Below are 56,096 nucleotides of genomic sequence, written 5' to 3'. Positions count from 1 at the left end.
GAGTACCAGCCACAACACAATGGCATAGCGCAGGCCCTTGCCGATGCCAACCAGAATCACAAAGTTCAGCCAAGGCACGCGCATAATACCGCCTACCAGGGTAAGCGCGTCGCCGCCAATCGGTAACCAGCCCAGCAGTAACGACCATTGGCCAAAGCGGTTAAAGCGGTTGCGGGCATTGTGCAGCTGCACTTCGGTCATCGGAAACCAGCGTTTGTGCTTGAATCGATCTACCTGGCGTCCGATAATTCCGTTCACCACAGACCCCAGCGTATTGCCGGTTGTGGCCGCAAACCACAACCAGAATGGCCCATAGCCCTTGGCCAGCAGGGTGCCCAGCAGGATTTCCGAATACGCCGGTAGCAGCGTAGCAGCGGCAAAAGCGGTGGCGAACAGGGTCAGGTATACCACGGGTTCTCCGTTTGAGGATTTATTGGATCAGCTTTGGCTTTCAGCATAGTTGGCCAATCGGAATACTAGACTATCGCGGCTATTCAAACAGTCAATTTTCATTCCCCGGCAGCCATGCCATCATGTCTACGCCAATGGGAAAAACATCGATCAAGCCAATAGCCATCAAGCTAACAGGCAAGCATTAATAACGGGAGCAAGTTATGGGAAAAGTCACAATTTTTGGTCGTACCAGTTGCGGTTTCTGCGTAGGGGCCATTCGTCTGTGCGAAGCTCGTGATTTCGAGTTTAAATGGGTAGACATGATTGAGGAAGACATTACTAAAGCGGATATTGCACAGAAAATCGGCAAGCCTGTATATACCGTGCCGCAGATCTTCGTGGGTGAGCAGCACATTGGCGGCTATGACGAATTTTCCACTTTTGTACGCCAGCAAGAAACAGCCGAGCATTAAGTACGTCTAACTGTTCATTCCACTCACGATCTGGTTGGCTCAGTTGCCGCTCAACCACAGAGTCGTTTATTTGGCGGCGAAGCGGGCAGTGCGGCAGGGTTGTCTCAGAGCTCGAATGCGGTTTTAAGGCGCTTTTCTACCAGCTGGTTTTTCAGTTTGGCTACTTTTGGTAAGCCGTTTTCAAAAGGTGGAAAACTCTCGCCCTGAATCAGCGGGCTCAGGTAGTCGCGGCAGTCTTGGGTAATGCCGAAGCCATCATCGGTGATGTAGTGAATCGGCATTTTCTTTTCCTGGTTAGCCACGTCGCTCAGCGGTGCCTCGCCCACTCTCCAGCGATAAGGTTTGGCCTGCTCGCGAACGATGATGGGCATCAGCGCCTGCTTGCCGGCAATCGCCATTTCTACCGCTGCCTTGCCGACGGTGTAGGCCTGTTCTACGTCGGTGGCCGAGGCGATATGGCGCGCGCTGCGCTGCAGGTAATCGGCTACGGCCCAGTGGTACTTGTAGCCCAGAGCCTGCTTCATCAGATTTGCCAGCGCGGGTGCAACGCCGCCTAGTTGGGTGTGGCCAAAGGCGTCTCTGGCCCCGGCTTCAGCCAGAAAGCGGCCGTCTTCATATTGGGCGCCTTCAGACGCAACAATCACGCAATAACCGTATTCCTTCACGCAAAAGTCCACCCGGGCCAGGAAGGCCTCGCGATCAAACGGAATTTCCGGGAACAGAATAATGTGTGGCGGCTCACCTTCGCTCTGACCGGCAAGCCCGCCTGATGCAGCAATCCAGCCGGCGTGACGGCCCATCACCTCCAGAATGAACACCTTGGTGGAGGTCTCGCACATGGATTTGATGTCCAGGCTGGCTTCCATTGTGGAGATGGCAATGTACTTGGCAACCGAGCCAAAGCCCGGGCAGCAATCGGTGAAGGGCAGATCGTTATCAACGGTTTTGGGTATACCGATGCAGGTAATAGGATAGCCCATTTTTTCGCTGATCTGCGATACCTTGTAAGCGGTGTCCTGAGAATCGCCGCCGCCGTTATAGAAGAAATACCCGATGTCGTGGGCGCGGAACACTTCAATTAAACGCTCGTATTCGCGGCGGTTTTCGGAAATATTTTTAAGCTTGTGGCGACACGATCCAAAAGCACCGCCAGGGGTATGCATCAGCGCGGCAATGGCGCCATCGGACTCCAGACTGGTATCGATCAGTTCTTCTTTCAACGCACCGAGAATACCGTTGCGCCCGGCATACACCTTGCCGATTTTATCCGGGTGCCGGCGGGTGGTCTGAATAACGCCACAGGCGCTGGCGTTTATAACGGCGGTAACACCACCGGATTGTGCATAGAATGCGTTTTTAATGGCCATCTGGCAGGTAAGCCTCTCACTGATTTGACGATGGCGCGCATGATACGCCAATTACCGGCAATTTTCATGACCGGTAAAACCGAAACGGTCAGCAGCGCATGCTTGACGGACCGCAGCGTATGGGGGACGCTTGGCAGTGTTTTTATCAGGAGGCGGTCGGTTTCATGCACATTCATATATTGGGTATTTGCGGCACCTTTATGGGTAGCCTGGCTGTATTGGCCCGTGAACTGGGGCACAAGGTGACTGGCTCTGATCAAGGCGTTTACCCGCCCATGAGTACCCAGCTGCAAGCTCAGGGCATCGAGCTGATTGAAGGCTACCACCCTGACAACCTCAAACCGCGGCCCGATCTGGTGCTGATCGGCAACGCCATGTCCCGTGGCAACGCCGAAGTGGAACAGGTGCTTAACCGCAATATTCCTTATATGTCCGGCCCCGAATGGCTGGCGCGGGAAGTGTTACACCAGCGTTGGGTGCTGGCGGTAGCCGGCACCCACGGCAAAACCACCACCACCGCCATGCTGCTGTGGATACTGGAGCAGGCCGGGTTTGACGCCGGTTATCTGGTGGGCGGCGTACCCAAAGATTTGCCGGTGTCTGCGCGCCTGGGCAGCAGTGACTTTTTTGTGATTGAGGCCGATGAATACGACAGCGCGTTTTTTGACAAGCGTTCGAAGTTTGTTCACTACCGCCCGCGCACGCTGATTTTGAACAATCTGGAATTCGACCATGCCGATATTTTTGACAACGTGGAAGCCATCGAGCGCCAGTTTCATCACCTGATTCGCACCGTGCCGTCCCAGGGCTTGATTCTGCGCCCGACGCTGGATAGCCACCTGGACAACGCCATTGCCCTGGGCTGCTGGACCCCGCAGCAAACGCTGTCTATTGGTGGCGAAGCCGACAGTCCAAGCCACTGGCGAGCCGAGCTGTTGAGCGACGACGGCAGCCATTTCATGGTGTTGCGCCACGAGCAGCCGGTGGCCGCAGTAAAGTGGTCCCACAGCGGCCTACACAACGTGCGTAACGCCCTGTCGGCCATTGCCGCAGCGCGCCATATGGGTGTTACTCCAGACTACGCCATTAGTGCGTTGTGCCATTTTTCCGGAGTAAAAAGGCGTATGGAGTTGCTGGCGGACATTAATGGCGTAAAGGTGTATGACGACTTCGCCCATCACCCCACAGCCATCGCCACGACCCTGGACGGCTTGCGTAAGCAGGTGGGCGACGAGCCGGTGCTGGCGTTGATCGAGCCCCGTTCCAATACCATGAAACAGGGCGTACACAGCGACACCCTGTTGCCCAGCGCGGCAGCCGCCGATCGCGTGCTCTGGGCCAACCTGAACGATTCGAGCTGGTTGCCGGAATTGGTTGAACGCTGGCAACAGGCCAACGCCGACAGTAGCTTGCACCGGGTAGAAGCATCAGTAGACGATTTGATTTCGCGGGTAATGGCAGACTTGCCCAGCCCCTGCCACATTGTAATTATGAGCAACGGCGGTTTTGGCGGCATTCATCAACGACTGATGGCTGAAATCGAGCGTATCAACGGGTAATCCAAATTACGCCGCCTTAGAATTGGAGCAAGCCGTGCATGAATGAGGTGCCCGCAGTGAGTGATACAGCAGCAACAGACGATGCCCCGCGAGTCATCAACCTGGCGTTTACCGGTGCTTCTGGCGCGCCTTACGGCCTGCGCCTGCTGCAGTGCCTGGTAGCTGCCGGCTGTCGGGTTCAGGTGATGATCAGCAAAGCCGCGCAGATTGTGATTGCCACCGAAACCGACCTGAAATTGCCCGGTACACCGCCGGCCATGCAACAGTGCCTGAGCGAATACAGCCAGGCAGCCCCCGGCCAGGTATTGGTATTTGGCCGCGAAGATTGGTTTTCACCGCCGGCCTCCGGTTCCGGCGAAAAAGCCCCGCTGGTGATTTGCCCCTGCAGCACCGGCACCCTGTCGGCCCTGGCCACGGGCGCCAGCAACAACCTGATAGAAAGAGCAGGGGACGTAGCCCTGAAAGAACGCCGCCAGCTGATACTGGTGCCGCGCGAGGCGCCCTATTCAGAAGTTCACCTGGAGAACATGCTGAAACTGACCCGCATGGGCGCTGTCATCATGCCAGCCAGCCCGGGGTTTTATCACAATCCGGAAACCATCAACGACTTGGTGGACTTTGTGGTGGCACGTTTGCTGGATCACTTAGGTGTTAATCAGAAACTGATGCCGCGCTGGGGGGAAGAGAGGCTAGCGCGAAAGCTTAAAGGGGGTTAGGCGCGCGGTTTTCTGCGGGCGTGCGAGTCTCTGCGTCAGTAGATGTTTTTATGAGGTTTATAGGCAAAATTTGAACGCAAAAAACGTCTCGTACCCATTGTGTGTAAAAGGAACGGCGTTTTGATCAGAATTGCTTCAGTCCGGTTGAGCTTTACGATAAGACCATATCTTGGGGAAAGAAATGGTGCCGAGGAGAGGACTTGAACCTCCACGCCCTTGCGAGCACTAGCACCTGAAGCTAGCGTGTCTACCAATTTCACCACCTCGGCAGGTGATTCGCAGGATGTCTGGTGTTCGGAAGTCAGAGTGTTCTGCCGCCAGTTAAAGTTGCCCTCAACCGATGGCGCGTACTTTAATGATTCGCCGAAAAGCTGTCAAACACTTTTTTTAAAAGGCTGAGATGTTTATTTGCCTTCTCTGGCGCTATAAAGAAAAGGGTTACGAACGTGTCCAAGTGTAAATACTGATGCGCTTTCTACCTGCTTTATAAAGCCTGTGTATCAGGCAGTTTCGGCGAACCGGCGTTATACTGTTATGCTAACGCCCATTGACTCAATACAGTTGTGCCGCTGAGGCGCAGATAGCAAACAAGGATCCGAATGGTTTCCAGTAAGAAGACATCCAACGACCCCCACGCCAAACGTGAGGCCCAGAATTACGACAACCCGATTCAGAGCCGCGAGTTCATTCTTGCGCATCTGAAAGACCGGGGTGCGCCGGCCACACACGAAACCCTGTGCGAAGAACTGGGGCAGTCGTCCGAAGAGAGCATTGAAGCCCTGCGCCGCCGCCTGATTGCGATGTGCCGCGACGGTCAGCTTATTTGCAACCGCCGCAACGCTTTTTTGCCCATCGAAGAAGCCGACCTGGTGAGCGGCCGGGTGATTGGCCATAAAGATGGCTTCGGTTTTTTAACACCCGATGGTGATGGCACCGACCTGTTTTTGACCGCGCGCCAGATGCGTCAGGTGTTTCACGGCGACCGTGTGGTTGCCCGCGTTGACAAAGTAGACGATCGTGGCCGCCGTGAGGGCGCGATTGTTGAGGTGCTGGAGCACCGCACCACGCAAACCGTCGGCCGTTTCTTTAAAGAAAGCGGTATTACGTTTGTGGTGCCTGAAAACGCCCGCATCAACCACGAAGTATTGATACCGGATGAGATGGCTGGCGCGGCACGTCATGGGCAGTACGTGGTGGTCGACATCATTCGTCAGCCCACCCTGCGCAGTCAGCCCACCGGGCGCGTCACCGAAGTGCTGGGTGAGCATATGGCTCCGGGCATGGAAATTGACGTGGCGATTCGTGCCTACGACATTCCCCATTCCTGGCCGGATGCGGTCGGTGAGCAAACTGCGGCCATTTCCGAGCAGGTCACCGATGCTGACAAGCGCAACCGCGTGTGCATTCGTGAACTGGCGCTGGTGACCATTGACGGTGCAGACGCGCGGGATTTCGACGATGCCATTTATTGCGAGCCGCGCCCGCGCGGTGGCTACCGGTTGCTGGTAGCCATTGCCGATGTGTCGCACTATGTGCGCCCGGGCTCATCGCTGGATGACGAAGCGCTGAATCGCGGCACCTCAGTGTATTTTCCAGACCACGTAGTGCCCATGCTGCCGGAAAAGTTGTCCAACGGCTTGTGCTCGCTGAACCCGGAAGTGGATCGCCTGTGCATGGTGGCGGATATGACCATTAGCGCCGCGGGCAACATCAGTAGCTACACCTTCTACCAGGCGGTAATGAACAGCCACGCGCGGCTGACTTATAACAAGGTCAGCGACATTCTGGAGCACCCCGAGTCCCCCCGTGGTATCGAGCTGAGCAACCAGTATTCCGCCGTATTGCCCGAGCTGCACAATTTGTACGGCCTGTATAAGCTGCTGCGCAAGGCGCGCACTGAGCGTGGTGCCATTGATTTTGAAACCACCGAAACCCGTATAGTATTTGATGCCGCACGCAAGATTGAAGAAATCGTGCCGGTGCAGCGCAACGACGCCCACAAGATTGTAGAAGAATGCATGCTGGCGACCAACGTGGCTACCGCGCGCTTCCTGAAAAAGCACAAAATGCCGGCGCTGTATCGAGTGCATGATGGCCCATCGGAACAACGCCTTGGATCCCTGCGGCTGTTTTTGGGCGAGTTAGGGTTGCAGCTTGGCGGTGGCGACAAGCCTACGTCGGCTGATTACCAGCAACTGCTGGGCTCTATCGGTGAGCGGCCTGATGCTCAAGTGATTCAGACTGTCATGCTGCGCTCCCTGAGCCAAGCAGTTTACAGCCCTGAAGAAGCCGGCCACTTTGGCCTGGGGTATTCGAGCTACGCACACTTTACCTCGCCGATTCGGCGATATCCGGATCTGATCGTGCATCGGGCAATCAAAGCCTGCATTCACGCAGATCAGCCAACGAAAGACGTGATTGCGCCAGATCAGACAGACGCGGAACTGGCGAAATATCCGTACGATTACGCCCGTATGGAGAAGTTCGGTGAACATGCGTCGATGGCCGAGCGCCGCGCTGACGATGCCACTCGCGACGTAATGGCTTGGTTGAAGTGCGAGTTCCTGAGTGACCATGTAGGTGAGGAATACGACGGCGTCATTGCGGCTGTTGTCGGTTTTGGCTTCTTTGTAGAGCTTGCCGACATCTATATCGAAGGCCTGGTGCACGTGTCAACGCTGAATGGCGACTACTTCCAGCACGATCACGCCAAGCACCGGTTGATTGGCGAACGCACGGCCATCAGTTTCCGCCTGGGCGATGAAGTGCGTGTGAAAGTGATGCGCGTGGGTATGGAAGATCGCAAGATTGACCTGGAGCTGGTAAGCACGCCAAAACGTCGCCAGGCCGACCGCGATGCGCTTGAAGTGAACGGCCGCGCCGGTCGAGATCCCGGTAAAAGTGGCAAAGGTGGCAAGAAAGACGGTAAAGCCAAAGGCGAGCGCAGTAAGCGCGGTGGTAAGTCGGACAAGCCAGCTGCGGGCCGCGGCTCCAGATCCGCAGGCCCGAAATCGGATCGGGCCAAGCCGGCCGCCGGCTCCGCCCGTGATCAACTGGCTGCCGATGCGGCTCGCGCTGCTGGTGGTAAAGCCTCGGCAAGCGACGGCGATGCCAGTGGCGGCGAATTGCGCAAGCCGCGCAAGCGCAGACCCAAGAGCTAGCGCACCCAGCTGACTTCTTGTAGTCTTTCGCTGACCACCACCTTGCCGACTTTAATGTGCGCGCAAGGCGGTGGTAGATTTACCAAAATTTTTTAGCAGGAAATACCGTCAGTGGCAGAGCAATTTGTATTTGGCTGGCATGCCGTTGAAGCCGTCTTAAAGCGTGAACCCGAGCGGCTGCTGCAAGTGTGGATTCAAACCGGCCGCCAGGATAAGCGGGTAAAAAGCACCACCGAACTGCTGGATACCCTGGGTGTGTCTTGGGAGATTGTGCATCGAAAACTGCTGGATAGCCGCGTTGCCGGTGTCCATCAAGGCATTGTTGCGTCGGTGAGCGAAAGTCGGGAATGGAGTGAAGACGACTTGCTGGCGCTGCTGGCAAACTCTGAAAAGCCGCCGTTTCTGTTGATTCTGGACGGTGTTACCGACCCCCATAACCTGGGCGCGTGTATGCGCACCGCCGATGCAGTCGGCGTGCAGGCGGTGATTGTGCCAAAAGATAAATCCGCCACCTTAACGCCGGTTGCCCGCAAGGTTGCCTGCGGTGCAGCAGAAACCGTACCTTTTGTCCGTGTGACCAATCTGGCACGCCTGCTGCGCACCTTGCAAGAGCAGGGCGTTTGGCTGGTCGGCACCGCGGGTGAAGCCAGCATTACCTTGCACCAGGCTGACCTGACCGGCCCGCTGGCGTTGGTGATGGGAGCCGAAGGCAAGGGTATGCGGCGGTTGACCCGTGAGCATTGTGACCAATTGATCAACATTCCGATGGTGGGCGACGTTGAAAGTCTGAACGTGTCTGTTGCCAGTGGTGTGTGTCTTTATGAGGCCTTGCGCCAGCGTTCTGCTAAGGGCTAGCTGCAGTAGCTTATCAATCCTTGCATACCTGGCGGCACCCGCCTAGTATACCTCACCCCTTTTCCGGGGTGGTTTTTTATTGTCTCAACAAAGGCAATGCATTACCTCGCCAGCGCCGGCAAACGTCTTTCCGATAAAGAGTTTCGGGCCTGGCAAAAAAACGGCAGTTCTGCTGTCACCTCCTTGCTTTTATGTTATGCGACATTGATGGCGTTTACGCCCGCCGCAAATCTAGAGGCTGTTCAATCCGTAGGGAGAATTCATGCGTCACTACGAAGTTGTATTTATGGTACACCCGGATCAAAGCGAGCAAGTGCCCGCTATGATCGAGCGTTATACCAGCCTCATCACTGAAGATGGTGGCCAGGTAGATCGCTTGGAAGATTGGGGCCGTCGTCACCTGGCATACCCGATCAACAAGATTCACAAAGCTCATTACGTGCTGATGAACATTCAATGTTCACAGACCGCGATGGACGAGCTGACCCATAACTTCCGCTTCAACGATGCCATCATCCGTGAGCTGATCCTGCGTCGTGATGAAGCTGTTACCGATATGTCTCCGATGAAAACTGCCGAGTCTCGCGAAGACCGCCGCCCAAGTGGAGATGATCGTCCGCGCCGCTCAGCCGAATCTGACGAAAGCCAGAAAAAAGCTGACGACACAGACGAAGAAGAGTAATTAACCGGAGTTAAGGAGTTACGTTATGGCTCGTTTTTTCAGACGTCGCAAGTTCTGCCGGTTCACGGCAGAAGGTGTTAAAGAGATCGATTACAAGGATCTGGACACCCTGAAAGGTTATGTCACTGAAACAGGCAAAATCGTGCCTAGCCGCATTACCGGCACCAAAGCACGTTATCAGCGTCAGCTGGCCACCGCTATCAAGCGCGCCCGCTTCCTGGCACTGCTGCCGTATTCGGACAGCCACGATAACTAAGAACAGATAAACAGGACTTGGGACCATGCGTGCACTGGCACAATTTGTAATGCGCGGTCCCCTGCAGGCTAGCGTGGTAGCGGCTTTAACTACGGCTATACCTCTGCTTTTCTGGGTTGGCACAGCGGTTGTCGGGCTGGTTATATTACGGCTTGGCATTCGCCAGGGGCTGAACGTTGGCCTTTGGGCATTGCTGCCGGCACTGGGCTGGAGTTGGTTTGGGCAAGACCCTACCGCTCTGGCCGTGTTGCTGGAAGTGATGCTGATGACAGCTCTGTTGCGGGTGACTTCGTCGTGGGACAAAGCTCTGTGTGGCGGTACTTTTCTGGCGATTGTGACAGGATTGGTTCTGCCGCAGCTGTACCCCGGCCTGATGGACATTCTGGTGCAAGCCGGAGTTCAGTTTTACCAGCAATACAACGCCGACGTAGCACAGTCGCTGGGTAACAACCTGGAATCTGTGATTCGGCAAACCATGAGCGCCAGTATGGCGGGTACCTATCTGGCTTTGGCCATAGGTATGACCCTGCTAGCTCGTGGTTGGCAGGCAGCACTGTACAACCCTGGCGGTTTGCGCACAGAGTTTCACGGGTTGCGCCTGTCGCCGGTATTTGCGGTTGTGTTTGCCGTCACCATGGTGATTGGCCCCGTGCTGGGGTTGAACACCGTGCTGCTGGCCTGGGCTGCGGGAACCCCGCTGTTTCTGGCCGGGCTGGCGCTGGTTCATGGTGTTGTAGCGCGTAAAAAGCTGAGCCGCCAATGGTTGGTGATGTTTTACGTTGCGCTGGTATTGCTGGGTCCAAGCCTGATGATTCTGTTAGTAGTTCTGGCTTTTGTGGATAGTTGGCTGAATATTCGGGGGCGAATCAATCCTCCCGGACCGGTCGAATAAAGCACGAAGAGGTTAACGAGATGGAAGTTATTCTGCTCGAAAAAGTTGCAAACCTGGGTGCCCTGGGTGACAAGGTTAATGTGAAATCCGGTTACGGCCGTAATTTCCTGCTGCCTTATGGCAAAGCGGTTCCGGCCACTGAAGCCAATCTGAACGCGTTTGAAGAGCGTCGTGCCGAGCTTGAAAAAGCCGCAACCGAAAAACTGGCTGTTGCGCAAGCCCGCGCCGAAAAGCTCGAAGGCGCATCTTTCACCATCAGCTCTAAAGCGGGTAATGAAGGTAAGCTGTTCGGTTCTATTGGTGCGCGCGATGTGGCTGATGCCATCACCGCTTCCGGCACCGATGTAGAAAAGAGCGAAGTTCTGCTGCCAGAAGGCCCGCTGCGGGCTGTTGGCGAGTACGAAGTTGAGCTCAAGCTGCACAGCGATGTGTACATAACCGTTAAGCTGGCGGTTGTTGCCGAGTAATCGGCAGCAGTTCAGCATCAGGCAATAGTGGTCAGTTCTGATCTTTATTGCCGCACAGCAGGCCCGGAACGGTAGCAATACGGTTTCGGGCCTGCTGCTTTCTGGTATGCTTCAAAGTCCTGTTTCCTCTCCCATTGCCACTGAGCCTTCGTAAGCCGTACGCCAGAGCAGTGGTCAACTGAAGACGTGTTCATGGCAAAGCCGAATCTAAAGCCCGCAAACAGCGATCCAGAAACCAGCCGAATTAAAGTGCCGCCGCATTCCTTGGAAGCGGAGCAGGCCGTGCTGGGTGGGCTGATGCTGGACAACCGCCGCTTTGATGAAATCTCCGAGATGATTTCGGCGGTGGATTTTTATCGCCAGGACCATCGGCTGATTTTTGGCGCGGTGGAACGCCTGGCCAGTGAAAACGAGCCGCTAGACGTTGTTACTCTGGCCGAATTTCTGGAGCGGGCAGGGGATATCGAACACGCCGGTGGCCTGTCGTATCTGGCTGAGCTGGCCGAAAAAACCCCCGGCGCAGCGAACATCCGCGCCTACGCCGATATTGTTCGCGAACGTTCTATTTTGCGCCAGTTGGTGGAGGCATCGGGTAAAATTTCCGATTCGGCGTTCAACCCATTGGGTCGCAACAGCAGTGAAATTCTGGACGAAGCCGAGCGCACGGTGTTCCAGATTGCCGAGTCGCGGGTTAAAGAAGGTTCTGGCCCTAAGGGCATTAATCCGATTCTTACGCAAACCCTAAGCCGCATTGAAGAGCTGTTCGAATCTGGCGAACAGACCACCGGCTTGACCACGGGTTTTCGTGATTTGGATGAGCGTACCTCGGGTATGCAGCCCTCAGACCTGATCATTGTTGCCGGGCGGCCGTCTATGGGTAAAACCACGCTCGCCATGAACATCGTTGAAAACGCCTTGATTTCAAGTGGCCTGCCCGTGTTGGTGTTCAGCATGGAAATGCCAGCAGACGCCTTGGCCATGCGTATGTTGTCTTCGCTTGGGCGCATAGACCAAACCAAAGTACGCAATGGCAAGCTCGAAGAAGACGACTGGCCCCGGTTAACCTCGGCGGTGAGCCTGCTGAAAGACAAACCGCTCTATATTGACGACACCCCCGGCCTTAGCCCGACCGAGCTGCGCTCGCGGGCCCGGCGCATTGCGCGGGAGAATGGCGGCAAAATCGGGCTGATCATGGTGGATTACCTGCAGCTGATGCGGGTGCCTGGTAACACCGAAGGCCGCACCGCGGAAATCTCCGAAATTTCGCGCTCACTCAAAGGTATCGCCAAAGAGCTGAGCTGCCCGGTGGTTGCGCTGTCGCAGCTCAACCGAAGCCTGGAGCAGCGCCCCAACAAGCGGCCCATCAACTCGGATCTGCGTGAATCCGGGGCTATCGAGCAAGATGCAGACGTTATTATGTTTGTCTATCGTGATGAGGTTTATAACGAAGATACTCCAGATAAAGGTGTGGCCGAAATTATCATCGGCAAGCAGCGTAATGGCCCTATTGGTACGATACGCTTGGCGTTTATTGGCAAATACACCAAGTTTGAAGATCTTGCCCACGGTAATTATGGCGAGTATGGAGACGACTACTGATGCCAAGGGGTTCCTTTGCGCTGATAGACTCAAAAGCGCTGCAGCATAACTACCAGGTGGCCTGCCAGCGTTCTGGGCAATCCAGTGCCATGGCGGTAATTAAAGCCGATGGCTACGGCCACGGCATTGCGGGAGTTGCGGGTGCCCTGGCTGCGGTGGCGCCCAAATTTGCGGTGGCGTGTATTGAAGAGGCCATCGCCATTCGTAATGCTGGCGTAGGTCAACAGCCTGTGGCGTTGCTGCAGGGGGTTCACAGTGAGCAGGATCTGGCGACTTGCATAGAGCACAACTTCGAACCGGTGCTGCACTGCGACGACCAGTTGCAGTGGGTTGTGCGAGCGCCAGCTGCGCCGAGTATCTGGCTGAAAATAAATACCGGGATGAACCGCCTGGGTTTTCACGCCGAGGAGCTGGCCCGGGTGATGGCCACGCTTGCGCATCACCAGCTGACGCCAAAGGTGATAGGTTTTGTGAACCATTTTTCCTGTGCCGATGACGAACGCAGCACCATGACGCAGCAGCAGACCGAGCGTTTCGAGAAGGCGACCGCGCCTTGGCCCGGGTTGCAGCGCAGCGTTGCCAACTCGGCGGCGTTGTTCAGGCCGGGCCAAAAGCTGTTTGGCTGGAGCCGCCCCGGCATCATGCTGTATGGCGCGTCGCCCATTGTTGGCACGTCGGCTGCGGAGCTGGGGTTAAAGCCGGTAATGACGTTACAGGCGCCGCTGATCAGTACCCGTCTGTTGCAGCCTGGCGACAGCGTGGGTTACGGCGCAGACTGGGTTGCGAACAAGCCTACGCGCATGGGCATTGTCGCCTTGGGCTACGGCGACGGTTACCCTCGCCATGCGGGCACGGGTACCCCTGCTGCTGTCCATGGCCAGCGCATACAGCTTATCGGCCGGGTGTCGATGGACATGCTGGCGGTCGATCTGAGCGCTGCCCCCGCGGCGCGCAATGGCGACCCGGTAGAACTGTGGGGCACCACGGTGCCGGTGGATGACGTGGCCGGCCACGCCGGTACGATTGGTTACGAGTTGCTGACCGGCGTTACAGCCCGGGTACCTCGGCGCTGGTGCTAGTCTTACTTAACAGGAATGGAGGTAAAGAAGACCCGTGCATGTTCTGGTAGTTCACGATTACGGCCCCTTGGGCAGAGTATTGCTGGAGCAGCTGCGCGCCACTTCTTTGCAGGTCAGCCCTTTGCTGGTGAGTAACACCGCCAGCGTGGATCTGGCGGCCCTGGAAAGCTGGATTCCGGCGGATACGGACTTGATTGTCAATGCGCTTTGGCTGGCCGATCCGGAATCCGCCCAGGAACGCCCTGATGACGTCAAGCGCGCGGCTTTGTCATTGCCTCTGGCGCTGGGCGAGTTTGCCCGCGATCGCAATATCGCGATGCTGCAATTGTCCACCTGCTATATTTTTGATGGCCGCAAACAGACGGCTTATATTGCCTCTAACCCCGGGCAGCCGGTGAACCAGCTGGGTGTCTGGCAGTGGGAGTGCGAGCAGGGCCTGCGCGGTTTATTAACCCGCCACATTATTTTGCGAACAGGATGGAGCTTGGGGCGCTTTATACGGAAGGTTCAGGCCAGCACAGCTGCTGGCACCCGCTTGTCGTTGCCCGGCCGCTGCGTTGGTCAGCCCTTGGCAGTCACCGATTTGGCGCGGGTCATGCGCGCGATTATCCAGCAGCTTGATTGCGGGGCTGAAGTGTGGGGCACCTATCAGTACGCCGGTTCTGAGGGCATCAGCCTGTATGAGCTGGGCTTGGCCATCGCCGGCTTGCCGGGTATTCCCGAGGATTTGCATCTGGTGGATGAAGTGAGTGGGTGGGGTCAGCTGGAACCGGTGAACACACGCTTGGTGTGTACAAAAATTCGTAACACCTTTGGTATCAAACAAGTCCCGTGGCGTGTGGGGCTGACAGATGAGCTGACTCTGCTAAAAGGGCCAGATCCGGTCAAGTCAGCCAGCCCATAGAAGCGCTTTTTAGCGACAACCCTGGCGGGCAAAATCGCGGGTGACCCGTTGCAGGGCTTCTACGTCCAGCAGTTCGACTTCACGGCCGCGCGCTTTGATGATGCCCTGATTCTGGAAGCGGGTGAATACGCGGCTAACCGTTTCTACCGCAAGGCCCAAAAAGTTCGCGATATCATTGCGCGCCATCGGCAGGCTGAAATTAGTGGGCGACATGCGCCTGCGCTGAAAGCGGCTGGACAGCGACAACAACAGAGCTGCAATACGCTCCTCCGCGGTATTCTTGCTCAGCAGCATGGCTAGCTGGTGACTGTTTTGTATCTCCTGGCTCATCAGGTGATACATGTGGTGCTGAAGCTCAGGCAACTTACGCGTAAGTTGCTCCAGTTTGGCTACTGGAAATTCGCATACGCTGGTGCGCTCAAGTACCTTGGCGGTGCAGGCGTAGTTGTCGGTTGCCATGCTGTCGAGCCCAATCAGCTCGCCAGGCATGAAAAAACCGGTAACCTGTTCATCTCCGCCTTCGGTAATAATCGAGGTTTTTACCGACCCGCTACGCACCGCAAAGCACGACTTAGAAGACGTGCTTTGGTCAAAAATATGTTCGCCCCGATTGAAGATTTTGCCCTGCAGAACAATGTCTTCAAGGCGCTCCAAATCATTCTCTTCCACTGCAAGGGGCAGGCAAAGATTGCTCAGACTACACTTGTTACATGTAGCCTTGAGCGGTGACGCAACCTGATGGAGTCGAATTGCTTGGTTCATAGCAGATGGCCCGTCAAATTTGATCCATATCAAACTTCAGTTTAGTACGGATCAACCCATTTGCCAATGGCGTTTCTGGCCGGCCTTCCCTACAGACGCTCAAATATCAGCGATGCATTGGTGCCGCCGAAGCCAAAGCTGTTGGACATCACCGCGTTAAGGGTGGCTTCCTGGCCCGCCGGCCCCACAATGGGCAGATCAGCAATGGCCGCATCCGGCTCGTTCAGATTTGCGGTTCCGGCAATAAAGCCGTTTTGCATCATCAGCAACGAGTAAATGGCTTCCTGTACACCGGCAGCGCCCAGCGAATGCCCAGACAGTGACTTGGTAGAGGAAATCGGCGGTACTTTGTCAACGAAGATGTTGCGAACAGCACCTATCTCCGCAGCGTCGCCAACCGGGGTGCTGGTGCCGTGGGCGTTGATGTAGTCAACTTTGCCATGCATGGTCGCCATGGCCTGCTCCATGCAGCGCTGGGCGCCTTCACCGGATGGCGCAACCATGTCATAGCCGTCTGAAGTGGCACCGTAGCCGGTCAGCTCGGCAATAATGTTGGCGCCGCGCTTGCGGGCGTGCTCCAGTTCTTCCAGTACCAGCATACCGCCGCCACCGGCAATCACAAAACCGTCACGCTTGCTATCAAACGGCCGCGACGCGGTTTCCGGTGCATCGTTGTATTTGGTAGACAGGGCACCCATGGCATCAAACATCATGGTCAGGCTCCAGTCTTCTTCTTCACCGCCGCCGGCAAACACAATGTCTTGCTTGCCCATCTGGATTTGCTCCATAGCCTGGCCAATACAGTGTGCGCTAGTGGCGCAGGCCGACGATATGGAATAGTTCACGCCGCGAATCTTGAAGGCGGTCGCCAGGCACGCAGAGACAGTGCTGGCCATAATGCGCGGTACCATATAAGGCCCAATGCGCTTCACGCCTTTGGCACGCAGAATATCAACGGCTTCCGCCTGGCTTGAGCAAGACGCGCCGCCAGAGCCGGCAATCAGCCCGGTGCGGTTGTTTGACACCATGTCGTCGGTCAAGCCGGCTTGGGCAATGGCCTGCTGCATAGACAAGTAGCTGTACATGGCCGAGTCAGCCATAAAACGACGTACTTTTCGGTCAATGACCGAGGTGTCGACATCCGGTGCGCCGCAAATCTGGCTGCGGAACCCCAGTTCTTTGTAGGTTTCACTGAAGCGGATGCCGGATTTTCCCGTTTTCAGGCTGTTGGTAACTTCGTCCAGGCTATTGCCCAGGCAGGAAATAATTCCCATTCCGGTGACCACGACTCGTCTCATAAAGCTCTCCTTACCGGCGCCAGGAACAGGCGCTTGTGTTGCGTTATATAGGTGTGATGGTAAAGCTTTTCATCAGTATACGGTATATGACCTTGGTTCAGGCGTAGATGCAAATGCGACACTAACGTTTGCGGTTGCGTCGGGTTTTCGCTTTCTTTTTGCCGTCTGCGATCGCCTTTTCTGCATCCAGTACAGCTTGAACTTCGGCTTCAGCCAGAGCGATTTCGGTTTCGTGCTGGATCAGACGCGGTGTTTCCAGAGAAATGCGCCCCAGCGTGCCGGCGCGGAATTCGTTCAGTAACACCTCCGACACTTTGTGTAAATCCGGTATGCCGCCGCGCCCAAAAAACCGGCGCCTGGCCGCAATGGCGTCCATTGCGGCCAGGCCGTCAACCGGCAGCGGGTCCAGTCCGTAACGGCTGGTCAGGAATTTCGGGTAATGAGCCAGCAAATACTCGGTGGCAAACAGCGCAACGTCTGCAAAATCCAGCACAGCGCTGCGAATAGCGCCGGTGACCGCCAGGCGATAACCACAGGCCGCCGGTGAAAGCTTGGGCCACAAGAAACCGGGGGTATCGTACAGCAAAATGTTATTTGGCAATTTGATCGCTTGCTGAGCTCGGGTGACGGCCGGCTCGTTACCGGTTTGTGCGGCTGGTCGTCCGGCCAGGGTATTGATCAGGGTAGATTTGCCGACGTTAGGAATGCCCAGAATCATCACCCGTAGCGCGCTTTTCTGGCGATCGTGATTCGGCGTCAGCTGTTCGGCCAGGGTAAGAATGTCTAGGGCTTCGCTGCGCTGGTTGTGGGTCAGAGTGATGGTTTTTACACCGCGCTCCCGTTCCAGCCAGCTTTGCCACTGCCCCGTCACATCGGGGTCGGCCAGGTCGCGCTTGTTAAGCACTTTGATCAACGGCGTATCACCGCGCAGGGCAGGCACCAGTGGGTTTTCGCTGCTGAAAGGAATGCGGGCGTCCACCACCTCGATAATCAGGTCCATCTGCGGCATGACTTCTTTGATCTCCTTGCGGGCTTTGTGCATGTGCCCGGGAAACCAGTTAATCGCCATTGTGCTACTCCCGCTGCCCGTAAGAGCGCTGAATTCTAAAACGCTGAATTCAAAACGCGCTGGCCAGTGTGTGTGAATAAAAAGAGCCGCCAGTATGCAGCAATTTCAGCACAATACCGAAAGTCGATGACCAAACTTTTATATTTGCCTGAAAATCGCCGTAATGGTGGGCTGGCAGCCGCTTTGGCGGCTATTATTCGAAATAAACAGCCATTATGGGGTGCGATTTACCCGCATGATGCTTTAGGGTGTGTGAAATTATTCAAAACGGAGAGCAGTATGAAATTAGTAAAAGCACTGGGGACAGCACTGATTGCGGTAAGTCTGTCGGCGCCGGCATTGGCGCAACAGGCGAATGGCCAGCCCGACCGTATAGATCAGCTGGCGCAAATGGTTGGCTTGAACGACGAGCAACAAGAACAGATCCGCGGCGTGTTTGACGAGTTGCAGGGTCAGATTGTTGATCTGCGCCAGCAGGCACAAACGCTGCAGCAGCAGTTGCAAGCCGAGGTAAAAGCAGATTTCAGCGAAGATGCTATTCGCGAACACGCGGAAGAGCTGGGTGATGTAACCGGTGAGATGGCAGCACTGTCTACCCTGATGCAGGCGAAGGTAGAAAGTATTTTTACAGATGAGCAGCGTAATGAGCTAAAGATGCAAATGCAAAAAATGCAGCAGATGCAACAACAGCGTCAGCAGGGCGGCCAGTAAATGCAGCCCCGCCAACAGTGGTAAGATGCCAATGCAGGTGCTCGGTCAGCCTACGGATTTGACCGGTATCTGCAGGGCGTTGACTGGCTCGGATTCTGCCGACATCGTTTCTATTGAGGCAGGAACTGCTGGCACCGCCAATCCCAAGTTGTTCTTGTCAAACACGCGGTCTGCACGGTAGCTCGACCGCACCAAGGGGCCTGATGGCACTTCCATAAAGCCCTTGGCCAAGCCAATTTCCCGGTAACGGTTGAATTCTTCCGGGGTGACGTAGCGCATCACCGGCAAATGGTTCGGAGTAGGGCGCAGGTACTGGCCCAGCGTCAGAATATCCACGCCCACCGCCAGCAAGTCGTCCATGGTTTGCTGAATTTCTTCGTCGGTTTCGCCCAGGCCCAGCATTAAACTGGTTTTTGTCAGTACGTCCGGGCGGTATTGCTTGGCATGCTTTAGTACGCTTATAGTCTTCTCATAGCCGGCTCGCGGGTCACGTACCGGGTGAGTCAGGCGGCGAACGGTTTCGACGTTCTGGGCGAATACATCCAGCCCGGAGTCTACAACCTGCTCTACGTGCTGCATTACCGCATCAAAGTCCGGCGTGAGTGCTTCCACTCTGACTTCCGGCGTGCGGTGCTTGATGGCCAACACACAGGCCGCATAATGGCCGGCACCGCCGTCGGGCAGGTCGTCGCGGTCAACCGATGTCAGCACAATGTAGCGCAAGCCCATCAGTTCTACCGATTTTGCCGTATTCTCGGGTTCTTCTTTATCTAGCCAGCCGTTGGGGTTGCCGGTGTCTACCGCGCAGAATTTGCAGGCACGTGTACACACCGAACCCATCACCATGATCGTTGCAGTGCCGTTGGTCCAGCACTCACCAATATTGGGACAGTGGGATTCCTGGCACACGGTGGCAACCTTGTGGCTTTTCACATTCTGTTTGACAGCCTCGTAGCGCTCACCACCGGGCATACGTGCACGCAACCACTTGGGTTTTGGATCGTTGCTGACGCCTTCGTTGGAAACATTGCGGCTTTGCTTAACGCCGTCCTTAATAGCAGAAAAGCCATGTTCACTGCGGAACTTGGCGCCACTGGCCACACGGGGCTTGGTGTTTGCAGTCATGGATGCGGAGCTCTCGTTCTGTACAAAAGACTTTGGTTAGGCGTAAAGGGTAAAGCCGGCGCGCGCCAGATACAAGGACAGTAAGGATAAACACGGGGGGTGGTGTCTGGAAGAGTGCTGGCTGGCGTTCTCAGCGAACGGCGGCGTCCAGAGCCTGGGCGACATCAGCAATTATGTCGTCAATGTGCTCAATACCAATCGACAGGCGCACCAGATCTTCGCTCACACCTGCAGATTTGAGCTCGTCCGGGTTTAGCTGGCGGTGAGTGGTGGTTGCCGGATGGCAGGCCAGGGATTTGGCGTCGCCAATGTTGACCAGGCGCAGCACCATGTCCAGCGCGTCGATGAAACGCGCGCCGGCGTCTCGGCCGCCTTTAATGCCGAAGCTGAGAATACCGGAGGCTTTGCCGCCGCAGATTTTTTCGCAGGTGGCGCGGAACGGACTGTTGGCCAGGCCGGCGTAGTTAACCCATTCTACAGACGGGTGATCCTGCACGAACTGAGCGACTTTCTGGGCGTTCTCGCAGTGGCGTTCCATCCGCAGAGCGGCGGTTTCAATGCCCTGCATGATCAGGAACGCGTTAAACGGCGACAGTGCGGCGCCCGTGTTGCGCAGTGGAATTACGCGGCAGCGGCCAATAAACGCTGCCGCCCCCAAGGCCTCGGTGTATATCACGCCGTGATACGACGGATCTGGCTCGTTCAGCATCGGGAACTTGTCGGCGTTGGCTTTCCAGTCGAATTTGCCAGAATCCACCACAACGCCGGCAACGGTGGTGCCATGGCCGCCCAGGTATTTGGTCAGCGAGTGAACCACGATGTCTGCACCGTGTTCGATAGGGCGGCATAGAAAAGGTGTGCCAACGGTATTATCCACGATCAGTGGCAGGCCGTGTTTGTGCGCTATTTCAGCCCAGCGCTGAATGTCCACAACGTTGCCGGCCGGGTTGCCTATGGATTCACAAAACAGGGCACGAGTGTTTTCATCAATGGCGTTTTCTACGCCGTCAAAGTCATCGTGGGTGAGCATTTTGCAGGTAATGCCCTGGTTCGGCAGGCTGTGGGCAAACAAATTGTAGGTGCCGCCGTAAAGCTGGCTGGTGCTAACAATGTTATTGCCCACGGTACAGATGGTTTGCAGGGCATAGGTGATGGCAGACATACCCGAAGCAACGGCCAGCGCGCCAATGCCGCCTTCCAGCTGCGCCATGCGCTCTTCCAGCACAGCGTTGGTGGGGTTCATAATGCGGGTATAAATATTGCCCTGCACTTTCAGATCAAACAGGTCAGCACCGTGCTGGGTGTCATCAAAGGTATAAGAGGTGGTTTGATAAATTGGCGTGGTTGCCGCTCTGGTGGTGGGGTCGCTTTTGAACCCGGCGTGCAACGCTATGGTTTCCCGCTTCATAACGGCTCATTCCTTTTGGTTACAGAAAGTGGACATGTGCAATCTTGCAGTATGCCACAGTCACAACCGGTTAAAAGAGCCGCCTTTCGAATTAGAAATTCTAAGCTAATGCGCGATCAGTCGTTCCAGCGCGCGGGGTCGTAAGAGAACACCGGCAGTGACCACCGCCAGCGAATAGCTGACATACTCGGCCCTCAGTTTGCGGGGACAGATTTCAAATCTGTCCCCTACTTGAACTCGGTCTCCGATTTGTGAAAAGGCTGGCCGATGGGGAAGAGGGTGTCGTAGGCCCAGGTAAAGGCAAAGGCGTACACCAGATAAAACGCCATAAAGCCCAAGTCTATGACCAGAGCTTCCATCAGGTTTATATTCAATATGCGAGACACAATCGGCAGGAAGACGATCAGCAGGCCCAACTCAAAACCAAAGGCATCAACAAAACTCCGTTGCAGCGGGCTAAAAAAAAGACCTACAGCGTTAACTGTAAGTCTTTGATATCTGGTAGCAAGGGGCGGAGTCGAACCGCCGACCCCAGCATTATGAGTGCTGTGCTCTAACCAACTGAGCTACCTTGCCAGCGCGCCATCAACGATGGAAGCGGCGCGTATAGTAAGTTTCGCTGCCGAATGTGTCAAGGGGGTTGGGCGTTAGATATTTCGAGAAAACTCGAGGGTATGGCCTTTAAACGGCTTCTCAAGGTAGTCGGTGTGAACGGGTTTTGTATGGCTGTTGCCGAAACCGTGTGCGGCCAGTTTCACGCTGACTTTGGTTTTTCGACCACGGCCCAGTCTGCCCGCTCAAACGCAATGCTTTTGCCCTGATTCAGCAGAGTGTTGCGAGCCAGGAAGTGTTCAACTTCGGGGTGATAGTCGGTCGCCGTGATGTCGGCTTGGCGCGCGTTCAGCAACAGGCTTGATAGCGCCATGCCGCAGAGGAAATACCAAGGGCATCGACCGCGCCCTCGGGGTCGTTAAACTGTTGATTGTCGCGCAGGGTACACAGATGGATATCAGTATTACCAACATCGATGGTTTGGTAACGCAGGCGCAAAGGAAGGCTGTTCATGATTTCTGCTCAGGTAAAGCAGCGAAGCCAGGCAGAAAATAACTGGCAAGAAGGGTTATAAATGGAGAATAAAGCAATCCGTTGATCGTGCAAAGTTAATCTCGGCCTTCAAACACTGCCATGTGTGCTCATACACGGGAGGCGGCATGTCAGGGTGCCGGACAATGTTATGCCGGCTGCCAACCAGCTCTTCCCCGGTGAAAGCGCTGACGGCCTCGAACTCATTGTTGCAGTAAAGTATTTATTCTGTATTGTGCGTTCAAACATCCTGATCATTTTTTCCTGAAGATACGGATATGAAAAATACTGTCGTACTTATTTCACTGGGCGGCACCATCGCCAGTCTTCCGGGCAGTTCGGGGCGGGCGATTGCGGGTGCTCTTTCAGGCAAAGAACTGATGGACAGTTTGCAGATCAAAAGCGACGGTCCGGTTGACGTGATCACCCTTTGCCAGAAGCCCAGCAATGCCATTACCACTGACGACCTGCTGCAGCTCAGAGTGTTGTGTCTTGAGTTGTCCCAGCGTAAAGATGTGGCCGGGTTGGTGGTGTCCCAGGGTACGGACACCCTCGAAGATACTGCCTATTTCCTCGACACGAGCCTGGCGCTTGAAGACACGGCGCTTGTGGTCACCGGCGCTCAACGCGTTCCCTATGCTCCCGGCTCGGATGCCGGCCCCAATCTTCGCGATGCGTTGAAGGTAGCGAATGCACCGCAGGCACGGGGCGCCGGCGCATTGGTGGTGTTCAATGAGGAAATTCACGGGGCAAGCTCTGTGCGTAAACTCAGCAGCTATCAGCTTAATGGCTTTGGTTCACCGGGCATCGGGCCCGTGGGGTTTGTCGATGGCGATGAGGTCAGGCTCACCAAGCGGGTGCAGCGCTTGAGCGCCATTGCGCCGGGCGAGCAGCTGCCGCGCGTGGATATTCTTCCGGTGGCGATTGGCGCATCGCCCGCCCTGCTTGAAGCGGCAGTGGCCAGCGGTGCCCAAGGGCTGGTGATAGACGCTGTCGGCCGTGGACACGTTCCGCCGAGCTGGATGGAACCGCTTGGCGTCCTGAGAGCCGCAGGCGTCCCTGTGGTGGTCGTGTCGTCTACCCAATGGGGCAGGCTCGCAGAGGCCTATGAGTACCGTGGGTCACTGGCTGAACAGGTCGCGATAGGCGTGCTCAAGGCCAGCCACCTTAATGCCAGAAAGGCCCGGCTGCGGCTTATGTGCGCCTTGTCGTGCAATATGCCAATCGATCAGTCGCTATTTTCCTGACAGCCTGGCAGCCCATTATAATAGCGACCGTTTCAGACTCTTCGAAAAGTGTTGAGTGTTCTCGTTATTCTAATCAGACATTAAAGCGGAAGTGCACCACGTCGCCGTTTTTCACGATGTATTCTTTGCCTTCAAGGCGCCACTTCCCGGCGTCTTTAGCGCCCGCTTCACCTTTGAACTGAATGAAGTCTTCGTAGCCAATCACCTCGGCACGAATGAAGCCACGCTCGAAGTCGGTGTGAATCACGGCGGCGGCCTGGGGCGCAGTGGCGCCAATTTTTACGGTCCAGGCGCGCACTTCTTTCACCCCGGCAGTGAAGTAGGTCTGCAGGCCAAGCAAGCCGTAGCCGGCGCGAATCACACGGTCCAGGCCGGGTTCTTCCATGCCCATTTCGTCCAGGAACATGCTTTTTTCGTCGTCTTCCAGTTCGGAGATTTCTGCTTCAATTTTGTTACAGATGGGCACCACCACGGCGTTTTCGGCAGCGGCGATTTCGCGCACGGTATCCAGGTATGGGTTGTTCTCGAAGCCGTCTTCGGCCACGTTGGCGATGTACATGGTGGGCTTGATGGTCAGCAGGCACAATTCGCGAATCAACAGCAACTCGTCTTTATTCAGGCCCATACCGCGCACAGGTTGGCCTTCGTTCAGAACCGGCAGCAAGCGTTCAAAAATTTCCAGCTGGGCCTTGGCTTCTTTGTCACCGCCTTTGGCGATTCGTTGTACCCGCCTGATGGCTTTTTCCACGGTGTCCATGTCGGCCAGCGCCAGTTCGGTGTTGATCACCTCTATGTCGTCTGCAGGGTCTACCTTGTTCGACACGTGAATCACGTTGCTGTCGTCAAAACAACGCACTACGTGGGCAATGGCTTCGGTCTGGCGGATGTTGGCCAGAAACTGGTTGCCCAGGCCTTCGCCTTTGGAGGCACCGGCTACCAGCCCGGCAATGTCTACAAACTCCATGGTGGTTGGCACTACACGCTGGGGCTTAACAATGTCAGCCAGCTTTGTCAGGCGCGGGTCGGGCATGGCCACTACGCCGGCGTTGGGCTCGATGGTGCAGAACGGAAAGTTTTCTGCGCCAATGCCTGCTTTGGTCAGTGCGTTGAACAAGGTAGATTTGCCGACGTTGGGAAGGCCGACGATGCCGCAGTTAAATCCCATGGAGTGCCTCTGATGCTGCTGAAAAATGTGCCTAGGGGACAGATTTAAAATCTGTCCCCGCTGTGTGCTGCTTGCTTGGGGACAGATTTGAAATCTGTCCCCGGTTTCCCGGTTTGTGCTGAGGGACAGGTTTCAAATCTGTCCCTGGTTTGAGCGTGTGTCAGGCGTTGGCGTCAAAGCCGTGCAGTCGGTTCATGGCCGCAGCCATGTTGCCGTTGGCGGCGTCTGGCAATACGCGCATGATTTCGTCAAATACCGCGCTCAGCGCTTCAGTTTCCTGTTTGCCCAGGCGACCCAGTACATAACCGGTTACCTGACGGGCTTCGCCAGGGTGGCCAATGCCAAGTCGCAAGCGCTGGAAATTGTTGGTGCCAAGGTGTGCAATGCTGTCGCGCAAACCATTATGACCGCCGTGGCCGCCGCCTTTTTTCAGTTTCGCGGTGCCCGGGGGTAAATCAAGTTCGTCGTGGGCGATCAGAATCTGTTCGGGGGAAATCTTGAAAAAATCTGCCAGCGCTTTTACCGACAAACCGCTGCGATTCATGAACGTTAAGGGGTTCAGTAAATGCAGTTCCAGGCCTTGCCATTGAATACGGGCATACCGGCTGTGGTATTTCTTTTCAAGGCGAAGCGCCTGACCCGCATCGCGGGCCAGTGCCTCAACGAAGAGGGCGCCGGCATTATGGCGGGTATTCTCGTAATCGGCACCAGGGTTACCCAGTCCAACTACCATGACAATATCCTGTGCCATCTGCCGTCGCCCCGCAGTGATTACTGCTTGTCTTCGCCTTCTTCTTCATCTTCATCTTCAGCGGCGTCAGTCTTAACACCTTTAGGCTTATTGATGGTAACAACAGCCTGGTCGTGCTCAGCGCCGTGCTGCAGTGCAGGAATACGAACACCTTCTGGAAGCTTCAGGTCGCTCATGTGCACAATGCCATCCATCTCGACGTCAAACAGGTCGATTTCGATGAACTCTGGCAGGTTCTCCGGCAAACAAGCGACTTCTACCTGGGTCATCAGACGGAAAGCAACGCCGCCAAAGGTCTTGATGGCCGGAGCAGTTTCTTCGTTTACCAGGTGCAGCGGTACGTGAACGAAGATTTCTTCGTCTTTGTTAATGCGCTGGAAATCAGCGTGGCTCAGCAGCGGCTTGTACGGGTGACGCTGCAGATCCTTCAGGATAACGCTTTCTTTTTCGCCATTCAGTTCAATGGTCAGAACGCGGGAGTAAAAAGCTTCGTTTTCCAACGCTTTTTTCAGCTCGTTGTGCCAGATGGAGATGGGCGTAGCATCTTTATGACCACCGTAGATGATGGCCGGGATTTTACGCTCTTCGCGACGCAGGCGGCGGCTCGCACCTCTCCCCTGGTCGTCACGAGGAAATGCTTCAATTACAAAGTCCTGAGACATGGTAGGTATCCTTATCGTCATCTGCACGGCCCGCGACCAGGCTCTTTACAGATGAGGTTTTAAAAAGCCGGCGGTGCCAGCTATGAAAAGGTACGGGAGCCGTTGTGGCTCCCGTACCGATATTTGCTTTTGCGGTCTATTTGGAACTGTTCCGATTATTCAGAACGGTTCCAAATCAGATCGGCTTAGACATTCTCGAACATGGCGCTGATAGATTCTTCGTTGCTAACGCGGCGAATAGATTCCGCAAGCAAACCGGCCATACTGAGGGGGCGGATTCTATCACACTGCCGGGCCTTGTCACCCAGGGGAATGGTGTCGCACACCACCAGTTCGTCCAGTTCGGAGTTGTTAATGTTGTCGATGGCTTTGCCCGACAGAACCGGGTGGGTAATGTAGGCCACAACCCGCGATGCTCCGTGCTTTTTCAAGGCTTCGGCGGCTTTGCACAGCGTGCCGGCAGTATCAACAATGTCGTCAACCAGAATGCAAACTTTGCCACGCACATCACCAATAATGTGCATAACCTGGGACACATTGGCCTTGGGGCGGCGCTTGTCGATGATCGCAAGGTCTGCGTCATCCAGGCGCTTGGCCACGGCGCGGGCCCGCACAACACCGCCAACGTCGGGCGATACCACTACAAAGTTTTCAAAACGCTGCTTTTCAATATCTTCAATCAGTACCGGTGTAGCGTAAATATTGTCCACCGGAATATCAAAGAAGCCTTGAATCTGATCGGCGTGTAAGTCTACGGTCAGTACCCGGTCTACACCAATGCTGGAAATCATGTCAGCAACCACTTTGGCGCTGATGGCAACTCGGCTGGAACGAACCCGACGATCCTGACGGGCGTAGCCGTAATAGGGGATAACGGCGGTGATACGTGATGCAGAAGCCCGGCGCAGGGCGTCGGCCATCACAATCAGTTCCATTAGATTATCGTTGGTGGGGTGGCACGTAGGCTGAAGGATAAAGACATCGTGGCCGCGCACATTTTCGTTAATTTCAACGGTGGTTTCACCATCGCTAAAACACCCGACTGTCGCGTTGCCAACTGGAATATGGAGTTGCTTGGAAATTGCGTGGGCAAGGTCAGGATTGGCGTTGCCGGCAAAAATCATTAACTTGGACACGATAGCATCCTTCTCGGTATCGGCGTGTGATTCAGAAGAAGCAGGAGAAAGATGGTTGGGGTGGCAGGATTCGAACCTGCGCATGACGGGATCAAAACCCGTTGCCTTACCACTTGGCGACACCCCAGTGTCGTGCTTATTTGGCATCATTTTAGCTCTGCTAGTTTCTGGTGTAGAGATGAATGATTCACCCCTCTAGCTACGAACCCCTTGATGCCAGAGGGTCTGCTTTCCCAGATGATCCGGGCTGCGGATTCTGTCGGGAAACGTCCGAAAATGCAAGCCCCTGTTCCAGTTAATCTTGCGGGTCCGAATTGTGAAAGCCAATCCAGGCTTTTAGCGATATCAGGATACAGTTTCCGAACCGTTGCTTCACAGTCGTTTTTGTACCTCGAGGCGTCTCCCTCAAAAGCGGGCGGTATTGTCATTTTTGGGGTGTTTCTTGTCAACCCTTTTGCCGAAAAAATCTTGGTGGTTTGAATGTTACATTCGGGTTTTAGCACCACAAACCAGTCTTGTGGCGGGTTTGCGGGTGTGAGCTGTTCACCGACGCCTTCGCCGATGGCTGCGTGGCCGCGCACAAAAACCGGTACATCGGCGCCCAATCTCAGGCCCAGTTCTGCCAGAGCGTCTTCGTCATGGCCAAGCTGCCACAGGTGATTCAACGCCAGCAGGGTGGTTGCGGCGTTAGAACTACCGCCGCCCAAGCCACCGCCCATGGGCAGTTTTTTGCAGATACTGATGGTAACACCGGGCAACTGCGCCAGGGCGTCCCCGGCCAATGCGTGAGCAGCCTTAATGATCAGGTTGTCGGCATCGGCTACCCCGGGCATCGATTGCGCCAGGCGTACGCCGGGCTTATCGGGAGCCAGCTCAAAGGTCAGTTCATCGCCGTAGTCCAGAAACTGGAATAGGGTTTGAAGCAGGTGGTAACCGTCAGCGCGGCGGCCATTGATGTGCAAGAACAGGTTGATCTTTGCCGGCGCCGGCAGGGTGATTGTCGTCATAGTGATGGCCGCTATTGTTGCCGTCATAGTTTCTGTCAGAGTTGCTTTGAGAGTTGCCTTGAAACTTGCATCGAGAGCTGCCGTCAGCGCTAGAGAGGCTGCCAGTCAGTGATGGCCATGCGCACGCGCTTCTCGCCCTTGGTAGCAGTAATACGGGCAGGCAGTGCCGGCAGTTCGGCGCTGGCGCTGTACCAGCGGTCGTATTGGATATGCCAGCCGCTCTGGCGAATAGCCACCAGTTCCCCGGTGCTGTCGAACAGCAGGCGGAAGTCGCCATCGGGCGCGGTTAAACCCCGTACCCACCAGGTCAGCTGGTTCAATGGCAAGCGCCAGCCCGTTGCCGCCAGTACCAGTTCGTCTGGATCAGAGGATTGGTAACGCTCGCCGTCGGCCAGTGTCAGTTCAATAAAGTCGGGTGAACCTTTAAGCCGGGTGCGGCCCATGCCCAGAAAGGCCGAAGACAGGGTCAGATCATAGTCTTCGTTGTGCTGTACCCATTGGTTAATCAGCGCGCTGCCGCTGTCAGACGGCTGCTTAACGGCGAGCTTGCCGGTCAGTTGCCAGTGCTCAAGATTCTGCCGTTGGCGCACGGTGTCTGCCCAGGAGGCGGGCGGCTGGTCGGTCAGACCTTCCGGTAAGGGCTCCAGAGTAATCGTGCTACAGGCGCTCAGCGTAGCCAGTACAAGCATCAAAAGAGCGTGGCGCAGCCACGCTTTGGTCAAGGTTAAAAAAAACACGGTTATTCGTCAGCCGTAGCATCAACAGTGTCGGTATTGGGTACCGGCTGCGAGCCTAACCGCTCAATGGTTTCCAGCAACACGTCGTGCTGGGGGTCCTGTTTTAGTCCCTGTTCCCAGATAATACGTGCCTGCTCGTCGGCGCCGGTCATCCACAAGACTTCGCCGTAATGGGCGGCTACTTCGGGGTCCGGGAAGGCGGCCCAGGCGCGGGACAGGTAATCCAGAGCCTGTTGCAATTTGCCTTCGCGGTACAGTAGCCAGCCCATGCTGTCGAGAATGGCCGGGTTTTCGGGCGCCAGCTCCAGCGCTCGCCCAATCAACTGTCGGGCCTCAAAAAGGCGCTTGGTGCGAATGGTCAGAATGTACCCGAGTGCATTCAAAGCCACCGCGTTGTCGACGTCGTCGCGCACAATCTGCTCTAGGTCTTGCACCGCTTCTGCGGTATTGCCCTGGCTGTCCATCAGCATGGCGCGAGCGTAACGAATCTGGATATTGTCCGGATGTTGCAGCAGCGCCTGGTCAATGGCGGCGGCGGCCTGCTGCTGTTGGCCCTGCTCCAACAGCAGGTTGATTTCAATCATCCACAGCGCTTCGGAGCGGCCGGGATTGGTTTCGCGTAGTCGCTGAATGGCATCAACCGCTTGCGCCAGCTCGCCGGTTTCAGCCAACAAAGTGCTGGCTCTGGCTTGGGCGGGTAGGTAATAGACGCCATCGCCAACGGCCTGATAGAAGTTAATCGCCTGTGCAAAGCGGTTTTCATTGTCTGCCAGTCGGCCTAAATGATAGTTGGCTTCAGGGGCTTGCTGGCCACGGTTCAGCAAAAACGTCAGTTCTTTGCGGGCGATGCCTCCCTGCTGGTTTTTAATCGCCACCAGCGCGTGGGACAGGCGCAGCTCAGACATATCCGGGTAGCGGTTAACCAGTCGCTCGAATTCGTCTTGCGCGGCTTGCAGCTCGCCCTCGTTAACCAGCATGCGGCCATACAGAGCGCCCATTTGTCGGTTGCCAGGAAAGCGCCGGGTGTTGGTCATCAGGTGGTCAAGCGCAGCGCGTTTTTGGTCGCTGCCGTACAGTAGGTCGCCTTTCAAAATGATGGCCGGTTGGAAAGTCGGGTGTTTTTCCAGCAGCGTTTGCAGTCGCGCCAGTGCCGGCTGCGGCATGTCGCGTATTTTCATCAATAGGGCAATGCTGTATTCCAGCTCTGGGTTGTCGCTGTGGCGCTCAGCCAAATCCAGGTACAGCGACAACAACTGCTGCTGGCGCTCAGCCGAAAGGCTGGCTGTCATGGCTGCCAGGCTGTCAAAGTCGGCGTCGCCGCCGAGTTCCATAATGCGCTCCATGTGCACCAGTGCCAGTGCCAGGTCATTACTTTTTACCGCCTGAATGGCGGCAGAGCGGTGGGCTTCGATGCTGTCGGGTTCCACTTCCAGCCACAATTTCACCAGCTCCTGCTGGGTATTGTCGCTGTTGAGGGATTGGGCGATGCGGGTTGCCCGCTCAATAACGCCGACATCACGGGACATCTGGGCGGCCCGCACGTAGTGGCCCAAAGTGATATCATAGTGACCGCGCTGAGCGGCAATTTCCGCAGAGGTCAGCAGGTACAGGACTTCAGGCTCGAAATTCCCGTACACCGGCGTAGAGTCGGGTGCCACAGAGGCAGGCATAGAGTTGGGTGCAGAGGCATTCGATTCGGCGCCATCCACGTCTGGATTGACGTTATCAAAGCCCGAAAGGCTGCTGCAGCCCGAAATCGCCAGGCCCAGCAGGCCGGTGGCCAGAACGCGATGAAGGTTGTGATGGCGGGTGGAATGGCGAGTGGAATGACGATTGCCATCAACTGCGCGGTAAAAGAGCCCGAAAAAGAATGTTTGCATGCAAAATTCCGTATGTTGAGCAGGCGTAAAACCCGATGTGGAGCGCCAAAACCGTATAATGGCATAACCGCCAGATGTTGCCTAACGTGTCCGCACTTGCCGCAGCGCAAGGCTTATGGGTGGCAGCGCGGCCTTCAGACCGTTAAAATGCTGGTAATATTAAAATTTCATTAATCGCAAAGCGCGCAGGGTTGTTGAATCACAAAATGGCACTGGTAACGCTTGGTATTAATCATCGCACGGCGCCTGTGGCAATCCGCGAGCGGGTGGCGTTCACTCCTGAGCGCATGGCCGAGGCATTTGCAGAGCTGCGCGCAGCTGCCGGAGCAACCGAGGCGGCCATACTTTCGACCTGTAACCGCACCGAAATTTATCTCGCAGCTGACGAAAATTGTGCCCCGCTGATATTGCGCTGGTTGGCCGGTTTTCACAACGTTGATGCCGGCGATCTGGAAGACGTGATTTACGTGCATCACGATAGCGAGGCGGTACGCCACCTGATGCGGGTAGCGGCCGGGCTGGATTCCATGGTTTTGGGGGAGCCGCAGATACTGGGGCAGCTTAAAGACGCCTATGCCCTGGCGCGGGAGCACAAGGCCTGCGGCTCGTTTCTGGCACGCCTGTTCGAACACACTTTCTCGGTAGCCAAACGGGTTCGCACCCAAACCGCTATTGGCGAAAACCCGGTTTCTGTCGCCTACGCGGCGGTCAGCATGGCTAACCGCATTTTTGCCGATATGTCGCGCAACAAAGCGCTGCTGATCGGCGCCGGCAAAACCATCGAACTGGTTGCCCGCCACCTGGCAGACGCCGGCGTGAAAGATTTCCTGGTAGCCAACCGTACCCTGGAGCGGGCGCAAACCTTGGCCCAGGTCCACGGCGGTAAAGGCATATTGTTGTCTGACATCGCCGAACATCTGCACGAAGTGGACATTATCATTTCGTCCACCGCCAGTCCGCTGCCCGTTCTGGGCAAAGGCACCGTGGAGCGGGCCCTGAAAAAGCGCAAGCACCAGCCCTTTTTCATGGTGGATATTGCCGTTCCGCGGGACATAGAACCGGAAGTGGCCGAGCTCGACGACGTGTATCTTTACACCGTTGACGACCTGCGCCAGGTGATTGAAGAGAACATTCGCTCCCGCGAGGGCGCCGCCCGGGAAGCCGAAAACCTGATTGACCTGGGTGTGCAGGAATTTCTGAACCAGCTGCGCGCACTGGACGCCGTATTCACCCTGAAGCAGTTCCGCCAGCGAGCCGAAGACCTGCGCGATGCCGAAACTGAAAAAGCGCTGCGCTCCTTACGCAACGGCGCCGATCCAGAAACCGTGATGCGCAGCCTGGCTCGTGGTATTACCAACAAGTTGCTACACCAACCGTCAATTCAGGTACGCAAGGCCACCACGGCCGGGCGCACCGAGGTCACCGAATGGTTGCGTGAGTTGCACCAGCTTGATGCAGAAGAAACCGACCATAAGACCCCCGTTGGAAAAATATGAAGCCGTCTATTCAGTCTCGCCTTGAACAGCTTGTTGAACGTTTTGAAGAAGTCAGTGCCTTGCTCAGCGATGCCGGCGTGATTGCCAACCAGAACAAATTTCGCGAGCTGTCCCGTGAATACGCCGAAATAGAGCCGGTGGTGCAGTGCTTTCAGGCCTGGCAGCACTCCCTTGTGGACATAAACGAAGCCCGAGAACTGTGCAAAGACGGCGACGCCGACATGCGTGAAATGGCGGAAGACGAACTGCACACCGCCCAGCAAACCAGCGAAGGGCTGGACGCAGAACTGCAGGGCCTGATGCTGCCGAAAGACCCGAACGACGGCAAAAACGTGTTTCTGGAAGTGCGCGCCGGCACCGGCGGCGATGAAGCGGCCATATTTGCCGGCGACCTGTTCCGCATGTACAGCCGTTTTGCTGAACGCCGGCGTTGGCAGGTGGAAATTCTCAGCGCCAGCGACGGTGAACACGGCGGTTACAAAGAAGTGATTGCCCGGGTGGCCGGCAGCGGCGTATACGGCACGCTGAAATTTGAATCCGGTGTGCATCGTGTGCAAAGGGTACCGGAAACCGAATCCCAGGGCCGCATTCACACCTCGGCTTGCACGGTGGCTGTTATGCCGGAAGCCGACGAAACTGAAGCCGTAGAAATCAACAAAGGCGACTTGCGGGTAGACACCTTTCGCGCCTCTGGTGCCGGCGGCCAGCACGTTAACAAAACCGACTCTGCCATCCGCATTACCCACCTGCCAAGTGGCATGGTGGTGGAATGCCAGGAAGAGCGCTCTCAGCATAAAAACCGTGCCAAGGCCATGAGCCTGCTGGCTTCGCGCTTACAGAACATTGAAACCGAACGTGCCCATCAGAGCATGGCTGAAACCCGCAAGAGCCTGGTGGGCAGCGGCGACCGTTCCGAGCGCATTCGCACCTACAACTTTCCCCAAAGCCGGGTGACTGATCACCGCATTAATTTGACCCTGTACAAGCTGGATGAAGTGATTGCGGGCGATCTGGATTCGGTGGTCAAGCCATTGCTGCAAGAACACCAAGCCGAGCTGCTGGCTGCATTGGCCGATGACCGCTGACTCTGCTGACGACCCGGGCACTTTCGGCCCAGCCACTTTACGCTGTGACGATTTGCTACGGGCCGCTGCAAGCCGCATCGGCAGTGACTCGCCCCAGCTAGACGCCGAGCTGCTTCTGGCCCAGGTAACCGGGTGGTCCCGAACCCGCTTCCGTGCCTTTCCCGAACAACAGGTCAGTCTTGTGCAGGCGGCCGCTTTTGAGCAGCTTGTAGACAAGCGCGCGGCTGGCGAACCCGTTGCTTATGTGCTGGGACAGCAGGCGTTCTGGTCACTGCCGTTGCAGGTGAGCGCCGCCACGTTGATTCCACGGCCCGATACCGAATGTGTGGTCGAGCAGGCGCTGACCCTGGATCTTCCAGCCCAGGCGCGGATTCTGGATTTGGGTACAGGCACCGGCGCCATTGCCCTGGCGCTGGCCAGCGAGCGGCCTGATTGGGACATAACCGCCAGTGACTTTGTAGATGCCGCCGTAGCCTTGGCCCAGAGCAACGCCGCGGCGCTGAACCTGTCAATTCAGGTGGTGAAAAGCCATTGGTTCGACCAGCTCGCGGCTGTCTGCTTTGATTTAATCGTATCTAACCCGCCGTATATTGCCAGCACTGACCATCACCTGAGTGAAGGCGACGTTCGTTTCGAACCGGCTTCTGCGCTGGTATCGGGTGCCGATGGCCTGGATGATATCCGTCATATCGTGGCCGCCGCGCCTAGCTGGCTGAACGCTGGCGGTTGGCTGCTGCTAGAGCACGGTTATGATCAGGCGCAGGCGGTGCAGGCATTGCTACAGCAACAGGGCTTTGATCAGGTGCACAGCCGCCAGGATTACGGCCGCAACGACCGAATGACTCTTGGCCAGGCAAGGTAGGGGACGGATTTCAAATCCGTCCCCGCTTTCTGTCCTCGGTCTGCCTGGAAATCCCACTCAAGGGGACAGATTTCAAATCTGTCCCCGATCTGTCCCCGATCTGCCAACGGAGCCCACCATGCTAAGTGACGACGAGCTGTTACGTTACAGTCGCCAGATTTTAATGCCGAATTTCGATATTGCCGGCCAGCAGGCGCTGAAATCCGCGCGCGTATTCATAGTGGGCTCCGGCGGCCTGGGTTGCCCCGTAGCGCTTTACCTAGGCGCAGCCGGGGTAGGGCACCTGACCCTGGTAGACGACGACCATATCGAAGTAGCCAACTTGCAACGCCAAATCGCCTTTGAAACTGCCCAGATGGGTGAATCCAAAGCCGAGCGGCTGGCCGATCGCATTCGCGGTATAAACCCGTTAATAACGGTAGACGTGATTCGCCAGCGGCTGGCGGATGAAGATTTTGACGCGCCTGTGGCACAAGCAAGCCTGGTGCTGGATTGCTGTGACAACTTCAACACCCGCTTTGCCCTGAACCGAGCCTGCGTGAAAGCCGGCGTACCGCTGGTGTCTGGTGCGGCCATTCGTGGCGAAGGTCAGATTAGCGTGTACGACAGCCGCCAGCCGCAATCGCCGTGCTACCACTGCCTGTATCCTGAACAAGGAAATGAAGACCTGACCTGCTCCGAAGCCGGCGTAATCGCCCCGCTGGTAGGTATGATTGGCGCTGCCCAGGCGATGGAAGCGATAAAAGTCATCAGCGGCGTGGGCAAAACCTTGGTCGGCCGCCTGCTGATTGTCGACGCCTGGCGCATGGAATGGCGCGAAATAAAGCTGGCCAAAGATCCCGCTTGCCCGGTGTGCAGCAACAGATAGGGGACAGACTTCAAGTCTGTCCCCGGTTGGCGGTGAAGATAGGGGACGGATTTCAAATCCGTCCCCGCTCTCGTCCCCGCTTTCTCTCCGTCCCCGCTTTCTCTCAAATCCGTCCCCGCTTTCTCCCGGCCATTCAGTCCCGCAACGCCTGAAACCGCGCTATCGCCTCTTTCCGACTCTCCTTCAAATCCACAATCGGCCTGGGATACCCCCCAGGTATCACCCCGCCTTTACCCGGATTATGAACCCGCTTGCTGTCCAGCTTCGCCAGTTCCGGCACCCAGTGGCGAATAAACTCGCCGTCTGCATCAAAGCGTTCGCCCTGGGTCATGGGGTTAAAAACTCGGAAGTAGGGCGACGCATCGGTGCCGGTAGACGCACTCCACTGCCAGCCGCCGTTGTTGGATGGCAGGTAGCCGTCCGCCAGTTTTGACATGAAATAGGCCTCGCCCCGGCGCCAGTCAATAAACAGATTTTTGGTCAGAAACATCGCCGCCACCATCCGCAGACGGTTGTGCATCCAGCCGGTGGCGTTGAGTTGGCGCATGGCGGCGTCTATCATCGGTATGCCTGTTCGACCATTTTTCCAGGCTTCGAAATGCTCGTCGGCCGTGTTCCAGTGTAGGGCTTCGGTTTCGGGCTTGAACGCCCGGTGCATGCTCACTCGCGGGCAGTGGTAAAGAATGTGAATATAAAAATCACGCCAGGCCAACTCGGTCACCCAGGTAAAAAACCCTTCCTCGGCGTCGGCTTTGCTGGCAATTGACTGTTTCAGTTGCCACGCCGCCTGCACACACTGGCGCCCAGAAAGCGCACCTATGGCCAGGTAGGGCGACAATTTGCTGGTGCCATCAATTGCAGGAAAGTCGCGGTCTTTCTTGTAATCACCCGCCCGCTCCTGCAAAAAATCCTGTAGGGCATCGTGGGCGGCGTTCTCCCCTGTGGTCACTAACGCCGGCGGTGCCTCGCCAAACAGCGCATCCACCTCTTTCTTCAGAATCACGCTGCTGCTGTTTTTAACGTCGGTGCCTGTTATCGCTTCGCCCACTTTCTTCGGCACCGCTAACAAAGCCGGTTGCTGTTCTTCCTGCCAGCTGCGCCAGCGCCGGGAAAACGGCGTGAACACCGAATAAGGCTCACTTTGTTGGGTCAACACTTCGCCTACCGGCACGGCAGCCTGGTCACGGTACTTGCTGACTTTAATGCCAAGCGTGTCCAGCCGTGGCTTCAGCGCTTTATCGCGGCGGCGCTCGTTCACGCCGTATTCTTCGTTAAAATGAACCTGGCTAATCTTGTGCTTGCGGCAAAACGCTTCCAGCGTACCCAGCGACTGCTCAAAGTCTGCGGCGCGCAAAAAACTCAGGGCAATGCCCAGTTTGGCCAGTTCCTGTGCCAGCGCATCGGCGTGGTCTAGCATCAGGCGCACCTTGGCCGCCGACCAGTCGTGGCTGAGCCACTGCCCCGTTGTGACTATAAAGCAGGCTTCAACCGGCTCGCCGGATGATTGCGCAGCGCTCTGGCAGGCGGCGGCCAGGGCCGGATTGTCGGCGGCTCTGAGGTCGTTACGGAACCAGACCAGCTGAGTCATGGTGTCTCCTGAGTGTTGGCTAAAGGGGTTGTGCAGAGCTAACCATACGGGTAATTACACTGCGCACAGCCAATAAAATCACGCGCTTATCTATTCGCTGCTATTGTGGTATTGGATTATAGTGAGCGCAACATGGCGACTGACAAAACAGGAAGATAACCTGCGTATGAAACAGCCCGCAGAGTGCTCTTTACAGCATTCTCCACAGCATTCTCTAGCCGCTGACCAGCGCTGGAAATCCAGCAGCGATGACGGCCTGTGGGCCAGCCCGTACACCCTGAAATCTGGCGAAACCCAACACCATAGCCTGGGCCACTCGCAAATCTGGGTGACCTTGCTGGACATGGAATGGCAAATTCGCTCCCAGCAGGCAGAACAGCAGCAGGTGCCTAAAGACTGGAAGCTGGTCACCGGCCACTCACTGCCATCGTCAGACATCCCGGTGCAGCGTTTCATCCGTAACAGCGATGCCGAAATGGTGACCTACGTTCCCGCCATGGCGGACCGCCCAACGGTTATTCGGCCTTACCAGCCGCTGTGCCGTTACCCCGGTTAATATCCTCAATTCGCCCCTGCGAACCCCTGGGCCCGGCCCGGGAACACGTCAGCCGCGGGCGCTTTGTGCGCACTCTGGACCGGATTTTCGGTTGACCTTTTATGTGGCTGACCTTCCATTTAATTGACCTTTTATTTGATCGGCCTTCTATTTGAGTGGTACAGGCCAGGAGAAAACGTACCGTGTTAGAACAATTAAAACACATGGCTGCCAGCGTGATTGATGGCATTGCCTGGGGCCAATGGTTCAGTTCGCTGTTTCTGTTTGGCCAGTCGCCGGTAGCCATCCAGTTTGCCGCAGGGTACCCACTCCGAGCTAGGTGTGGGGTGAATGCGGCGCCGTGTTTGTATTAATTTTGCCAACAACGCTGTATGGATGTACAGTCCGTGGTAATCTGTGATTATGATTGTTCGCCAAGGCTTTAAATATCGACTCGACACCAATGACGCTCAGAGCGCCCGCTTGCGGGTTCTTTGTGGTCATGCGCGGTTCGTGTGGAATCAGGCACTGGCGTTGTGCAATGAAGCGGCTCAAACGGAAGGCCAGTACGTGCCTCGCTACGAGTCGATGGCGAAATGGGTGACGGACTGGAAAAAAGACTCGGAAACTGAGTGGTTGAAAGAAGCGTACACCGACAACCTGCAACAGAAACTCAAAGACCTGGATACCGCTTGGCAACGGTATTTCAAGAAAATCGGTAACGCACGGCGCCCGCGATTTAAGAAGAAGGGCCGCTCTCGCGACAGCATCCGATTCGTGAATTTTCACAAATACTGCAAGCTGGAAGGTCGGCGGGTAAAGCTACCGTCCGGGCTAGGTTGGATCACATTCTGCAAGTCTCGTGACATCCTTGGCACCGTTAAAAACTGCACAATCGGGTTTGACGGCGGTCACTGGTTTATCAGCTTCCAGACCGAACGCCAGATCGATCAGCCCAAGCACTCATCTCGCTCGATGGTGGGTTTAGATCTGGGCGTTACTCGGTTCTTTACCCTGTCCGATGGAACGGTGAAGGAGCCGGCTAGTTCGTTCAAAGCACATCAGCACCGGCTGACCAGAGCGCAACGCGCCTTGGCTAAAAAGGTGAAATTCTCGGCCAACTGGCAAAAACAGAAGGCCCGCATAAACCGGATTCACACCCGCATCGCCAGCGTCCGGAGAGACTATCTTCACAAAACCTCGACCACGATCAGCAAAAACCACGCAATGATCGTGATTGAGGATTTGAAGGTCAGCAATATGTCTCGTTCGGCCAAAGGCACCACGGAAAATCCGGGCACCAATGTTGCCGCAAAATCCGGCCTAAACCGGTCGATACTGGATCAGGGCTGGCACGAATTCCGGCGACAACTGACCTACAAGCAGGCGTTCCGGGGCGGTGAAGTGCTGGCCGTGCCAGCGCATTACACCAGTCAAACGTGCCCAGTCTGTCAGCATATAAGCGCCGACAACCGGAAGACGCAAGCTCGGTTTGAGTGCGTCGAATGCGGGTTTTCGGAGAACGCCGATCTGGTAGGTGCAATAAATATCAAAGCGCGAGGACATCGCGTTCTAGCCTGTGGAGAGTCGGCGTTAGCCGCTCGATGAAGCAGGAACCGACTATCCGAGTGATCAGGTAGCACCCTCTTTTGGGAATCCTCTTCCTGAGTAATCAGCGAAGGGAGGGGAGGATGTCAAACATCGGTTTAACCTGCCGCTGGTGAACGAAGGCGAGGCGATTTATCGGAATGCGCGGTTCGACGAGCTCGGCGAAGCAGAAAAAGCCATGGACTATTTCCGCGACAGCATGGAATCGGAAGTCAGCGAAGCGGTATTGCCGGTTCACCCCTGGGATGAACTGCAAAAATAATAATGTCGCCCATTGCGGGCGGGTTGACTATAGTCAGATTAAGCAAGCCCACGCCTAAGCAGTGGGGATGAACGTGAAAATCATACTTTTGACTGATAAGAACAGGAGAGGGCGTTGGTATAGTGTGATCCTGATAGTTCTATCACAGCAAGAACACAATAATAAACGGAGTAGTCTCCCAATGATAAAAAACCAACACGCGCCGCGTATCTGGAAGCGACTGCCGCTGGCGATTGCCATCGCGGCCGGCTTTTCCGGTTATGCCTCAGCTTATTCCTTCGATTCCGAGAAATTGGGCGGCGTAGAAGCCCAGCTCAATACCACATTGTCTGCAGGTGCTACCTGGCGTACCGAGAACCGTGACAAAGGCCTGGTGGGCCTTGGTAACGGAGGTACAGCCTCTTCGACCAACTACGACGACGGCAACCTGAACTTCGACAAGGGCGATACGGTTTCCAAACTTGTCAAAGGCAACAGCGAGCTCTTCCTCAGTTACGATGTCGACAGCAGTGTGCTCACCCGAGTGGGTGCGCTGGTTCGTGGCCGCTATTGGTATGACTTCGAACTGAAGGATGAAAATCGTCAGTTCGCGCCACTAAGCTCGGATGGAAGAGACAACGCCTCCGGCGGTGAAATTCTGGATGCCTTTATTTTTACCGACTGGTACTTTGGTAATGTTCCAGTAAGTGCACGCTACGGCAACCAGGTGGTCAGCTGGGGTGAAAGCACCTTCATTCAGGGTGGCATTAACACCATTAACCCTATCGACGTAAACGCTTTTCGCGCCCCAGGCGCCGAACTGAAAGACGCTCTGCTACCGGTAGAGATGTTTTATCTCTCTGCGGGTATTACCGAAAACGTGACCATAGAAGGCTTTGTTCAGACTGACTGGGAAAAAGTGCGCACCGATGATTGCGGCACATTCTTCTCCACAGTGGATTTCGTGGCTGATGGTTGTGGGCCTGTTTATCTTGCCGGCCAACTCCCTCAAGAAACCAACGCAACTTTTCCACAGTTCGTTTCACAAAGGGTTGGGGATCGCGAAGCCGACAGCAAAGACCAGTTCGGTGTGGCCTTGCGTTGGTATGTGCCTGCTTTAAACGATTCTGAAATTGGTCTCTATTACATCAAGTACAACAGTCGTTTGCCCTACGTTAGCGGTATCGTGAGAACTGGGGGGGTAGGAACTACGCCAACCGTTTTTATTGAATATCCTGAAAATATTGACCTTTACGGCATCAGTATCAACACTACAATACCGGGCGGTTGGTCACTTGGTGCCGAGTACAGCTTCCGCAAAGACTTGCCGTTACAGTGGAACGCGTTTGAGCTGCTCCTTGCAGGAAACGAGTCTGGAGTCAGCCTGCTGGAACAGAGAACCCGCGAAAGATTGGGTTTGTCCAGCACCGATTCTATTGCGGGTTTGACTGCTCCAGGCTTCGATCGTTATGACGTGTCCCAGGCTCAGTTCACTCTGATTAAATTCTTTGACCAGGTCATGGGCGCCAATCGCCTTTCGCTGATTAACGAAGTGGGTGCAACATACGTTCATGGACTGCCGGGTTACGATGAGGCGCGTTATGGCCGATCGGGCGCTTTTGGTATTGGACCAACGGAGGTTGCGGCTCTGGGCGGACAGGATATTTGCGGCACATCATTTAATGTAGGTGCAGGCTCGCAGCCGCCGGCAAACCTCAACACCGCCTACTGCGAAAACGAAGGCTTCACCACCGACTTCTCCTGGGGCTATCGCACCCGCTTGGTATGGGATTACCTGAACGCATTCTCTGGCGTGAACCTGTTCCCGCGTTTGGCCTGGAGTCACGATGTCAAAGGCTACGCCCCGCAGCCCGGTGGCGCGTTTAACGAAGGCAACAAATCGATTGGCTTGGGCTTAGAGGCGGTGTATCAGAACAAGGTCAGTGCTGATATCAGCTATACCAACTACTTCGGTGGCAAACCCTATAACGACTCCAGAGACCGCGATTTCATCAGCGCGAGCGTTTCCTACTCGTTCTAATCCGTCTCTCATTCGTTTAGCGAGGTGATAACTATGAAATTGAACAAAAAATTACTGACCACCGGAATTCTTGCGGCATCGCTGTTCAGCATGAACGCCTTTGCCGCGGTGTCAGGCAGCGAGGCCGCCAAGCTGGGCGATACGCTGACCCTGATGGGCGCAGAGCAAGCTGGCAATGGCGGCGCTATTCCGGCCTTTGAGGGTGGCTTGACCACCCCGCCGGCCGGCTACAAGAACGATGGCATTTATGTCAATCCGTTCCCGTCAGATACGCCAGAATTCACCATCGATCGCAGCAACGTGGATCAGTACCGCGATAATTTGTCACCGGGCCAGGTGGCGATGATCGAAAAGTACGACAACTTTGTGATTCCGGTGTATCAAACCCGCCGTACCATGGCGTACCCGCAAGCCGTGCAGGAGCAAACCCGCGCCAATGCCACCACGGTGAAATTGAAAGAAGGCGGTTCCGGGCTGGAAAATTACCAGGCCGGCACGCCTTTCCCGATGCCACAAAGTGGCCTGGAAGTTTACTGGAACCACATCACCCGTTACCGCGGCGGCTCGGTGCTGCGTAACATTGGCCAGGTAACACCCACAGAAAGCGGCGATTTCAGCGTAGTGCGGTTTCAGGAAGAGTTGACCTACCGCACCTTCCTGGAAGACGCCAATCAGAACCCCGATCCCAACGTGCTGTTTTACTTTAAGCAGGCCATCGTAGGGCCGGCTCGGCTGGCAGGTAACGTGCTGCTGGTGCACGAAACCATCGACCAGATCGCCGAACCCCGCCGTGCGTGGATTTACAACGCCGGCCAGCGTCGTGTTCGCCGTGCGCCTCAGGTAGCGTATGACGGCCCGGGCACGGCGTCCGACGGCATGCGTACCTCTGATAACCTGGACATGATGAACGGCGCCCCAGACCGCTACAACTGGGAGCTGGTGGGCAAGAAAGAAATGTACATTCCGTACAATTCCTACAAGCTGCTCGATCGTGATATCAAGTACACCGATATCGTGCGGCCTGGCCACATCAACCAGGAACTGGCCCGTTATGAACTGCACCGGGTATGGCATGTGCGCGCTACTTTGAAGGAAGGCGAGCGCCACATCTATGCCAGGCGTGACATCTACTTTGACGAAGATTCCTGGCAGGCAGCGGTGATTGACCAGTATGACGGCCGCGGCGAGCTGTGGAGGGTGTCAGAAGCCCACGCCGTTCAGTTCTACGATCGCGATGTGCCCTGGTACGCCGTTGAAACCATCTACGATCTGCTTTCTGGCCGCTATCTGGTGTTGGGCCTGACGAACGAAGAAGCCAACCCGTACGAGTTCGGTATTCAACGGCAGTCCCGTGACTACACTCCGGCCGCGCTGCGCAGGTCTGGTGTGCGCTAGTTCTTAAAAAAGTCGATTGTAGGAAGCATCTTGTAGAAAGTACTTTTTAAATAGAAAGTACCTGAAATAAAAAGGCGGGCCTTGGTGCCCGCCTTTTTTATGCTAATCTGCGCTGTACCTTAATCGCGGCCGCTAAGCCGTCGATTATAATGCCACTATTGGAATTTGCCGGTCAGCGCAGGGCTTTTGTTCGCCACGCGCCGGTATCGACGGGGCAGTGCGTGAAACAAGTTGAACAGGGTAAAGCAGCAAACGACGAATTCCAGACCGCTAACAGCGCGCTTCAGCGTGGCGAGCGGGTACGTGAGCTCCTGCAGCAGCGGGTAAAACGGCCATTTGATGAAAAACATCTGCAAGGTTTGCTGGTTCGGCCAGAGTTAAATCAGGCGCTGATGGCCAACGTGGTGCCCGCCGGATTGCTGAACATTCACGGCCCTTGCGGCTATGGCAAATCGGCCGCCGCTACGCAGGCGTTGTTGGCGTCTGATTTCTGCCCCGCTCATATTCGCTGGTTAACCCTGAACGCTCAAGATAACGCCCCCGAGCGTTTTTTAATGCTTCTAGCGGTAGCGCTGAATCAGCCTGAACCTGCACACAGCGGAGCATTTGCCGACGGTTTGCAGTGGTTGCTGGCGGCCACAGAACGGCCCGACTCGGCCAGCCTTCTGCCTCGAGTGCTGGTGCTAGACAATCTGGATGCAATCAACAATCCGGCGGCCTTGGCCTTGTTGCAACAACTGGTGGATAACCTGCCAGCGCAACTGCGCTTGCTGGGCATATCCCGCGGCCCGCTGGCTATCAGTACCCATTCTCTGGAACTCCAAAACCGTTTCACCAGCCTTGGCCCGGATAAACTTGAATTCAGCCGCAGCGAAGTGTTTGAGTTTTTTGCCGGTGAACTTCAGCAACAGCAGTTGACCACCGTTGCGGTAGACCATCTTTACAGCCTCACCGAAGGCTGGCCAACGCCCCTGGGGCTTTACCGCGGTGAGTTGCGCAGTGATCGCGAGCGCAAAGCCCTGCAAGACACCGCAAGCGTTCAGCGTTTTCTGGCAGACGCCGTATTGGGCCGTTACACAAAGGCGCAGCTGTTGGCGCTGCGCGCGCTGGCCGAGCTTGACGTGTTTTCTGACGATTTATTCGCTGCGCTGGCGGATACCACGACTGAATTAGCCTTAGCACCTCCACAAACAGTGCTCTCGCAGATAACGCCTACACCGACAACACTCTCACAAATAGTACCTTCAGAGGCGGTCGAGCGCGGTTTGCCGGCAAAGCTTATGGCCGGCCGTGGCCGCTGGTATCGGCTGAATCCACTGTTGCTGGACTGGTTGCAAACGCTGGCGTTGAACGGCAGTGCTCAGCGCATGTTGCGGGTGAGTGAGTGGTTCGCCCAGCGCCGGCAGTACTCCGAAGGCTTGAAATACGCTCTGTTGTCCGCAGACGTGGCGCAGATTCGGCGCATGGCAGCGGAAGGCTCTGAAGCTCTGCTGCTGGGGCAAGACACCGCATCGCTGTTACGCCTGCGGCGTAGCTTGCCGGCAACGGTGCTGGCCGCCAATCCGCGGCTGCGGTTGGTTTTTGGCTGGGTACACGCCATTGGCGGGCAATGTCGCCAGGCAACCGAGCTGGTTGAACATCTGGGCGAGGTGGAAACACACGATATTCCACTTGGGCGAATTCAGGCCTTACAGGCGTTTATTGCTCGCGGCCAGGGCCAGGTAGAGCCGGCCCTTGTGCTGGCCGAAGCTGCCCTCGAAGATCCGGAGTTATCCGTTCAGGGCCAGCTGGTTACCCAACTGGTGCGATCCAGCGCCTTGTGTGCCCTCGGCCGTTTCGCCGATGCCCGGCAGGCCAGCCGCGAAGCCGCACGCCTGGCGCGACAGGCTGGCGATACTGGCTCCGAAGCCCTGGCGGTTTACGCCCATGCCCGCATCGAACTGAGCAAAGGCGAACTTCGCCATACCGAACACCTGCTGCGCAGCAGTCTGGATACGGCCATGCAAGAACTGGCGCGGCCGGCGCGGGTAGGGGAAATCCGGCTACAGCTGAATCTCGCGCTGGTGTTATGGCACCAGGGTAGATATCAGGATGTAGACCGGGTTTTGGCCGTGTGCACCCGGCAAGCCGAACAAACCCGGGATCTGGGCTTGTTAATGGCCATGTGTTTGCGGGTATTTATCTGCCGCAGCCAGGGCCATTTTGACGAAGCCTTTGCCTGGATTGCCCGCGCCGAACGCACCATGCAGTCGTGGCAGGTCGACGGCGACCTTTACGTGCCGGTACTGGAAGCATTGAAAGCATCGTGCTGGCTGGCACAGCGCCAGCCAGACAGAGCGGCCCAGGCGCTGGCCAAAATATTGCCTTATCGCCAGGCTGGCTATTCACCGGAACTCTTCCCCACCATGCCGGGGCTGATGGATTGCCTGCAAGTGCGCATTGCCATGGCCCGCGGGGAATATGGCGCGGCCAGAACCCGGCTGAATGGCCTGCGTGCTGGCTATCGCGATGCTATTCCCATGGGCGTAGACATGCACATGAGCCTGTTAGACGCCGCGCTGCTTGCCCGGGAAAAAAGTCCTGCCCAAGCCGTCAAACGCCTGGTCAGTATTGTTGAGTTGGCGGCCAAAGAGCATTTCATCAGCCCGTTTAACGAGCTAAAACAAGAACTTGAGCCGCTGCTACGGCAAACGTTTGACCAGCTCCCAGCCGATGTTTTCACCGACGCCCTGGCAAAACTGTTCGGCATCAAGGCCGCGACAAGCACGGTTGCGCCCCTGGCCGAGCCAATCAGCGAACGGGAAAAAGGCGTATTGGAGTGTATTGCCCGCGGCCTGTCGAATCAGGAAGTCGCAGACAAACTGCACATTTCACTGCACACCGTCAAAACTCACGCCCGCCGCATAAACGCCAAACTGGGTGTAAAATCCCGTACCCAGGCCATTGTTCGAGCCCGCGAACTGGGCGTGCTCTAACTCGCTATGCTTCGAGATAATAGACGCTTCTAGCGCGGCAGCAGCTCGTCTATATCGCGCGCGCTGGCCAGTTGTTGCAGATGAGCCGGGTTTTGATCTTGCAAGATCTCGGCAAACGCCTGATCGTAAACGGTCAGGTTGTTATGGCGAATCATTGCCGTTATCTCGCCTATGTATTCTTCCCCGCGCTCGGAGTAAAGCTCCAACCCCGCGGCCAGCCCCTTGCCAGACAGCGGTTCCTGTTGTTTGCGATCAGTCAGGCGAATATCCCGTAATGTTTGATAAGCAGGGTGGCGGTTCAGGTTCTGGATATAGGCCAGTACCGAACGATAGGGAGAAGAGAACGTCGCTACCTCGTGGCTGGCGCCCGATACCCGGCTAAGCGGAACCAGGCCGCAGCCAGCCGAGAAGCACCATTGGCCGAAAAGATTGTTCCCTTCCACCGCAAAACGCGACGTGCCCCAAGCGGACTCGTTAGCCGCCTGGGCCATAATCAGCGACGGCGGTATTACGTCCAGGCGCCTTTTCAGCTTGGCAATCTGGGCCTTGCCCGCCAGCGCGAGATCTACCCGCAGGCGCTTGGCTTCGTCTTTCAGCCATTGTTTTTCTTTGCCGGTAAGCTCGGATTTTGCAGCTAAAGCGTCCAGGTACTTGCGTTCCAATAAAATGCGGCTGTTGGCCAGCACAATGCGCGGGAACAGAAATTCAAAAAAAGCCGCTTTTTTTTCGTCAGTATCTGCGTAGCCAGAAAAATCTGGCAAGGGCGCATTGGCCCAGCTGGGTAGCGCCGGTAGCGTGGCAAACTGAAACTCTTCGCCGGCATCGTCACGGCTGCTGAACGCACCAGGTGACGGTTTATAAAATGCGCCAAATAAAGCACCGGCAAGGAGTAATAGAGCGAACGCCAGAGCATGACGCTTCTTGGCAGCGGAGGAAGGTGCGCCTGTGTTAACTGACATATCACCTCTGGGCTCGGTAATAACCTGATTGGTTATTGTGGTTAGGTGATTAAAATACCAGCAGCGCGGCCAATACACAAAAATCCCCGGGCCGCAGTGCGCGGGCCGGGGATTTTTTCAGGTTCGGCAGCAAATTGATCAGAAGTACAATTTCATACCGGCCATAAGGCCTTCGTCCAGGTTCAGATCTTTGCTGCCATCCAAATCTGTGTTCAGGTAGCGGTAACCGGCAAACAACTCTGCGTTACGAATCACACGGTAACTAACGCGGGCTTCAAGGCTGGTCATGTCATCGGAATCGCCAAACGCCAGAATGCTGGGTGCGTAGTGCAGGCCGCCAGTGACTGACAGGCCCGGTACATCGGGAATGTTCACAGTTGCATAGCCGCCCAGCGCCAAAGCGCCGCCGTCAACCCGGTCATCATCCCAGCCGATCAAGCGCATACCAAGGCCTGCTGTGGTCGGCAGATTACCAAGGGCCGTGCGGCCTTGGGCGTGAAAGTCCACGTTACCGATATGGCGGCTGCCTTCGTGGTAGGTATAACCGGCGCCCAACTGCATGTCGTCGCGGCTGTCAAAGAAGTTCATCTGTGCCTTTGCGGAATCTGTGGTCAAGCTCAGGTCAACGTCGCTGGCCAGCGCAGGTGCTGCGCCCATAGCAAGTGACAGGGCCATCAGTGAAATTTGTGAGGCTTTCATAATGCTACCTTATTGGTAATGAACGGTTCATGAACGAGCGTGGAAGCTGCCGGCAATGGCGGAAGGCTCCGTGTACAACGGTAATGCATATGATGGTAAAGCGCGCGCCGGTAACCCACAACTTAAAAGTCCGTAACAGCTGGGTATGAACGGTCAGCACAATCCACACTGTTTTTTTCAGATGGTTTGAAAACGGCTACAAACAGTGCGCTCAGTGCTGGGTGTCGTCTTCCAACTGGTCCAGTTGGTCCAGATCTTCCGAGCTTACATTCTGTGCCGGTACCCGGTATTCCTCATTGGCCCAGGCGCCCAGGTCAATCAACTTGCAGCGGTGCGAGCAGAATGGGCGCTCCGGATTGGCATCGGTCCATTCCACGGTTTTACGGCAGGTGGGGCATTCAACGTTCATGGCAACCTATAGGCAATGGGCGTGAGTGTAAGGGCTTCAGTGGCGTCTTTGGCGTTATGGCGGGGCATAAGTGTCAGTTACGCCGAACAATGTTGCCAGAAAAATACATCTCCAGCCGCAAAATCAGCGAGCTGTCGTCTTTAAACGAATTGTCCCGCGCAAATTGCATCGCCGGAATAACCTCTCCGAACAACCAGTCGCTGTACATACGATAGCGCCAGGTCACGTCGGCAAAGGCTTCGGTGGTACGCCAGCCGGGCTGGCTTTCACCCAGCACGCCAATACGGGGCGTAAGCACCGCACGGTTATTCAACCGTTTGCGCACACTGAACACCTGGGCTGCCACAAACTCCCTGTCGCTGTGCACCCACTCAAGCTCAGACGAGTTTATAAACTCCCAGCCCTTACCTAAATCGTGCCGCGCCTCAAACCAGCTGCGCGAGCCCCAGCCGTTTTGATGGTAATAATAAAAACGCTGTTGAGCCAGCAAGCCCCAGTCTCCAGATGGCCGCCAGTTCTTGCGCACGGTGGCGCGCCAGAAAGCATCGGGGGGCAAGTGCAGGCGCGCGCCAAAATCATTGGAGAAATTAATCGAGTCACCCAATTGGCCCAAAAACCGGAGAGCGCCCGCGGTACCGGTTGAAGAGCGTTCCGGTTCCGTAAGCTGACGGTCGCGCTGCCGCTCTGCCAGCGGAATCAGCTCTTCGCTTTCGCTTTCAATGACCAGTCTCAGCTTTTTGCGTGCGGTGGGTATATCCACCCGAAAGCGCGCCTCTGGCTCAAAATTCAACACTGTGCCGGCGCGGGTTTCGGTGGCAAAGCTTAGGCGCAAATAACTTTCGTTCAGCGGCAGGCTGTGACTTTCGCCGGACAGGGTTCTGTCTGCCCACTGCCCCAGCTGTCCCACACGCTCACCCTGAGTGCGCTCCTGCAACAGCACCCAGTTACTGAAGGTCATCCAATAAGAGTCTTCCGGCTCGGCCCAATAATCTTCTGGGGCGAAGTCGTAAAAGTTGCTGGGTAACGCCTGCGGGGCAAGGTGCTGGGGAATAGATCGCTGGTGGAATTGTATTGAAGGTTCCAGCGCATAGGCTGAGGGCGCTGTAAGCACTGCAGCAATAGTAAGGAAACTGGCGCCAAATACCTGGCGCCGGTTAATGGCCAAATTCCACCAGCAGCGCATTGTGGGCGTCTCGCACCTGTTGGCGCACGTTGTCTTTGGTGCCGCCGTTATCAATAATCAGGTCGGCCTTATCAAGCCGCTGCTGGCGCGGAATCTGGGCGGCAATAATGCGTTTAACCTGGTCTCGCGGGTTGTTGTCTCGGGCCATGGTGCGCTGTATTTGCACGCTTTCCGGGCTGTCTATCACAATCACCCGCTCGGTCATGGTGTGCTGAATCGTTTCAAATAACAGCGGCGACACCAGCAACACGTAAGGCAAGTTGTAGTCGTCGGGCTTTAGCTGGCGCTCCAGTTCTGTGTGAATAATCGGGTGTATCAATTCTTCTAACCACCTTCGCTCGTCGGCGTCATCAAACACCAGCTTGCGCAAGGCTGCGCGATTCAGAGCGCCACCAGACGTCAAAATGTCGTGGCCAAAATGCTGGGCAATCAGTTCCAGCGCCCGGGTGCCAGGCTCTACCACCTGACGGGCGACATCGTCTGCGTCTACCCAATGCACGCCAAAGGCGCCAAAGAGGCTGGCAACCATTGATTTTCCTGATCCAATACCACCGGTCAGCCCCACAATTTTGGGTGCCATACGCGCGCCTACTCCTTATGAAACCAAGGCTATGTAGCCAAGCTTATAAATCAAGCTTATGCATCAAGTTTATACACCAAGAAAACCGAACCATACACCCACAATTTCATCACCAAACCACAAACACAGCAAGCCAGCCGTGGCCAAATAAGGCCCGAAGGGAATGGGCACCTCTCGGCCTTGCTGTTTGAACACCATCAAGGCTATACCAACGGCTGCGCCCACAACAGAGGACAACAGAATAACCGCCGGCAATAACGTCCAACCCAGCCAGGCGCCCAGCGCTGCCAGCAGCTTGAAATCGCCGTAGCCCATGCCTTCCTTGCCGGTCACCAGCTTGAACAGCCAGTACACCGACCAAAGCGCCAGGTAACCGACAACGGCGCCCCAGAATGCTTCGTTAAAAGGCACCAGCTGGCCGAAGTAATTCACAATCAGCCCTAACCACAGCAAGGGCAGGGTGATGGAGTCTGGCAGCAGTTGAGTATCAAAATCAATCATCGTCAGCGCTACCAGCGCCCACACCAGCAATAACGCCCAAAGCGCCGCAGGTGTTGGCCCCAGCAGGTACACGGTAAGCACCGAGAACGCCGCTGTTACCAGCTCAATAATCGGGTAGCGCACTGAAATCGGTTCGCTGCAACGGGCGCATTTGCCTTTCAGTAACAGGTAGCTGATAACCGGAACATTCTGCCAGGCGCGAATGCCGTGGCCGCAGTGGGGGCAGGTAGAGGCCGGCTTTGACAGATTCAGCACCTTCGCCGGTTCCCGCCTGGCATCCGGCACTTCCAAAAGCTCTTCACACTGGCAGCGCCACTCCTGCTGCATCATCACCGGCAGGCGAAAAATAACCACGTTCAGAAAACTGCCAATGCACAAAGACACGAAGGCAACCGTGCTGTACAGCAACCAGGGTGTGTCCAGAAAAATGCTTAAATCGACCATGAATTACCCAACAACCTGGCCCATTTGGAAAATTGGCAGGTACATGGCGATGATCAAACCACCCACCAGAACACCCAATACCGACATAATCATCGGCTCCATCAGCGCAGTCAGGTTGTCTACCATGTCATCCACTACGGCCTCGTAGTGCTCGGCGACTTTTTCCAGCATTTCGTCCAGGTTACCGGATTCCTCGCCAATCGCCGTCAGCTGAACCGCCATCACCGGAAACACGTTCTGCGCGCGCATAGAGGCTTGGAGCTGGGTACCGCTGGAAACATCACTACGAATGCGCATAATCGCATCGCGATAAACCGCGTTGCCGGTAGCGCCCGCCACGGATTCAAGGGCGTCCACAAGGGGCACACCAGCTGCGAAGGTGGTTGAAAGCACCCGGCCAAACTTCGCGACGGCGGATTTGTCCAGAATTTCTCCCATAACCGGCACTTTCAGCACATATTTGTCGACAATGTCTGAAAACTTCTGTGACCGCCGTTTTGACTCTTTGAATAAAACAATGGTGCCGACAATGCCCAGCATCACCACGAACCACCAGGTTTGCATCCATTCTGACAGGCGCACCACCATCTGGGTGAACACCGGTAGTTCCGCACCAAACCCGTTAAACAGCGATTCAAACTGCGGCACTACTTTTACCAGCAAAATGGCCGTTACCACGATCGCAACCACCACAACGGCGATGGGGTACGTCATTGCCTTTTTGACTTTTTTCTTCAGAATTTCTGTTTTTTCCATATAGGTGGCGATACGGTCGAGCATCTTCTCGAGCGCACCGGCTTTTTCGCCGGAATCCACCAGGTTACAGTAAAGGTCGTCAAATTGGCGGGGGTGTTTGCGCAGAGCGCCGGCGAAACTGGTGCCAGACGCAATGTCGTTCCGAACCGACATCACCAGTTCTTGTAAGCCTTTGTTTTCCAAGCCGTCCGATACAATGTCAAAGCTTTGCACCAGGGGTACACCGGCTTTCATCATGGTGGCCAGCTGGCGGGTGAGCATGGCAATGTCAAAGGGTGTGATTTTTTTGCTGCCACCGAACAAAGGCTTGGATTTCTTTTTCACCTTGTCTGGAATTATGCCCTGCTTGCGCAACTGGGCCTTGGCCAAAGCCAGGCTTACGCCAGACATTTCACCCTTGGCTTTGTTGCCCCGACGATCTTTGCCTTCCCAGACGTAGGATTCCAGTTTGTTCGCTTTTTGAGCCATGCTTAATCCTTGGTCACGCGGTTGGCTTCTTCAAGGCTGGTTACACCCTCAATCACTTTTAACAGGGCGGATTGGCGCAGGGTTCGGAAGCCTTCGGCCTGAGCTGCTTTTGCAATCTTGATAGAACTGGCCTCTTCCATAATCATGTTGGCCAGCTGCTCGGTCACTTTCACCACCTCGTAAATGCCAACGCGGCCTTTATACCCATTAGTGCATTTATCACAGCCCTTCGGGTGGTGCAACGTGAACCCTGTGTCAATTTGTTCAGTTGAGAACCCTTCGGCTAAAAGCACGTCTTTCGGGATGTCTCCAGCCTGTTTGCAGCTGCAAAGTCGCCGGCCCAGGCGCTGGGCAATAATCAGGCTGACAGACGTGGCAATGTTAAACGCCGGCACGCCCATGTTCGTCATACGGGTTAAGGTTTCCGCAGCGCTATTGGTGTGCAGGGTGGATAACACAAGGTGACCGGTTTGCGCCGCTTTGATGGCAATGTTGGCGGTTTCCAGATCCCGAATCTCGCCCACCATGATGACGTCGGGGTCTTGCCGCAAAAACGCCCGTAGCGCTTCGGCAAAGCCAAGCCCTACTTTGTTGTTCACGTTTACCTGATTCACGCCTTCCAGGTTAATTTCCGCTGGGTCTTCCGCGGTGGAAATATTGCGCTCGTCGGTGTTCAGAATATTCAGGCCGGTATACAGCGATACGGTTTTACCGGAACCGGTGGGGCCCGTGACCAAAATCATGCCCTGTGGTTGCGCCAGGGCGTCCATATACAGCTTTTTCTGGTCTTCCTCATACCCAAGGGCATCAATGCCCAGCTTAGCCTGGCTGGGGTCCAGAATACGCAGTACAATTTTTTCGCCCCACAAGGTGGGCAGGGTGTTCACCCGAAAGTCGATGGACTTGGTTTTGGACAGCCTCATTTTCATGCGGCCGTCTTGCGGCAGACGCCGCTCGGAAATATCCAGCTGCGCCATGATTTTTATTCGCGCGGATATTTTCGGTGCCAGCTTTATAGACGGTCGCGACATTTCTTTCAAAATGCCGTCAGTGCGAAAGCGTACACGGTAGGTTTTCTCGTAGGGTTCAAAGTGAACGTCTGAAGAGCCCCCGCGAATCGCGTCCAGCAGCATTTTGTTCACATACTTTACAATGGGCGCATCGTCTATTTCTGCAACAACAACGGCGCTGTCGTCCTCGTTTCCATCCGCGCCTTCTGTTTCGATACCTTCAAGGTCTGAATCGGCCAAGTCGCCCATGGAGCTTTCGTTAGACGCCAGATGCTTTTCAATAGCCGCCCGCAGCTTGGCGTCGTCCACCAGAATCGCATCGGTGCTTAAGCCGGTGTTGAACTTGATTTCATTCAGAGCCTGAACGTTGGTGGGGTCACTCACTGCAATAAACAGCCGGTTGCCACGTTTATACAGGGGCAGGGCGTTGTGCTTGCGCAGCAGCTTTTCGTCCACCAGCTTGTAGGGCATCATTTCCGGCAAAAATGCATCCAGGTCCAGCACGGAAATGCCAAATTCCATAGCTGCTGAAAACGCCAACGCGGAACTGTCTGCCAACTTGTGTTGGGTCAGATAGGTGATCAGCGGAATACGAGTCTGAGAAGCCTGAAAAAAGGCGTCTTTGGCCGTAAGTTCATCCAGCAGGCCGTCGCTTACAAAGCGCCGTGCCAGGCCCGTTAAGGTGATGTTGCTTGTGTTTGCTGTCATAGATTAGGGCGCTGCAGCCTGACGGTTGGGGTGCGAGTAATTGCGAGGCTTGAGTTTAGATGGGTGGGGGCGGTTTGGAAAGCTTGTGATGGGCTGGGGGTATGTGGGTTGTGAATGACAAAAATTGTCAGGTTTTGACGTGGGGTGGTGGGTTTTTTGTTCTTTGGTGAATGGGGGCTAGTTCGCGAAAGGTGGTAGTGCATTGATTTATTGTGATATTTATGAAAATTAAACAATTGGCACGGGCGCTGCTTGATGTCGGGTAAGGTGAAAGATTTTCAAACGATAACGATAGAGGCGTTCTTATGAGAAATATGCAAATGAAGCATGGTCAGCAGGGTTTTACACTGATTGAACTGATGATTGTTGTGGCTATTATTGGTATTTTGGCGGCGATTGCTATTCCGCAGTACCAAAATTACATTGCTCGCTCGCAGTTTTCTGAGGCGCATACCTTGCTTGGTGGTGCGCGGGTGTCTGTGCAAGAGAAAATTGATTCCGGAAGCGGGATTACCTTCGCTGATCTAGGTCTACAAACGGCCGGGGAATATGGCACCGTTTCTGGGGGCAATGTCGCCGATGGGACTACCTCGTATGATTTAATTTATACATTTTCAGGGGCCAGTCCTAACTTGAATGCCGGATTAGTTTCATACTCGTACGACGGTACATCGGGCCAATGGACTTGCACAACAGACATTGATCAGCAGTACGTCTCGAAGTGTGGTGCAAGTTAATCGATTGGTTAATTAGTTTAAGAAAAATAATTTTGGACATTCACAGTTTCGAATGAGCTAGTTATTGAAAGCCCGAGGGTTCTTCCCCGGGCTTTTTTATTTTTTTTGTGTTTAAACCTGATTGCTAAAAGCCGATTTGATTCATTCCTGTGAAATGATTTTGGGCAGGAACGACATAGTCTTTTTTATTTACTACGAGAAAAGCATTATGAATGAGGGAGCGATGCAAAAAGCTTGTAGTTTGGCTCTCTGTTTACTGACTGTTGCGTTCTTCTTGCTAGTTCTATTTGCTGATTTTATTCCGATGCAGGTAGGCAGTTATGCGGCTCAGCGGTTTTTTATTTTAGGATTTTTGGGGTTTTTTGTTGTCTTTTCATTAGGGTTTTTAATCTATCGTGATGGCTTTCGGTGGTTAGTAGATATTTTTCCCGCTGCAATGTTGTCTGTCGGATTTATTTTGTTGTCGTTGCCATTTTGCAAGATTGCATTCGCCTGGGTGGAGCCTGGTATGTATGCGTTATTTTTTCTGGGATTTGTGCTGGCTGGCCGTTTGCCGAGGCAGTGGGTGCAAAAAGAGCGCTGGTTAACCATTCTGGTTGGCGTAGCTGCTATTACGTCAGCGTTTTACGGTGCGTCTACCTTCACAGTTTATCTTTTTGCAATGTCGGATAGCGTGGCGAATTTATCAACATACATTCCGTGGGGATTTGTAAGTATCCGTTACTGGGGCCATATAGCAACTTGGCTGCTGCCGTTGCTGCCCCTTGCGGTGTTGGTGGGGCCTCTTCAAAAGCAAAGGTTGTGGCGTTTATCCGTCGCGATAGGTGCGGCACTCTGGTGGTGGATTGTTTTCCTTTCATCTTCACGCGGAACCATGTTGGGCGTTGCGTTTGGTGTCTTTTTAGCAGCGGTGTTGATTGGACGGCCAGCTGTACCTTGGTTGAAAGTGTTTTTTAAATATCTGGTTTATGGCGTCATTGCCTGGTTTTTACTTTCGGTGCTAATTCCGTCTGTGCTGTTAGATGAAGTGAGTATGCGCACACTGAAATCAGACACGTCTGGGCGCATGCCATTGTTCATTGAAGCTTGGCGCATGAGCCTTATTGAGTTTCCACTCGGGTTGGGGCCTCAGTCTTGGCTGACCCATGAAATAATCACAGAAGGTTATCGGAAATCGCCAAAATTCGGCCATCCACACAACATGTACTTAATGTGGGCGGCGGAATATGGATGGTTGTTGATGGTCGGGCTTTTAGTTTTGGCGGCGCAGGCAGTGCGTCTGTTCTGGAGGCGCCGAAATGAGTTGGTGCACGATGATACGAAAGCTCTGCCGTTAGCCGCTTTCACTGCTTCGGTGTCAGCCGCATTATTACACGCTGGAGTTTCGGCCGTTTTAATGGCGCCTGGTTCTATGTTGATTGGTTTTCTGGTGCTTTCAGTGTTCTGGGCGCTGATCAGCGATGACAGCGTAACTTCAACGAATAAACCGACAACAAAACGAACGATAGTCGCGTTAGCAGTAGCTTTGGCTGGGGGTCTGCTGTGCCTGACCTGGTTAAAAGAGGTTAGGGCTTACCACTCTGCGATGATTGTTGATGAGGTCTTTTACTATGAAAACGTGCCGATGGGTACATTGCCAAGATTTTGGCTTCATGGAAACTTTCCACGTCACGAGTCACAAATGCCTTAATTTTAAATCTGACTATGGACTGGACAGGCATAAATCTGACTATGGACAAAAATCTGATCATGGACAGGCACAACGAATATCTCGATTGATCACATGGTTACAAAGAAGGCCCGCAACAGGNTTGACCATGGGCTTCGGATCATGGACGGGCACAGCTTAACCCACAGCTTGGCTCGCGGATCATTCTCAAANTACCTCCTAGTGTTTGCTGTTGGTAAACTTTTTAAGTAAACTTTGTTTATGTACAAACTGACTTACAAAAAATCAGCCCTCAAAGCGATTCGGAAGATGCCCAAGCCGCAGGCNCAAAAGCTGTTGCACGAACTGGAAACTATGGCGCAAAACCCTTACGCCTATCGGGGTGACTGGAAGCTCATGAAAGGCGAACCGTATTGGAGGCTGAGGCAGGGTAGCTACCGAGCAATTTGCAGTATTGAACAGGGCGAGTTGATGGTTTTAGTGTTGAAGCTTGGTTCGAGAGGGGATGTTTACAAATGAGTGCGCAAATTATTGAGCGTGAAGGAAAACCAGAGTATGCCGTGCTGCCCTATGATGAGTATTTGAAGCTCGTAGAGCTGGCGGAAGACGTACGGGATCTCGCGGATGCCAAAAAAGCNACGCTTGAGCTCGCCAGCGGGGAAGANGAAGCCATACCCGTCGAGACAGTTAACCGCTTGATGGCTGGTAACGATCATCCGCTGAAAATCTGGCGGGAGTATCGCCAGCTTACCCAAGAAGTTTTAGGGACTACTGCTGGCGTCGGCAAGTCTTATATCAGTCAGATTGAATCGGGCAGTAAGTCTGGCTCGGCTAA

Annotated in this window: 55 protein-coding genes, 3 tRNA genes and 1 pseudogene (1 of these 59 running past the window's edge); 29 read left to right on the top strand and 30 right to left on the bottom strand. The window is 55.4% G+C overall.

Features of this window, described 5'->3' with window-relative positions; genetic code table 11:
* Nucleotides 1-411 carry the 5' portion of a YqaA family protein gene (locus tag A3OI_RS0113765; RefSeq protein WP_018404838.1) on the bottom strand. 57 nt of this gene lie to the left of the window's left edge, so the window shows 411 of its 468 coding nt (coding positions 1-411); it begins with the start codon at nt 409-411; the stop codon falls past the left edge of the window.
* A 203-nt stretch (nt 412-614) separates the two neighbouring features.
* On the opposite strand from A3OI_RS0113765, the gene A3OI_RS0113760 reads away from it, so the two are divergent.
* Nucleotides 615-866 carry a GrxA family glutaredoxin gene (locus A3OI_RS0113760; protein ID WP_018404837.1) on the top strand — a complete coding sequence of 84 codons (252 nt, stop codon included), beginning with the start codon at nt 615-617 and terminating at the stop codon, nt 864-866.
* Between the two features lie 104 nt (nt 867-970).
* On the opposite strand, the gene A3OI_RS0113755 is transcribed toward A3OI_RS0113760, so the two are convergent.
* Complete coding sequence (locus A3OI_RS0113755) at nt 971-2,233, bottom strand: 6-phosphofructokinase (RefSeq protein ID WP_018404836.1); 1,263 nt, start codon at nt 2,231-2,233, stop codon at nt 971-973.
* Between the two features lie 164 nt (nt 2,234-2,397).
* Between A3OI_RS0113755 and mpl the strand changes: the two genes are divergently transcribed.
* Complete coding sequence (gene mpl / locus A3OI_RS0113750; RefSeq protein ID WP_026224211.1) at nt 2,398-3,792, top strand: UDP-N-acetylmuramate:L-alanyl-gamma-D-glutamyl-meso-diaminopimelate ligase; 1,395 nt, start codon at nt 2,398-2,400, stop codon at nt 3,790-3,792.
* Nucleotides 3,793-3,830: 38 nt separating this feature from the next.
* On the top strand, nt 3,831-4,508 hold the full coding sequence (locus tag A3OI_RS0113745) for a flavin prenyltransferase UbiX (RefSeq protein ID WP_018404834.1): 678 nt from the start codon (nt 3,831-3,833) through the stop codon (nt 4,506-4,508).
* Nucleotides 4,509-4,690: 182 nt separating this feature from the next.
* On the opposite strand, the gene A3OI_RS0113740 is transcribed toward A3OI_RS0113745, so the two are convergent.
* A tRNA-Leu gene (locus A3OI_RS0113740) sits at nt 4,691-4,777 on the bottom strand.
* A 330-nt stretch (nt 4,778-5,107) separates the two neighbouring features.
* On the opposite strand from A3OI_RS0113740, the gene rnr reads away from it, so the two are divergent.
* The 9 genes from rnr (at nt 5,108) to A3OI_RS0113690 (ending at nt 14,403) form a co-directional block, all read left to right on the top strand.
* The gene (gene rnr / locus A3OI_RS0113735) at nt 5,108-7,669 is read left to right on the top strand and encodes a ribonuclease R (protein ID WP_018404833.1); all 2,562 of its coding nucleotides are present in this window, start codon (nt 5,108-5,110) and stop codon (nt 7,667-7,669) included.
* Between the two features lie 111 nt (nt 7,670-7,780).
* Nucleotides 7,781-8,524: a 23S rRNA (guanosine(2251)-2'-O)-methyltransferase RlmB gene (gene rlmB, locus A3OI_RS0113730; protein WP_018404832.1), complete on the top strand. Its 744-nt coding sequence runs from the start codon at nt 7,781-7,783 to the stop codon at nt 8,522-8,524.
* Nucleotides 8,525-8,786: 262 nt separating this feature from the next.
* Entirely contained in the window at nt 8,787-9,206 is a 420-nt protein-coding gene (gene rpsF / locus A3OI_RS0113725) for a 30S ribosomal protein S6 (protein ID WP_018404831.1), read from the top strand.
* Between the two features lie 25 nt (nt 9,207-9,231).
* On the top strand, nt 9,232-9,462 hold the full coding sequence (rpsR, locus tag A3OI_RS0113720) for a 30S ribosomal protein S18 (RefSeq protein WP_007348899.1): 231 nt from the start codon (nt 9,232-9,234) through the stop codon (nt 9,460-9,462).
* A 25-nt stretch (nt 9,463-9,487) separates the two neighbouring features.
* The gene (locus tag A3OI_RS0113715; protein ID WP_018404830.1) at nt 9,488-10,354 is read left to right on the top strand and encodes a YybS family protein; all 867 of its coding nucleotides are present in this window, start codon (nt 9,488-9,490) and stop codon (nt 10,352-10,354) included.
* A 20-nt stretch (nt 10,355-10,374) separates the two neighbouring features.
* A complete protein-coding gene (gene rplI / locus A3OI_RS0113710) occupies nt 10,375-10,821 on the top strand; it encodes a 50S ribosomal protein L9 (RefSeq protein WP_018404829.1) in 447 nt (148 codons plus the stop codon).
* Between the two features lie 192 nt (nt 10,822-11,013).
* Complete coding sequence (dnaB, locus tag A3OI_RS0113700; RefSeq protein WP_018404828.1) at nt 11,014-12,420, top strand: replicative DNA helicase; 1,407 nt, start codon at nt 11,014-11,016, stop codon at nt 12,418-12,420.
* Nucleotides 12,420-13,499, top strand: coding sequence for an alanine racemase (gene alr, locus A3OI_RS0113695; protein WP_018404827.1), 1,080 nt, complete (start codon nt 12,420-12,422; stop codon nt 13,497-13,499). Before dnaB ends, alr begins: the two co-directional genes overlap by 1 nt.
* Before the next feature lie 34 nt (nt 13,500-13,533).
* Nucleotides 13,534-14,403 (top strand): sugar nucleotide-binding protein, encoded by an 870-nt coding sequence (locus tag A3OI_RS0113690; protein ID WP_018404826.1) that lies wholly within the window; start codon nt 13,534-13,536, stop codon nt 14,401-14,403.
* Between the two features lie 9 nt (nt 14,404-14,412).
* Here the strand turns inward: A3OI_RS0113690 and fnr are convergent, their stop codons facing one another.
* From fnr to ylqF, 3 genes are all read right to left on the bottom strand, one after another.
* The gene (gene fnr / locus A3OI_RS0113685) at nt 14,413-15,165 is read right to left on the bottom strand and encodes a fumarate/nitrate reduction transcriptional regulator Fnr (protein ID WP_026224209.1); all 753 of its coding nucleotides are present in this window, start codon (nt 15,163-15,165) and stop codon (nt 14,413-14,415) included.
* 89 nt (nt 15,166-15,254) lie between these two features.
* Complete coding sequence (gene fabB, locus A3OI_RS0113680) at nt 15,255-16,463, bottom strand: beta-ketoacyl-ACP synthase I (RefSeq protein ID WP_026224208.1); 1,209 nt, start codon at nt 16,461-16,463, stop codon at nt 15,255-15,257.
* A 121-nt stretch (nt 16,464-16,584) separates the two neighbouring features.
* Nucleotides 16,585-17,532: a ribosome biogenesis GTPase YlqF gene (gene ylqF / locus A3OI_RS0113675; RefSeq protein ID WP_018404823.1), complete on the bottom strand. Its 948-nt coding sequence runs from the start codon at nt 17,530-17,532 to the stop codon at nt 16,585-16,587.
* Between the two features lie 279 nt (nt 17,533-17,811).
* Here ylqF and A3OI_RS20290 point away from each other — a divergent pair, with 279 nt between their 5' ends.
* Nucleotides 17,812-18,243 carry a Spy/CpxP family protein refolding chaperone gene (locus A3OI_RS20290; protein ID WP_026224207.1) on the top strand — a complete coding sequence of 144 codons (432 nt, stop codon included), beginning with the start codon at nt 17,812-17,814 and terminating at the stop codon, nt 18,241-18,243.
* Nucleotides 18,244-18,288: 45 nt separating this feature from the next.
* Here the strand turns inward: A3OI_RS20290 and lipA are convergent, their stop codons facing one another.
* The 7 genes from lipA to A3OI_RS23965 form a co-directional block, all read right to left on the bottom strand.
* A complete protein-coding gene (lipA, locus tag A3OI_RS0113665) occupies nt 18,289-19,368 on the bottom strand; it encodes a lipoyl synthase (RefSeq protein ID WP_018404821.1) in 1,080 nt (359 codons plus the stop codon).
* A 130-nt stretch (nt 19,369-19,498) separates the two neighbouring features.
* Nucleotides 19,499-20,776: an O-acetylhomoserine aminocarboxypropyltransferase/cysteine synthase family protein gene (locus A3OI_RS0113660; protein ID WP_018404820.1), complete on the bottom strand. Its 1,278-nt coding sequence runs from the start codon at nt 20,774-20,776 to the stop codon at nt 19,499-19,501.
* Between the two features lie 227 nt (nt 20,777-21,003).
* On the bottom strand, nt 21,004-21,228 hold the full coding sequence (locus tag A3OI_RS20285; RefSeq protein WP_267283305.1) for a chlorhexidine efflux transporter: 225 nt from the start codon (nt 21,226-21,228) through the stop codon (nt 21,004-21,006).
* Nucleotides 21,229-21,275: 47 nt separating this feature from the next.
* Nucleotides 21,276-21,352 (bottom strand) — tRNA-Met (locus A3OI_RS0113650).
* Nucleotides 21,353-21,530: 178 nt separating this feature from the next.
* Nucleotides 21,531-21,701 (bottom strand): class I SAM-dependent methyltransferase, encoded by a 171-nt coding sequence (locus A3OI_RS23975; protein ID WP_228702988.1) that lies wholly within the window; start codon nt 21,699-21,701, stop codon nt 21,531-21,533.
* A complete protein-coding gene (locus A3OI_RS23970) occupies nt 21,677-21,841 on the bottom strand; it encodes a hypothetical protein (RefSeq protein WP_228702987.1) in 165 nt (54 codons plus the stop codon). Before A3OI_RS23970 ends, A3OI_RS23975 begins: the two co-directional genes overlap by 25 nt.
* Before the next feature lie 55 nt (nt 21,842-21,896).
* Nucleotides 21,897-22,082, bottom strand: coding sequence for a PAS domain-containing protein (locus A3OI_RS23965; RefSeq protein WP_407635528.1), 186 nt, complete (start codon nt 22,080-22,082; stop codon nt 21,897-21,899).
* 55 nt (nt 22,083-22,137) lie between these two features.
* On the opposite strand from A3OI_RS23965, the gene A3OI_RS0113630 reads away from it, so the two are divergent.
* The gene (locus A3OI_RS0113630; protein ID WP_018404817.1) at nt 22,138-23,106 is read left to right on the top strand and encodes an asparaginase; all 969 of its coding nucleotides are present in this window, start codon (nt 22,138-22,140) and stop codon (nt 23,104-23,106) included.
* A 73-nt stretch (nt 23,107-23,179) separates the two neighbouring features.
* Here A3OI_RS0113630 and ychF read toward each other — a convergent pair whose 3' ends face one another.
* From ychF to A3OI_RS0113590, 8 genes are all read right to left on the bottom strand, one after another.
* Nucleotides 23,180-24,271: a redox-regulated ATPase YchF gene (gene ychF, locus A3OI_RS0113625; RefSeq protein WP_018404816.1), complete on the bottom strand. Its 1,092-nt coding sequence runs from the start codon at nt 24,269-24,271 to the stop codon at nt 23,180-23,182.
* 160 nt (nt 24,272-24,431) lie between these two features.
* Nucleotides 24,432-25,022 carry an aminoacyl-tRNA hydrolase gene (gene pth, locus A3OI_RS0113620; protein WP_018404815.1) on the bottom strand — a complete coding sequence of 197 codons (591 nt, stop codon included), beginning with the start codon at nt 25,020-25,022 and terminating at the stop codon, nt 24,432-24,434.
* A 20-nt stretch (nt 25,023-25,042) separates the two neighbouring features.
* Complete coding sequence (locus A3OI_RS0113615; RefSeq protein ID WP_018404814.1) at nt 25,043-25,684, bottom strand: 50S ribosomal protein L25/general stress protein Ctc; 642 nt, start codon at nt 25,682-25,684, stop codon at nt 25,043-25,045.
* Nucleotides 25,685-25,869: 185 nt separating this feature from the next.
* On the bottom strand, nt 25,870-26,820 hold the full coding sequence (locus A3OI_RS0113610) for a ribose-phosphate diphosphokinase (RefSeq protein ID WP_018404813.1): 951 nt from the start codon (nt 26,818-26,820) through the stop codon (nt 25,870-25,872).
* A 52-nt stretch (nt 26,821-26,872) separates the two neighbouring features.
* A tRNA-Gln gene (locus tag A3OI_RS0113605) sits at nt 26,873-26,947 on the bottom strand.
* A gap of 19 nt (nt 26,948-26,966) precedes the next feature.
* A complete protein-coding gene (gene ispE / locus A3OI_RS0113600; protein WP_026224206.1) occupies nt 26,967-27,827 on the bottom strand; it encodes a 4-(cytidine 5'-diphospho)-2-C-methyl-D-erythritol kinase in 861 nt (286 codons plus the stop codon).
* Between the two features lie 89 nt (nt 27,828-27,916).
* A complete protein-coding gene (gene lolB, locus A3OI_RS0113595) occupies nt 27,917-28,516 on the bottom strand; it encodes a lipoprotein insertase outer membrane protein LolB (protein ID WP_177313713.1) in 600 nt (199 codons plus the stop codon).
* A 50-nt stretch (nt 28,517-28,566) separates the two neighbouring features.
* Nucleotides 28,567-30,444: a tetratricopeptide repeat protein gene (locus A3OI_RS0113590; RefSeq protein ID WP_018404810.1), complete on the bottom strand. Its 1,878-nt coding sequence runs from the start codon at nt 30,442-30,444 to the stop codon at nt 28,567-28,569.
* A gap of 206 nt (nt 30,445-30,650) precedes the next feature.
* Between A3OI_RS0113590 and hemA the strand changes: the two genes are divergently transcribed.
* The 4 genes from hemA to A3OI_RS0113570 all read left to right on the top strand — a co-directional run bounded on the left by hemA (nt 30,651) and on the right by A3OI_RS0113570 (nt 34,755).
* Nucleotides 30,651-31,940: a glutamyl-tRNA reductase gene (hemA, locus tag A3OI_RS0113585; RefSeq protein WP_026224205.1), complete on the top strand. Its 1,290-nt coding sequence runs from the start codon at nt 30,651-30,653 to the stop codon at nt 31,938-31,940.
* Entirely contained in the window at nt 31,937-33,025 is a 1,089-nt protein-coding gene (prfA, locus tag A3OI_RS0113580; RefSeq protein ID WP_018404808.1) for a peptide chain release factor 1, read from the top strand. The genes hemA and prfA overlap by 4 nt, the downstream gene beginning before the upstream one ends.
* Nucleotides 33,015-33,887 carry a peptide chain release factor N(5)-glutamine methyltransferase gene (gene prmC, locus A3OI_RS0113575; protein WP_018404807.1) on the top strand — a complete coding sequence of 291 codons (873 nt, stop codon included), beginning with the start codon at nt 33,015-33,017 and terminating at the stop codon, nt 33,885-33,887. The genes prfA and prmC overlap by 11 nt, the downstream gene beginning before the upstream one ends.
* A gap of 118 nt (nt 33,888-34,005) precedes the next feature.
* Complete coding sequence (locus tag A3OI_RS0113570; protein ID WP_018404806.1) at nt 34,006-34,755, top strand: molybdopterin-synthase adenylyltransferase MoeB; 750 nt, start codon at nt 34,006-34,008, stop codon at nt 34,753-34,755.
* A 133-nt stretch (nt 34,756-34,888) separates the two neighbouring features.
* On the opposite strand, the gene phrB is transcribed toward A3OI_RS0113570, so the two are convergent.
* Nucleotides 34,889-36,343 (bottom strand): deoxyribodipyrimidine photo-lyase, encoded by a 1,455-nt coding sequence (gene phrB / locus A3OI_RS0113565; protein ID WP_018404805.1) that lies wholly within the window; start codon nt 36,341-36,343, stop codon nt 34,889-34,891.
* 166 nt (nt 36,344-36,509) lie between these two features.
* Here phrB and A3OI_RS21210 point away from each other — a divergent pair, with 166 nt between their 5' ends.
* The 7 genes and pseudogenes from A3OI_RS21210 to A3OI_RS0113530 all read left to right on the top strand — a co-directional run bounded on the left by A3OI_RS21210 (nt 36,510) and on the right by A3OI_RS0113530 (nt 45,138).
* The gene (locus A3OI_RS21210; RefSeq protein WP_018404804.1) at nt 36,510-36,899 is read left to right on the top strand and encodes a hypothetical protein; all 390 of its coding nucleotides are present in this window, start codon (nt 36,510-36,512) and stop codon (nt 36,897-36,899) included.
* 182 nt (nt 36,900-37,081) lie between these two features.
* Nucleotides 37,082-37,252 (top strand): hypothetical protein, encoded by a 171-nt coding sequence (locus A3OI_RS22830; RefSeq protein ID WP_155903134.1) that lies wholly within the window; start codon nt 37,082-37,084, stop codon nt 37,250-37,252.
* A 49-nt stretch (nt 37,253-37,301) separates the two neighbouring features.
* A complete protein-coding gene (locus tag A3OI_RS0113550; RefSeq protein WP_018404802.1) occupies nt 37,302-38,486 on the top strand; it encodes an RNA-guided endonuclease InsQ/TnpB family protein in 1,185 nt (394 codons plus the stop codon).
* A 100-nt stretch (nt 38,487-38,586) separates the two neighbouring features.
* Nucleotides 38,587-38,748 (top strand): annotated as a pseudogene (locus A3OI_RS22825) (succinylglutamate desuccinylase); the annotation flags it as partial.
* A 181-nt stretch (nt 38,749-38,929) separates the two neighbouring features.
* The gene (locus tag A3OI_RS0113540; protein ID WP_018404800.1) at nt 38,930-40,768 is read left to right on the top strand and encodes a DUF1302 domain-containing protein; all 1,839 of its coding nucleotides are present in this window, start codon (nt 38,930-38,932) and stop codon (nt 40,766-40,768) included.
* A 33-nt stretch (nt 40,769-40,801) separates the two neighbouring features.
* Complete coding sequence (locus tag A3OI_RS0113535) at nt 40,802-42,163, top strand: DUF1329 domain-containing protein (protein ID WP_018404799.1); 1,362 nt, start codon at nt 40,802-40,804, stop codon at nt 42,161-42,163.
* A 149-nt stretch (nt 42,164-42,312) separates the two neighbouring features.
* Nucleotides 42,313-45,138 carry a LuxR C-terminal-related transcriptional regulator gene (locus tag A3OI_RS0113530; RefSeq protein ID WP_018404798.1) on the top strand — a complete coding sequence of 942 codons (2,826 nt, stop codon included), beginning with the start codon at nt 42,313-42,315 and terminating at the stop codon, nt 45,136-45,138.
* Between the two features lie 29 nt (nt 45,139-45,167).
* Here A3OI_RS0113530 and A3OI_RS0113525 read toward each other — a convergent pair whose 3' ends face one another.
* The 8 genes from A3OI_RS0113525 to pilB form a co-directional block, all read right to left on the bottom strand.
* Entirely contained in the window at nt 45,168-46,097 is a 930-nt protein-coding gene (locus A3OI_RS0113525) for a glucosaminidase domain-containing protein (RefSeq protein ID WP_018404797.1), read from the bottom strand.
* A gap of 138 nt (nt 46,098-46,235) precedes the next feature.
* Nucleotides 46,236-46,796, bottom strand: coding sequence for a YfaZ family outer membrane protein (locus A3OI_RS0113520; protein WP_018404796.1), 561 nt, complete (start codon nt 46,794-46,796; stop codon nt 46,236-46,238).
* Nucleotides 46,797-47,007: 211 nt separating this feature from the next.
* Nucleotides 47,008-47,205 (bottom strand): DNA gyrase inhibitor YacG, encoded by a 198-nt coding sequence (gene yacG, locus A3OI_RS0113515; RefSeq protein WP_018404795.1) that lies wholly within the window; start codon nt 47,203-47,205, stop codon nt 47,008-47,010.
* Between the two features lie 73 nt (nt 47,206-47,278).
* A complete protein-coding gene (locus A3OI_RS0113510) occupies nt 47,279-48,388 on the bottom strand; it encodes a hypothetical protein (RefSeq protein ID WP_018404794.1) in 1,110 nt (369 codons plus the stop codon).
* Entirely contained in the window at nt 48,360-48,968 is a 609-nt protein-coding gene (gene coaE / locus A3OI_RS0113505) for a dephospho-CoA kinase (RefSeq protein WP_018404793.1), read from the bottom strand. Before coaE ends, A3OI_RS0113510 begins: the two co-directional genes overlap by 29 nt.
* A 69-nt stretch (nt 48,969-49,037) precedes the next feature.
* The gene (locus A3OI_RS0113500; protein ID WP_018404792.1) at nt 49,038-49,913 is read right to left on the bottom strand and encodes a prepilin peptidase; all 876 of its coding nucleotides are present in this window, start codon (nt 49,911-49,913) and stop codon (nt 49,038-49,040) included.
* 3 nt (nt 49,914-49,916) lie between these two features.
* A complete protein-coding gene (locus tag A3OI_RS0113495) occupies nt 49,917-51,137 on the bottom strand; it encodes a type II secretion system F family protein (protein WP_018404791.1) in 1,221 nt (406 codons plus the stop codon).
* A 2-nt stretch (nt 51,138-51,139) separates the two neighbouring features.
* Nucleotides 51,140-52,855, bottom strand: a complete 1,716-nt coding sequence (gene pilB / locus A3OI_RS0113490) for a type IV-A pilus assembly ATPase PilB (protein WP_018404790.1) — start codon at nt 52,853-52,855, stop codon at nt 51,140-51,142.
* 320 nt (nt 52,856-53,175) lie between these two features.
* On the opposite strand from pilB, the gene A3OI_RS0113485 reads away from it, so the two are divergent.
* From A3OI_RS0113485 to A3OI_RS0113470, 4 genes are all read left to right on the top strand, one after another.
* On the top strand, nt 53,176-53,592 hold the full coding sequence (locus tag A3OI_RS0113485) for a pilin (protein WP_040475087.1): 417 nt from the start codon (nt 53,176-53,178) through the stop codon (nt 53,590-53,592).
* Nucleotides 53,593-53,800: 208 nt separating this feature from the next.
* A complete protein-coding gene (locus A3OI_RS0113480; RefSeq protein WP_177313711.1) occupies nt 53,801-55,282 on the top strand; it encodes an O-antigen ligase family protein in 1,482 nt (493 codons plus the stop codon).
* Between the two features lie 240 nt (nt 55,283-55,522).
* Nucleotides 55,523-55,780: a type II toxin-antitoxin system RelE family toxin gene (locus A3OI_RS0113475; protein ID WP_018404787.1), complete on the top strand. Its 258-nt coding sequence runs from the start codon at nt 55,523-55,525 to the stop codon at nt 55,778-55,780.
* Nucleotides 55,777-56,096: helix-turn-helix domain-containing protein (locus A3OI_RS0113470; protein ID WP_018404786.1), on the top strand; the 320-nt coding region annotated here is incomplete at its 3' end. The genes A3OI_RS0113475 and A3OI_RS0113470, both read left to right, overlap by 4 nt.

It is taken from the genome of Marinobacter gelidimuriae, from assembly GCF_000372805.1.
Taxonomy (GTDB): Bacteria; Pseudomonadota; Gammaproteobacteria; order Pseudomonadales; family Oleiphilaceae; genus Marinobacter; species Marinobacter gelidimuriae.
Note: the sequence above shows the minus strand (reverse complement) of the source record. Positions and strands in the feature narration are given on the sequence as shown.

What these genes read in the sequence shown, in the direction of transcription:
- A3OI_RS0113570 (WP_018404806.1), top strand. Translation starts at nt 34,006, where the DNA reads ATGCTAAGTGACGACGAGCTGTTACGTTACAGTCGCCAGATTTTAATG.
- A3OI_RS0113630 (WP_018404817.1), top strand. Translation starts at nt 22,138, where the DNA reads ATGAAAAATACTGTCGTACTTATTTCACTGGGCGGCACCATCGCCAGT.
- A3OI_RS0113495 (WP_018404791.1), bottom strand. Translation starts at nt 51,137, where the DNA reads ATGGCTCAAAAAGCGAACAAACTGGAATCCTACGTCTGGGAAGGCAAA.
- A3OI_RS0113745 (WP_018404834.1), top strand. Translation starts at nt 3,831, where the DNA reads ATGAATGAGGTGCCCGCAGTGAGTGATACAGCAGCAACAGACGATGCC.
- A3OI_RS20290 (WP_026224207.1), top strand. Translation starts at nt 17,812, where the DNA reads ATGAAATTAGTAAAAGCACTGGGGACAGCACTGATTGCGGTAAGTCTG.
- A3OI_RS0113760 (WP_018404837.1), top strand. Translation starts at nt 615, where the DNA reads ATGGGAAAAGTCACAATTTTTGGTCGTACCAGTTGCGGTTTCTGCGTA.
- A3OI_RS0113535 (WP_018404799.1), top strand. Translation starts at nt 40,802, where the DNA reads ATGAAATTGAACAAAAAATTACTGACCACCGGAATTCTTGCGGCATCG.
- ispE (WP_026224206.1), bottom strand. Translation starts at nt 27,827, where the DNA reads ATGACGACAATCACCCTGCCGGCGCCGGCAAAGATCAACCTGTTCTTG.
- A3OI_RS23975 (WP_228702988.1), bottom strand. Translation starts at nt 21,701, where the DNA reads ATGGCGCTATCAAGCCTGTTGCTGAACGCGCGCCAAGCCGACATCACG.
- A3OI_RS0113590 (WP_018404810.1), bottom strand. Translation starts at nt 30,444, where the DNA reads ATGCAAACATTCTTTTTCGGGCTCTTTTACCGCGCAGTTGATGGCAAT.
- A3OI_RS0113715 (WP_018404830.1), top strand. Translation starts at nt 9,488, where the DNA reads ATGCGTGCACTGGCACAATTTGTAATGCGCGGTCCCCTGCAGGCTAGC.
- prfA (WP_018404808.1), top strand. Translation starts at nt 31,937, where the DNA reads ATGAAGCCGTCTATTCAGTCTCGCCTTGAACAGCTTGTTGAACGTTTT.
- dnaB (WP_018404828.1), top strand. Translation starts at nt 11,014, where the DNA reads ATGGCAAAGCCGAATCTAAAGCCCGCAAACAGCGATCCAGAAACCAGC.
- A3OI_RS0113500 (WP_018404792.1), bottom strand. Translation starts at nt 49,913, where the DNA reads ATGGTCGATTTAAGCATTTTTCTGGACACACCCTGGTTGCTGTACAGC.
- fnr (WP_026224209.1), bottom strand. Translation starts at nt 15,165, where the DNA reads ATGAACCAAGCAATTCGACTCCATCAGGTTGCGTCACCGCTCAAGGCT.
- phrB (WP_018404805.1), bottom strand. Translation starts at nt 36,343, where the DNA reads ATGACTCAGCTGGTCTGGTTCCGTAACGACCTCAGAGCCGCCGACAAT.
- A3OI_RS21210 (WP_018404804.1), top strand. Translation starts at nt 36,510, where the DNA reads ATGAAACAGCCCGCAGAGTGCTCTTTACAGCATTCTCCACAGCATTCT.
- coaE (WP_018404793.1), bottom strand. Translation starts at nt 48,968, where the DNA reads ATGGCACCCAAAATTGTGGGGCTGACCGGTGGTATTGGATCAGGAAAA.
- pth (WP_018404815.1), bottom strand. Translation starts at nt 25,022, where the DNA reads ATGGCACAGGATATTGTCATGGTAGTTGGACTGGGTAACCCTGGTGCC.
- A3OI_RS0113550 (WP_018404802.1), top strand. Translation starts at nt 37,302, where the DNA reads ATGATTGTTCGCCAAGGCTTTAAATATCGACTCGACACCAATGACGCT.
- mpl (WP_026224211.1), top strand. Translation starts at nt 2,398, where the DNA reads ATGCACATTCATATATTGGGTATTTGCGGCACCTTTATGGGTAGCCTG.
- A3OI_RS0113755 (WP_018404836.1), bottom strand. Translation starts at nt 2,233, where the DNA reads ATGGCCATTAAAAACGCATTCTATGCACAATCCGGTGGTGTTACCGCC.
- rplI (WP_018404829.1), top strand. Translation starts at nt 10,375, where the DNA reads ATGGAAGTTATTCTGCTCGAAAAAGTTGCAAACCTGGGTGCCCTGGGT.
- A3OI_RS0113520 (WP_018404796.1), bottom strand. Translation starts at nt 46,796, where the DNA reads ATGAAAGCCTCACAAATTTCACTGATGGCCCTGTCACTTGCTATGGGC.
- hemA (WP_026224205.1), top strand. Translation starts at nt 30,651, where the DNA reads ATGGCACTGGTAACGCTTGGTATTAATCATCGCACGGCGCCTGTGGCA.
- A3OI_RS0113510 (WP_018404794.1), bottom strand. Translation starts at nt 48,388, where the DNA reads ATGCGCTGCTGGTGGAATTTGGCCATTAACCGGCGCCAGGTATTTGGC.
- A3OI_RS0113540 (WP_018404800.1), top strand. Translation starts at nt 38,930, where the DNA reads ATGATAAAAAACCAACACGCGCCGCGTATCTGGAAGCGACTGCCGCTG.
- ychF (WP_018404816.1), bottom strand. Translation starts at nt 24,271, where the DNA reads ATGGGATTTAACTGCGGCATCGTCGGCCTTCCCAACGTCGGCAAATCT.
- A3OI_RS0113485 (WP_040475087.1), top strand. Translation starts at nt 53,176, where the DNA reads ATGAAGCATGGTCAGCAGGGTTTTACACTGATTGAACTGATGATTGTT.
- ylqF (WP_018404823.1), bottom strand. Translation starts at nt 17,532, where the DNA reads ATGGCGATTAACTGGTTTCCCGGGCACATGCACAAAGCCCGCAAGGAG.
- A3OI_RS0113480 (WP_177313711.1), top strand. Translation starts at nt 53,801, where the DNA reads ATGAATGAGGGAGCGATGCAAAAAGCTTGTAGTTTGGCTCTCTGTTTA.
- alr (WP_018404827.1), top strand. Translation starts at nt 12,420, where the DNA reads ATGCCAAGGGGTTCCTTTGCGCTGATAGACTCAAAAGCGCTGCAGCAT.
- rpsF (WP_018404831.1), top strand. Translation starts at nt 8,787, where the DNA reads ATGCGTCACTACGAAGTTGTATTTATGGTACACCCGGATCAAAGCGAG.
- A3OI_RS0113525 (WP_018404797.1), bottom strand. Translation starts at nt 46,097, where the DNA reads ATGTCAGTTAACACAGGCGCACCTTCCTCCGCTGCCAAGAAGCGTCAT.
- lolB (WP_177313713.1), bottom strand. Translation starts at nt 28,516, where the DNA reads ATGCTTGTACTGGCTACGCTGAGCGCCTGTAGCACGATTACTCTGGAG.
- prmC (WP_018404807.1), top strand. Translation starts at nt 33,015, where the DNA reads ATGACCGCTGACTCTGCTGACGACCCGGGCACTTTCGGCCCAGCCACT.
- fabB (WP_026224208.1), bottom strand. Translation starts at nt 16,463, where the DNA reads ATGAGACGAGTCGTGGTCACCGGAATGGGAATTATTTCCTGCCTGGGC.
- A3OI_RS0113615 (WP_018404814.1), bottom strand. Translation starts at nt 25,684, where the DNA reads ATGTCTCAGGACTTTGTAATTGAAGCATTTCCTCGTGACGACCAGGGG.
- lipA (WP_018404821.1), bottom strand. Translation starts at nt 19,368, where the DNA reads ATGACTGCAAACACCAAGCCCCGTGTGGCCAGTGGCGCCAAGTTCCGC.
- A3OI_RS0113660 (WP_018404820.1), bottom strand. Translation starts at nt 20,776, where the DNA reads ATGAAGCGGGAAACCATAGCGTTGCACGCCGGGTTCAAAAGCGACCCC.
- pilB (WP_018404790.1), bottom strand. Translation starts at nt 52,855, where the DNA reads ATGACAGCAAACACAAGCAACATCACCTTAACGGGCCTGGCACGGCGC.
- rpsR (WP_007348899.1), top strand. Translation starts at nt 9,232, where the DNA reads ATGGCTCGTTTTTTCAGACGTCGCAAGTTCTGCCGGTTCACGGCAGAA.
- A3OI_RS0113530 (WP_018404798.1), top strand. Translation starts at nt 42,313, where the DNA reads ATGCCACTATTGGAATTTGCCGGTCAGCGCAGGGCTTTTGTTCGCCAC.
- A3OI_RS23970 (WP_228702987.1), bottom strand. Translation starts at nt 21,841, where the DNA reads ATGAACAGCCTTCCTTTGCGCCTGCGTTACCAAACCATCGATGTTGGT.
- yacG (WP_018404795.1), bottom strand. Translation starts at nt 47,205, where the DNA reads ATGAACGTTGAATGCCCCACCTGCCGTAAAACCGTGGAATGGACCGAT.
- rnr (WP_018404833.1), top strand. Translation starts at nt 5,108, where the DNA reads ATGGTTTCCAGTAAGAAGACATCCAACGACCCCCACGCCAAACGTGAG.